Here is a 50,657-nt window from a genome sequence, read left to right as displayed (position 1 = left end):
GATCACTTTACAGCCCCTGCGGTCAGGCCTTGCATGATAAAACGCTGGAACACCAGGGCCAGGATCACCGGCGGCAGGCTGGCCAGCACCCCGGCCGCAGCGATGCGCAGGTATTCCAGGCCAAGCTTGGTGCTGAATTCGCCGATCAGCACAGGCAAAGTTTTGGCATCGGCGGTCGTCAGAATGAAGGCATAGAGGTATTCATTCCAGGCGGCAATGAAGGCGAAGACGGCCACGCTGACCAGCCCCGGTCCCGATAGGGGCAGGATGATCCGGAACAATGCGCCCAGGCGCGAGCAGCCGTCGATTTGGGCTGCATCCTCCAGCTCAGAGGGAATCGAGGCGAAGTAACTGCGCATCAACCAGACCACAAGAGGCAGGATGAAGCTGAGGTAGACCAGCACCAGGCCGTAATGCGTGTCGAGCAGATTGAAGCGGCGCAACAACACATACATGGGAATAACCATGGCGATGGGCGGCAGCATCTGGGCGCCCATCATCATGGCTACAGAAGCGTTACTTCCAGGAAACCTGAGGCGGGCCAGCGCATATGCTGAGAACACCCCCAGCGTCAGGGCCAGAAATGTCGCCGAAAAGGCGATGATGCTTGAATTCCTCAGTGAATGGAGGAACAAGGCCGCATTTTCGTTGGTGCCTCCGTCACTGAAGAAGAGTCCCTGGAAGTTTTCCAGGGTGACTCGTTGAGGAATCCATTGCAGCGGCACCTGTAGCAGGTCGATTCGATAGGAGAAGGAGGAGATGATCAGCCACAGATAGGGTGCAACTGTCCAGATAACGATAAGCAGCACCGCCAGGTACAACAGGGCGCTCTTGAAGAAATGCCGATAGTTGGAGAGATTGACCACTGGTTAATACTCCACAATACTGCGATAGGCGGCGCGAATGTAAAAAATGGCCGGTATCAACACGATCAGACCGGTGAGATAGGCAATCGCAGCACCATAGCCGAAGCGCAGCGAGCGAAAGGTCTGGGCATAGATACGCAAGGAGAGCAACTCGGTGGAACTGGCCGGGCCACCATTGGTGATGATTTGAACCAGCTCGAAGGTTTGCAATCCCCACAGCAATTGCAGGAATCCGATCACCATGATGACAGGCAGCAGCAAACGCAACGTGATTGCACTGAAGCGTTGCCAGGCGGTGGCGCCATCGACTTCAGCGGCCTCATAAAGATCTTGTGGAATGCCCTGCAGCGCCGCCAGCACCAGCAGGACAGTAAAGGGAGTCTCCTTCCACACGTTGGCCAGGATGATCAGGGCTCTGGCCGCCGTTGGGTCGGCCAGCCAGACCTTGTAGGACTCCATGAGACCCAATTGGGTCAACAGGGCGTTGAGCGCGCCATAATCGGCGTTGAAAATCCACTGCCACATAGCCGCTGCAACGATCGCGGGTATCGCCCAGGGAAGAATGATCAGGCCTCGGACGAGGCTCCGTCCCCTGAAACGCTGGTTGAGGACCATGGCGATGGCGATGCCGAGAATCAATTCCAACACGACCGAAATCAGACTGAACCCGATGGTAATGAAGAAGGAATTGATGAATCGGTCATCCTGAAGCAGCTTGAGGTAATTTCCCAGGCCGACGAATCCATCCAATTGGGGCCGGCCGATATCGCGACGCTGGAGGCTCAACAACAGAGAACTGACGAACGGAATCAGGACAACGCCAAAGATGGCAATCAGGGTCGGGACCGTCAGAAGCAGGCCCAGGGCACTCTGGCTTTTCGGATTGAGGCGCTCAAGCAGGCCACTGCCGCGACGAGGAGGTTGCGATGAGGTGGGGGCTTCTGATCTCACGTAGGAGTCGCTATCCATCAGGTCGGTCGTTCTCAGATTCCTGATCTGTCTGGGACACCGGTGAAGAGATTCGTTGCGCGATGATCACCGCGCAACGAATCTCGATCGGTGATCTATCTGGTTAGCGCACGCACTCGAACTCAGAGAGTCCCTCGGCCATGGCGTCCAGCGCTTCCTGGGCGCTTTGATCGCCAAGCAGCGCCTTGTGGATCTCGAGCATGAGGACATCCATGAAATCGCCGTACCAGGTGATGGTTGACAAACCACGGGCCGTTTCCAACTGAGCGGAGAAGTCAGCCCAGAAAGGATAGAGCTCGGTCAGCTCCGGATCGGTGTAGAGTTCAACCCAGATCGGCAACAGACCAATCTCCCGGGCGAGCTTTCTGTTGGATTCAAGGCTGGTCATGTACTCGATGAATTTCCAGGCCGCTTCCTTGTGCTCCGAGTTGGCCGGGATGGCGTAGGCCTCCGGCAGGGTGAGCGTGGCGCTCTGGCCGGACTCCGCGCCCGGAACCAGGGCGACCTGCATCTGCCCGGCAACGTTGGAAATCGACTCATCGTCAGCATACGTCATCAGGCCGGCGATGCCCTGGGGCATGAACATCGAGTTCCCCTTCAGAAGGATGTCCTGCGAGGTAGCCTGATCGTAGGTCAACCCGGCCGGGTTCGATACGCCGTTTTTGAGGGAGTCGATCATGAATTCCAAAGCGGCCAGGGTCTTGGGATCCTTGTTGAACTGGAAGCAACCATCAGCGTCGACGATCTCACCGCCGAAGGCGTAGCTCCAGAAATGGAACTCATTGCCCAGCGCCCAGTCCTGGTCCCAGAAAGGGGCCATGCCGTACTCAACCACCCCGGCCTCCTGGGCTGCCAGACTCTGTGTCACCAACTCCTCCACCGTCGCCGGAGGAGCGTCGAAACCGGCTTCGGCCAGTTTGTCGGCATTGTAGAAGAAAAAGCGGGTATCGTTGTTCCAGACAAGACCATGCACGGTGCCGTCCGGACAAGAGAACAGATCGACCAGGCCCGGTATCATCCCGTCTGTGTATCCCTCCGGCATGAAATCAGTAAGCGGCGTCGTCCAGCCGGCGCCGCACCATTGCGCCACCCAGCCGTTATCGAATTCGACGACGTCGTAGGCGCTGCCGCCGGTGGCCAATTCAGGCACAACCTTGTCGGCCACCTGGGACCAGCCGATCTGAATGAGATCGACCTCGATGCCAGTTTCATTTTCGAATTCACGGACACGGGCTTCGAAGGCTCCGCTCAGGTCGGCCTCATGCTGCGGAAAGATGACGGTGATGGTCTCACCTTCAGCCACTTCCTCGGCTTCCGGTTCTGGAGCAGTTGCTGCTGCATCTTCCGCCGGTGGCTCCACAGCCGGTGGCGCCGGCGGTGCCGCGACGCACCCAGCCAGCAGCAGGGCAGTCACCAGTGTCAGGTTGAGCACCAAGATCAGGATATTCTTGCTTTTCATGGTAGAATCCTCCTTAAAGGGGTGTTGTCTGCTAAACATTTCTGCCAGTGGGAGGAGATTGAGGATAATGCACTCATTTCCCTGATCCCTGTTCCCGGTCGATGGACTGATCGCCGCGCTCTGCTGTCACAGTTGGTTCGATAGGGCCTCCTTGGGGAATGGACGACTCAGACGGTGAGCACCTTGATGTTGTGCGCTGCGAGGGCATCCACGAATTCAGGGGGCGCCTTGTCATCGGTGACCAGGGTGTCTACGGAGGAGATGGGCGCCAGCCAAACTGTGGATACCCGAGCACACTTGCTGTGATCAGCCACGATGATGGTCTGGCCCGGTTGTGCAAGAATCGCCCGGTCGGTCATGGTTTCGGGCACATAGTCGTTAGTAAGGCCATGTTCAACATCGATGGCGCGAATGCCAATGATGGTCTTCTGTGCTCTCACTTCGGCCAAGGCCTGCTCGGTGATGTGACCGATCATCGACATCTCGCTGTGCCGCAGGATTCCCCCAAGCCCGATCACGGTGATTGCGGCTGTTTTTGACAGCTCATTTTGCACAAGCAGCGAATTGCTTATGACGGAGAGCCCTCGATGCCCGTGTAGATGCCTTGCCACATCCAGCACCGTAGTGCCACTGCCCAGGAAAACCGTGTCGCCATCCTCGATCAGCCCGGCAGCCGCCCGTCCAATTCGCTGCTTTTCATCGGCATGCTCTTCCCTGCGGTTCAAGGCGGGCAACTCTGGCGGTGCTTGTCTGGCTATCTTGGCGCCACCGTGAAACCGCTGGATGAGACCCTGGGCCTGCAGGGATTCCAGATCCCGTCTCACCGTCGCCACACTGACGTCGAAACGCTGTGACAGCTCATCGACCGTCGCTCGTTCGTGCTGTTCCAAAAACAGGAGCAGTTGCTCCTGTCTTTCCATGCTGGAGAGGCTGACACCAGATTCCATGATACCTCTATAGCAATCAAAAACGCTCAAAAACAAGCAGGTTTACTGGATCGACACCGCAATATCGGCGATATCATTCGTCTTCAATCATACTATATATCGAATGTGAGCGATTGTCAAGGGTTTTTGACCGCAGCCTGGCGGATTTCTCCGGGATTCACAGAAGAACTCCGGCAGCCAGGCTCTTTGCGCGGTCGCCATCTCATCGACTATCTGCCGAACCTTAGCCCTTCACCGACCCGGCCAACAGACCGCGAATGAAAAAGCGGCCAAGGATGATGTAGAGCAACAGCGTTGGCAGGGCTGCGATGAGCGCGCCGGCCATGACGACATTCCACTCTTTGATCTGGCTGCCAGAGAGGTTATTAAGCGCCACCGTGATGGGTTGCTGGTCCGGACGTTGCAAGATGGTGACAGCGAAGAGGAACTCGTTCCAGATACTGGTGAACTGCCAGATGATCACGACCACGAAGCCAGGCAGTGACAGCGGGAAGAGCACATGCCAGTAGGTGCCAAAAATGCCGGCGCCGTCGATGCGGGCGGCTTCGATGATCTCGTCGGGCACTTCGGCGTAGTAATTGCGGAAGATGAGCGTGGTGATCGGGATGCCATAGACCACGTGAATCAGAATCAAGCCCCAGATCGTGCCCCCCAGACCAATGGCAGCAATTACGCGCGTCAGAGGAATGAGAATGGATTGGTAGGGAATGAACATGCCAAAGAGCATAAGGGTGAAGATCAGGTTCGCGCCCCGGAACTTCCATTTCGAGAGGATGTAGCCATTCATCGAGCCGAGCAGAGAGGAGATGATGGTGGCCGGGATGGTCAGCTTGAAACTGTTGAGGATGTTGAGCGAAAGCCCGCGCAAGCCCTTCTCCGGGATGCCAAACCAGGCCACCCGGAAGCTTTCCAGCGTCGGCTCCTTGGGAGGCAACCACATGCGCGACAGATCCTGCACCTCTGCAAAGGACTTGAAGGAGCTGATCAGCATCACGTAGACCGGTACAAGGAAGAGCATGAGGAAGAGAAAGAGCAACAGATAGATACCGAAACGCATGGGATTGAAACCACGGGCGCTCATCGCTCCACCTCCCCGCGCAGTGATGTGACCAGGTAGGGAACAACTACAAACGCCACCATGAACAACATGATAATGGAGATGGCCGCGCCCTGTGCATAGTGGTTGCCCTGGAATGTGGTCTCAAACATGAAGATACTCGGCACGTCGGTCACAAAGCCGGGTCCCTTGCCGGTCATGGTGTAGATGAGATCGAAGATCTTGAGCGAAATGTGACCGAGCACGATCAGCGCGCTCAATGTGATGGGACGCAGCATGGGCATGATGATGCTGCGGTAGATGTGGACCTCGGTGGCGCCATCCACCCGCGCAGCTTCACGCAATTCTTCGGGGATGCCGCGCAGACCGGCCAGGTACATGGCCATGGTATAGCCGGTCATTTGCCAGGCCGCGGCGATGATCAACGGGATCAAGGCCAGGTGAAAGGGGCCAATGGATTCGGTGGAGATGAACCAGGGCCACTGGAGCTGCTCCAGTCCCAGCGTGCCCAGCAGGGCGTTGATGCCTCGCGGCCGGCCGGGCGCGCCCGGCGCAAAAATCCATTGCCAGACCACGCCCGTTACCACGAAGGAGAGGGACATGGGGAAGAGATAGGCAGTACGGAAGATGCCTTCGCCGCGCACATGTTGATCCAGCAGAATAGCCAGGAACATGCCGACGACGACACAGCCCAGCAGGAACAGGATGGTGAAGAAAAAGGTGTTCCAGAGATCGATCCGAAAACGGATGGCCGAAACCCCGCCGGCTTTGGTAAAGAGTCGATTGTAGTTTTCAAAACCAACCCAGGTGTAGTCGGGGACGATACCATCCCAGGCTGACATTGAGACCCGCGCCGTCCAGGCAATAAACCCATAGACAAATATTGCCAGTAAAATGATGGATGGCAGGAGGATAAGGAAAGCGGTCCAGCGTTCCTTTCGAGCTTGGCTCATACCGCACCTCCATACAGCTTGAGCATGCGTGCAGCGTGCGTCATGTGAGAACTTGTTCGGGGAGTAATCACGAAGGCTCGAAGCCGCAAAGAATAATGGTGGACATTCAGCCATCCGCTGGGAGGTTCTCAACACAAACCGCTCAACCTGGAGATATCATCCCGGAGGGTGAATGGTTACAAAACGTAAGACTGCTAGAAAAACCAAGCGCCGCCAGCTTTGCAATGCCGGCTGACGGCGCTCGTTATTCCAAACTTATCGCAACATCACGAATGTCATTCGGCGCAGACGCCGACGTCGACACATGCCTGGGCCATATTGGCCTGAGCAGTCGCTACATCCAGGTCCGCCACAAAGAGCGTCATGGCATCGCTGAACGCGGTGACCCAGCCCTCGGACGCGGCAGCGCCATGGGCCAGGCTGGCGGTGATCTCATTGCTGGCGAAGTCGTCCATGGCCGACAGCAGGTAGGTGTCGTAGAGAGAGCGGTCGCCATCGGTGCGGGCCGGGATGGAGCCCTTCAGCGGGTTGAAGGCATCCTGGCCTTCCAGGGAGCCGGCCACGGTCAGCCAGTGGATGGCGTTGTCGCGGTTGGGCGCGCCCTTGGGCAGGCCAAAGGAATCGGAGAGCATCATGAAGCTGCCATCGGTACCGGGCGACGGCATATAGCCGTAGTCCTCATCCGGGACCAGCCCGAGGGATGTGAAGTAGCCAGCCACCCAGTCGCCCATGATGAGCGTGGCAGCGTCGCCGTCCACGACCATCTGAGCTGCCTGAGTCCAGTCGATGGCGGCGTGGTCTTCATTCACGTAATCCATCATCCTGGCGTAGGTTTCCAGCGCTGCGGTAACCTCCGGTCCGTTCCAATCGGTTTCGCCAGTCCATAGGCCAGAGTAGAGTTCGGGACCCATAACGCCAAGCAGCACATCCTCAAAGAGATGAACAGCCGCCCAGACGCCGTCGTCGCCCTGGGCCATGGGGACAATGCCGGCCTCCTGAAGGACATCGGCCGCGGCAAAGAAATCGTCGAAGGTGACCGGTGGCTCCAGGCCATTGTCAGCGAAGACACCCTTGTTGTACCAGAGCACATTGGAACGATGGATGTTGACCGGTACGCTCCAGATTTCGCCATCGGAAGAGATGATGTCGATCACACCCGGAGGATAGGCGTCCATCCAGCCGTTCTCCTCGAAGATGAAGGTGACAGATTCCATGGCATCGGCCACCACCCAGGTGTCGATCAATTCGTGACCGGCGTGGACCTGGAAGGAGTCTGGCGGATCGCCGCTCTGCATGCGGGTGGCCAGAACGGCCTTGGCATTGGAACCGGCGCCGCCGGCGACGGTCGCGTTGATGATCTCAAGGCCCGGGTCCTGCGCTGACAGAACCTCGTACATGGCGTTCAGGCCCTCGGCCTCGCCACCGGCAGTCCACCAACTGAAGATTTCCAACTCGCCGCCGCCTTCAGCGGGCGCGGCCTCTTCTTCGGCAGGGGCTGCCGGCGCGGCCTCTTCTTCGGCGGGAGCCACCGGCGCGGCCGCGGGCGCGGCGCAGGCCGAAAGTACCAGCACGCTCAACAGGGCGAGCGCGAACATGAGATACCAAACTCGATTGTTACGCATAGGGTTGTCTCCTTAATTCTGTAGGTGTGGATAGTTGATCGCAAACAGCAGAAACAGTGGTACCTATCAAGGGATCCACGGACAAATCACGGGGTGGCAATCTATCCGAAGTCGCCTGAATAGCAATGGGTTGGTAACGCGCAGTTGACATGACTTTGGCTGTTGGCGTTGAGAGAGGGATAGTGAATCAGATCAACAGACATCGCTTCACTTACCAGCGTGCATTGTCTACGACAGACGCCATAGTTGATTTTATCACATCTGGTGTATCTTTCCAAAAAGGTTAGAGCCGAGGGATAGACAGAAATGGCTCCTGCAATATCCGGCTTCAGCTGATCGGGTGACATCTACGTCGACCACCCCTGAGAACTACCACCCACCTCCTCCGCCCGCTCTCTGGAATTCCTGGGACGAGGTCAGGCAGATCCGCGAAGCCTTGAGGGAACATCATAGCTGCTTCAGTAATTTCATGAAGTTTAGCATGTCTCCCGAAAAAAACTCACGTTCCCATTATGACTTCAGTTTAGCAGGATAGTTGAAAAACTCGTCCATCTCTTCATGTCCCGGCATAGCCAGCAGGTCTTCCATTACCGCAACAGCCTGCTGGTAGGAGCGATTCTGGTGGCTGCTGAGCGCGTTCCACAGCAAGATCGAACGGTCTCCAGTTTTGAAGGCCAGCAGGTTACGTTCCATATCCAGCCAGTGGGGTAAAATCGCCTCCAGCATCAGCTTTGGCGGCAGCGCTCCGACATGGAGGGCCTGAATACCTTTTTGATTGACAACGGCCGGCACCTCCACCGCTACGTTGTCGGGAATGCCTTCGATTGCGCCCCTGTTGAGAACATTTACCTGGAACTGCCCTTCATTGTTATTCACCAGAGCATCGATGATTGGGACAATTTCCTCTTTGGTTTTGGTGTCGCCAAAGGTTTCGATCAGGTTTGCCTGGGGGTTATTGGCTGCTTCTATCATCGCTGCGATGCTCTCTTGCAACAATTGCCCAAACCAGCGACGCCCCATCACCGTGTCCGGACCGCCCCACGGTTCACCAAACCAGTGTTTCTTGGCTTCAAAATCCGTGTGCAGCCACCACTCTCCCTGGTAGACGGTGCAGCCCACCGTGGAACCCCCGCCCACCCGGCGCAGCGTATCGCCGACGGGGAATAGTCCATACAACTGGTATTGATGCACCGCCGCCCGCGACAAATCGCAATCGTGGGTGTGGGTTTGGATGTGGGTTTGCCAGTAATCCTCGGCTTTCGTGGCAATCCACTCATCCAGCAGGGGATAGGCATCCTGGCCCTGATAGATAAAATGGGTCAGCCAGATGTTGTGATTGAAGCCGGGCGCTTGCCACGTAATTTGATCGGGGTCGAGGCCGAGTGTGCGGGCGATGACTTCAAAGCCGTGATAACCGTGACACAAACCGCACACTTTAATATCACTCTCCCGGGCTATCAGGGTGGTGCAATTAAAGAGCGGATTAGCTACCTGGATGAGCCAGGCCTGCGGGCAAACCTGCTCCATTTCCCTGGCAATGTCCAGGGCCAGGCGCAACTGGTAGTAGTCGCCCAATTGCACCCCGTCGTAGTAGTAGCCGTGCTTTTCGGCGATATCGCGCATGGCCCATTCGTGGCTATGCCCTTTGACATAGGCAGTGTTGATAACGAAATCTGCGTGTTGCAGGGCCACGCTTTGCTCCGTGGTGTTTTCAAAAATTAAATCCGCACCCATTTCGGCGGCGTAACGTGCGGCCAGTTTGTGTACTGTTTCCAGCCGTTCTCGATCCAAATCCATAAAGCAAACCTGACTGCCGGCCAAGCCTTCGGTCAAGCAGAGATCTTTGACCAACCCCAGTGAGAACTGGGCGCTGCCCGCCCCAATGATGCTGATTTTGATAGATGTGGACATTCGGCTTTCCTTTAACGGCTTCTCTACCAGACACTTCGTTCAACTGTCCTTCTGAGCGAGTTTTCGAAGCCAACACGCATTACATTATTAAGGAGGCGAAAGAGGCACGGTGATAATCACGACCAGTTGTCAGAGAGACCCTGGCAGGAGAGCAAAGAGGTACCGGTCTGTCCGGTACGGAATTCCAGGCTTGATTTGGCCAGGACCTGTTGACTTTCGCCCTCTTTAGACAGATGTGTCGCAATTGCCAATTGCGACACATCCGAATGCAATCAATGTCAATGCCGCACATCGGCGAGATGGTATTCAGTATGGTAGCCGGGCCAGGGCCTGTTGCGACGGTCTCGTTCGCTGTCGCCTTGAAGCTCACGGACTATCAACTGTCCATCTTCTACAAATTCCGGTCGGTGTTCCAGACGACGGGTGAGAATTTGTTTGAGTTCGTCACTTTTGGCCCGATGCGCGGCAAGTCCGGCCAGTTCGGTTAATTCGCAAGGGTCGGTGTCAAGGTCAAATAACTGCTCCGTGCCACCTTCAGGATACCAGATGTATTTCCAGCGCCCGTCGGTGATAGCCAGATATTCCGGGTCTCCATCGGGATAAATCCTGCCGGTGGCGATGAGGTGTCTTTCTGATGAAGAAGCATCATTGCGGGCGAGGGATAAAACATCAACCCCATCCACATCATCCGGCGGTTCGCCGCCGGCCGCCGTAACCAGCGTCGGCAGGATGTCAGCCATGGTAACAGGCGTATCGCATATCGTGCCATGTTCCCGGTTTTCCCAGCGCTTGGGCAAGCGTAACACAAAGGGAACATGCGCAGAACCTTCGTGGAAGTACATCTTCCCGCCGCAATGGTGGTCGCCCAGCATCTCGCCGTGATCGGAGGTGTAGAGAATAAGAGTGTGTTTCAGTAATTTCATATCCTGCAGGGCGGCAAAAACCCGGCCCATATTGTAGTCGATTTGAGTGATCAAACCGTAGTAAGCAGCGCGCGCTTCGCGGATAATCTCCGGTGGAATGAGGTCGTTGCTCCACTGCTGGCGAAAACGTTTGAGGACTTCGGGACAATGTTCGTCATCTGACCAATCACCGAAAACTGGTTCGGGGATAGGCGAATTCCGATACATTGAGTAATAGGGTTCTGGCGGGTCGAGGGGAGGGTGTGGTTTGGTAAAGCTGCACCACAGGAAAAATGGGATCGAAGGGTCGCGCCGCGCGCGGATGTACTCCACACACTGTTCGGCAGTCCACGCGGTCAGTGTGAGATTCTCCGGTACCGTGGCCATGCCGGGATAGAGTTCGTTTTGCCCCAGACCGTGGCGCATCGGTTGGTAGGGGATACCGGAGCGTGTCATCCAAAGGTAATAGTCAGCTGGAAGAATCATCTCGTCAAAACCGTGGCGCACGCGTTCAGGCGGCCCAAAGTGCATTTTGCCCACAGCAGCGGTTTGATAACCCAATTGCCGAAAGCTGCCCGGCAAGGAGGTGTTGCGATCGATAACGGTGGCCGTGTCGCCGAAGTAGGTCATGCCGTGGTTGAAGATGGTTTTACCGGTCATGATGGAGACTCGAGAGGGCACGCAGATTGGGCAATCCGCATAAGCCCGAGAGAACGTGATTCCTTCACGGGCCAACATATCGAAGTGGGGCGTACGCATGAAGCCCGGCGCGCGTTCTCCAACCGTGTCGAACCGCTGTTGGTCAGTTGTTATTAACAGGATATTGGGTTGATCTTGTGACATTAGGCGTAAGCTCCTTGGCGGTCAGCGGTGCAGAAATATTACCCCTTGATGGCTCCCTCCATTACGCCGGCGACAAACCATTTGCGGAATAGGATGTAAATCAGCACCAGAGGGATTATTGAAATAAACACGCCGGTAAAGACAATTTGGAAGTTGGTGGTATATTGCCCGGTGAACGATTGAATGAGCGGCAGCAAGGTCGAATTTTTGGGATCAAGGTACACAAAAGGTTGCAGAAAGTCATTCCAAAAGAAGGGCAGCACGATAACGGTTAAGCTGGCAATGGGCACCTTCATAAGTGGCAGCAGAATGTACCAGATGTATTGCCAGCGACTGGCTCCATCGATCTCTGCCGACTCTTCCAGATCGCGGGGAATAGCGCCAATGGCCGAGGTGTAAATCATCGTTGAAAGCGCTCCACCTTTAATGTAAAGCGCGACGATAACGGCCAGTTGACTGATGTTACGGATCGTACCAGGTTCGCCGGAACCAGGAATGAGGGCCTGTATCTTGTTGACCATATAAAACTGAGGCAGCAAAATCAGGAATGGTGGTATAACCACTTCCAGCAGATAGAGGGCGTAAAAAAAACGCTGGTATCCATATCGTAAGCCGGCCAGTCCCGTGCCAGTGAATATTCCCAACATGCTAAGTCCAACCACCCCCAAAACCGTAACCGTCATGGTTCGCAAGATAGAGGGCCAGAAATCTTCATTGCTAAACAATACAATCCAGCCATTGTAACGGCCAAATGGTCTTAGATATTCCCGAATGGTATCTTGAGAAATGCTGTACTCTTCGGCTATGCGACTTAGTTTCCATTTGGGATTAAGGTATTCCGTGTTCGGAATGCCCCAGTCATCCTTAACTTTCTGCAGATCAAGATTATAAAAAATGGAGAGATTGCCGATACCGGCGTCCATACTGATTTCCCCGATGGGAGGAGGCCAGAGATGCAGATCGGTGGAATCTTTGGTGTCAATGAACGTGCGCACAAACAGAAAGTAAAAGGGCGCTATGGTGAGCAGGGCATAAATAACAAAAAACGCCAAAATAGCGCTACGTAAAACCCGCCTGCGCTTACTCAATGAGAAGTCGCCCCCCAGGAAGTTGCCCAGAGATCGTTTATTACTACTGTTATGGGTAGTAGCGGTAGAGGAAGGGCTGATGTTTTCGTTTTCCAAAATTCTTTCAGCTCCCTGTAACCCTAATCCTGATAAACGGTTGCACGCCGCTGTAAGAACTGTAAGAAAATGGCAATAATCATGAGCGGCAAAAAGGTTTGCACCGCCAGGGTCATGGCCAGGGATAGTTTATTTTGGGTAAAGCCATATCGGAAAAAGATAATCGATAGAAATTCAGCCGCGTCATTTTGATAGAGACCACCCATGGCTACTAACTCATCGAACACCTTGAACGAACCCATCAGCGCAAAAATTGTAGCGATGACAAAGGAGGGGATCATCTGCGGAAAATAGATCCACCGAAGGCGCTGCATATACGAGGCTCCGTCAACAATGGCGGCTTCAATGGTATCTTTGGGAATACTCAGCAAGCCAGTGAGGAAAATTGCCATATTAAATCCGGCAGCCTTCCAGCCCACCAGTACCGGCAGCACGATGGTCGTGCCTTCCTCACTTTTGATATTGAAGGGTTCTTTGATTATGCCCCATTTTTCCAGCAGCAGATTTACGGTGCCGGTGGACTCTGAAAAAAGCATCAGGGCTATAAAACCCAGAGCCAGACCGGAAACCATCCAAGGCAAGTAAATCATGGTAAACAGCCCCCCCCGAAAACCTACTTCATACATCAACAGAGCCAGGGTCAGGCCAAACACATACACCATAGCGTAATTTAAAATGGTGAAGCGAATAGTCTTGACCAGTCCAGGCCAGTAGTCGGCTGCAATATTGGAGTCGGTAAAGAGACGGGTAAAATTATCAAAACCAATGAAGTTTACCCGGGGGTCCAGAAAATTCGACATATCGGAAAACAAAAAGGGTATGGCCACGAAAAGTGGGATAATAACCAGTGTAAGAAAGATAATAAATTGCGGCGTCAGCAGAATTAAGTTCTGAATATGGCGCTTACGCTGCCGGGGCGACATCTTCTTTTTGTCAGCCATAGCCTCCGGCGCATTGACGGTCTGTTCCATACTGGGAAACCTCCTGACCTTTAGCGGTGTTGGAATGAACAAGCACGCTTTTTCACTTCATGTCATCCCTGAAACCATAAACCTCCTGAAGCCAGTGCCTATTAAAGCTATCATCTTTGGGGGCGAGAGTTGATTCTATGACAGATAGTAACTTTCCGGAAGTTTTGAAACTTCCGGAAAGTTACGGCAGAAAAACGGGATGGCTTACGGTAGATCGTAATCGTTAGCCATCTGCTCGTGGAACCATGCCAATGCTTCGTCTACAGTCATTTCATCTTGCACCACCTTGGCCCAAACATCATTCCACTGCCAATCCCAGAAGTTGCCGCTCCCTTCTACTTTGTATTTGGTAACGGCAGTATCTCCGGTGGGGCTGGTTTCGATGATAACATCTTCATACAAGCCACCCGGCTGGAATTCTTTGATAATCCCCAGCCATTGTGGGCCTTCCAACTCAAGCGGTTCATCCAGATCGTACAACACACCGACGCCTTTTATTTCCGCTTGCATTTTAACTACCTCGGGGCTGTACCACCAGTTAAAGGCGTCAAGCACTTGCGACCATTCCGGTTTGTCCATGTTGCCAATAGGGATTCGATAACCGCGATTCAGGTTCACGGGCCCCATAGATTGGACCCAGGGATCGCCCTCTTTTTCCGGTGGAGTGGACGGAATGCCTAACTGTTGGGCGCTGGGGTCGGCGGCCAGCATTTTGTCCCAGGTCCAGGGACCGTGTAACATCATCAGCGATTTCCTGGCAATAAAGCTGGTTTCCATATCGGTTTCCCACTCACGCAGCCAGAACTCTTCAGGCATCCAACCTGACTGATAGGCTTCCTTGATCCACTCAAAGCTGTGGCGGAAGGGATCCTCGGCCGGATCCTCAATTTGGCCTAAGAACGAATCTCGCTGGCGGTCGCGCTGACCATCAGCGTGTGACAGGGGCCACATTCCGAAATAATTACCCCCCCAGACCCAGTTGTGCCAGCCCTGGTCCCAGCAGAAATCGATATCATCCCGTTCCGCAACAGCAGCTGTACAGTCGGCCAGAAACTGTTTTAAATCGGCCTGTGTTTGAATTTCACGCGGGTCTAGGCCCAATTCTTCCATCAGATCGGCGTGATACTGCCAGGTAAAGAAACGGCCCAGGAAGGGATCCAACGCGTACACACCCGGCACACCCGTTAACTCTTCAGCCGCAGTTCGTACATCATACTGCCAGCGGTCAAACCACTCAAAATCTACGTCCAGCAGGTTGACATAGTTTTGGTAGTTGCCGGCATCAACGGCAGCGCCATGCAAGTCCATCGCCGGCACGTAGCCACCCGCCATTTTGGCTTCAAACGCTGCAACCTGGTCTTCATTGACAGCAAATAAGTTGACTTTGACCCCCGGGTTCTGGGCTTCGTAGATGTCCCAGATTTGCCGTTCAGCGTTCAGGTATTCCGGCTGTGAAGCCCGAATATCCAACACGATTTCTTCGGCAGGAGACTCAGCTTCTGCTGCAGGCTGCTCAGTGGCAACGCTTGAAGGCTGGCTGGGCTCCTCCTGAGCCGGGGCTGGGGGAGTAATCGTAGCGCAGGCGGCAACAACAACTCCTACGATGATCAAAATACTTACCAACAAGAGTCTGTGATGACTGAAACACTGTTGGCGTCGCATGGTAGCCTCCTTATTGGAATTACGCGATTGAAAAACATACACTCTTGTAGCCAATCTACCATCGTTGAAGCAATATCCACCTCCTTTCTGAAAATGGGCTATCGGTAAAAGCGGGACCAAACGATTTCAAGCAACGGTCAAAGTGAAAGCACCCGGTGTTTGGGCCAGGCAAAACCCCATCTTCTAAGTCCTGACTCTGGCCGCTCCCACCAATAGCGGGCCTTCGCGGGTAGTATTGACAGTATTATTTCATGGCATAATGGGACATTTCTCCTTTGACCTGAGCGATGGTCGGGGCATTACGGACGCCATACCCTGTGGTTGACAGGCCACCGCAGATGTTGCCATACATCAAGCATTTCTCTATAGGTTCGCCTCCAAGGTACCCATAGATAAAGCCGGTGTTGAAAATATCGCCCGCGCCGGTGGTGTCGAGAACTTTGACCCTTAACACTGGCACATGAACAACTTTCCCGTTGACTTTAGCGATTGCTCCGAGCGGACCCAGTTTGATGACTACCAGCGGGGTCAACTCGGCCAATTTGGCCAGTGCTGCTTCTACGTCGGCTGCTCCGGTCAACTCCAGGGCTTCTTGCTCGTTGGGAGCAAAAATGTCTACAGACTGCAAGGCGTAAATAACATCCGGGTTGTCGAGCGAAGTCTGATGCACTTGGCATTCCAGGAAAATCTTTGTGCCTGCCTTACGGATGGCCGCGAGCCACTCGATGGAGCGAAGTCCACTACCTAAGCTGGAAAGCAGCAACAGTCTCGGGTGGTATTGCTCTATCAGAGGCATCAGCGGTGTGCTGGGCGGCTCATTTGCATAGGTAACAAACGCTCGATTGTGTGGGAACGAAAGTGAAGTGGTGACGCTGAAAATGGGAAAATCGCGTATCCGAATCAGGCTGCAATCCAGCCCTTCCTGCTGCGCCGTTTCCAGGAAAAACCGGCTCAACGGATCATTGCCGATATCGACGCTCCAGCCAGCTCGTAACCCCAGACGATGGAACGCCACGGCTGAATAAAAACTGGCCCCCGGCGTCATCTGAAAACCGGACCCAAATATCTCAGTGCCTAATCGGGGCATCTCGGGCAGGCCGGTAAATGTCAGGTCCCAGACGTAACCGTCGCAAAAGAAAACATCATAGGTAGAGACTGGCGGTGTTTTTGCCATTACCACCATTCCCCGATGTATTCAAGGTGTGCAGCCAGGTATTCGTCAACCAATGTACCTGCCAGTGAGAAAGAAAGCACCAGCGGGTGTCCCATAAGTGCCATCACTGCCGTATCGCGGGAGCGACTGAGAATGGCGTCGACGGCCAGCCGCTCATACTGTTTGACCGTGCGCATCAAGAGTTCCTGGGTTTCCGGTACCGCGCCGCCAGGTAGGGGTCGGACGCCACTGCTATCCACCACACAGCTTACCTCTACCACATCATCATCACGCATACAGTCAATGGCGCCGTTGTTGGGCACATTCAGGCCGATGTAGATCGGCCTGCCGGTTTCTAGCGCTTCGATGATGTCCAGAGCCACACCGGCGTAGCCTTCGCCCTCATCGTCGTCACTCCGGTCCTCTGGACCTGAGTCACTTTGGTCGGCTTCGTCCATGGTGAGAGCGTCGGGGCGGGCATAGTGCATATAGGTGGCGTTCCGGCGTTGGTTCACCGACTGAAGAGCACTGAGCGCGGCCTGTGGGTTTTCCTCTACGTCAATTTGCTGTATCGTTTTCAGCAAGGCGCGATTGAGCTCCAGCACCTCTTCGCCGCGTGTTTTGTCGTCAGCCTGAATATCGGTCACAGCCTGGTCAGCGTAGTAGTAGTAATAGAGGTATTCATTCAACCACATGCCAAAGTACTTAATGAGCGCGGGGTCGAAAATACTCATATTGGTTTGGGCAATCGCCTGCGGGTCAGCCAGGAAATCGGGCAGCACATCCTTGTCGTCCAGCCACACCCGACGCGTCCATGAGAGGTGGTTCAGACCAAAAACCTCGGCTCGTAATTCTCTTGGCTCGACGCCCAACCAGCGGGCCAAACCGTGCTGGGCCAGATTGGCACCATCGCATATACCAATGGCCCGGTTGAAACCTTGATTATGCAGGGCCTGGGCCACCAGCCCGGCGGGGTTGGTGAAGTTCAACAGCCAGGCGTCGGGGCTAATCTTTTGCAACAGGTCGGCGTACTGTAGAATGGCCGGGATGCTGCGCATTGACATGGCAAAGCCGCCCGGACCAGTGGTTTCCTGACCCAGAACGCCGTGCTGTAAGGCGATTTTTTCATCAAGAATGCGGCCTTCGTCGCCGCCCACACGGATGGTAGTAACCACGTAACGCGCCCCATCAAAGGCGGCGTGGGGGTCGGTCGTGGTGGTGATGCGAACGCTTTTGCCCTTGGTTTCAACCACATACCGGCAGATGCTGCCCATCACCTGCAACTTGTCCGGATCGATATCCAGCAAGCAGACTTCATCGAGGCCTATCAAATCAACCCGGCGCAGCGTCGAGACTAAAAACATAGGCACGCGCACGCCACCCCCGCCGACAATGGTGAGTTTCACAAGAAGATCTCCAATCCTGACGATAGTCTCATTCTAAACCACAGTTTGATTGACAATCTCCAACGTACCGCTAAAGGACTTAGGGTACAATAACTTACTGAATTGTTTCCTGAAACGACGGTAGCCTCTAGAAAGTTACTGAATTCTCTGTCCTAAGTCGTTTAACCGACGGATCACCTTCGGCCATCTGAATGCAGTGAATGTCACCGCGCATGTAGGAACGGCTCAGCTCAATGACCTGTCCGGTATCTAAAAATGTCAATTGCCTTCTAAATAGCAAGGCGGCCGGTTGCGAAAGATTCAACAAGGCGGCCTGTTCTTCATTGGCCAGCAAGGAGCCAATGGTTGAGATGCTGCTAGCCAGATTAAGCCCATATTGAGTGCGTAGTGTCTCAAACAACGAATTGGCGGCCAGATCGTAGTCTAGCAGGCTGGGGCAAAGCGTGCGGGGCAAATAGACATGGGTGATGGAGTGTGGTTCGTTGTTTGCCAGACGCAGACGGGACATGTAAATCAGTGGTGCGCCAACCACTACACCCATCATGCGGGCCAATGAGACTGAGGCATCAGTGACACCTGAGTCCAACATTTTGGTAGTAGTGCCAACTCCCAGGCGGGTCATCTGCTCCTCAAAGCCTGTCAGTGAATCGCTATCAACAAACTGCGCTTTTTCGGCTACGTACAGACCTTTGCCGGGGATGGCAAAAATAACGCCCTCGTGAATTAGTTCGCTAATGGCCCGGCGTACGGTCATGTGGCTTACATCGTACTGTTTACACAGTTCCCTCTGCGAGGGAATCCGGTCACCAGGGACCAGTTCACCCTTTTCAATCTGGTCGCTGATGATTTCTTTTATTTGAGCATAAAGTGGCAGATATTGGATCATGGTGGTTTTTCAACTGATATATATTAGTATATATCAGTTGTGTGGATATGTCAATACCCTAATGAACCCATCACCTTGGCGGCAAAAGACATAGGCAAACGATTCCGGTGTGCAGGCTTACCCCTGATCAGCTGCTTCCTTAATTTGTTGGCGTGCTCGTTGGGCCCTATGTGTTGGGGTTGTTCGACCAGCAAGGTGGTAGCGACCATCCTGGTGGCCCGGTCACCCGCTTTCGCCTACGCCATCATCAAGGAGCTGCGGGCGCGGGGGCCGTTTACGAAGCAGATTTTGCGCGGTGATTCCTGTCTATGCGTCCTCAGTTGTTTCTACTGGCGCAACAATCACTTGCGGTCCAGCAACCTCAAGTGCTTCTATGATTTCAGCAGATGCGCGACTGTCTGTAACCAGATAGTCAGATTCTTCGAGGGAGGCGATAGGGAAAAGGCAAACCCGAACGAGCTTGGTGTGGTCGGCAACGATGATGACCTGATCGCTGTGGCGCATCATGCTTTTTTTGGTCATGGCCACCGCCGGGTCTGTCACGCTCAGGCCGGCACTCGCGGAGACTCCGTCTATCCCCAAAATCGCTTTGGAAGTTCGGAATCGTTCCAATGTATCGATGGTTATATCCCCAACCAGCGTCTCGAATCTGGTATCGAGTAGCCCCCCCACGACGTAAACCCGTGCATCAGGAATAGCCATTAGATGTGGTAAAAGGCTGATGGCCGTGGTGATAATGGTAAGCCCGCGCTTATCACGCAGTTGACTGGCTACATGAATCGTCGTGCTGCCCCCATCGATCATCAAGGTTTCGCCATCTTCGATGAGATCGACCGCAGCCTGGGCAATCGCCATTTTCTCGGTCTGATGTGCCATCTGCCGCAGTTCAAGAGATGATTTCTGAGTAACCAGGCGCCCCTGAACCTCGGTAGTTGCGATCGCGCCGCCGTGCGTGCGTTTCAGTAACCCCAGCGATTCCAGCTCGGCCAGGTCTATGCGGATGCTGGACGGGCTGACATTGAACTGCACGGCCAATTCACCGACATGCACCTTTCGGCGCGTCTTTACCAATTCAGTGATTAATTGCAGCCGCTCTTCGCGGAATAGCTTTTGATTCATTTCAGGCATAATCAGCGTAGTTGAATACGCGCAAGAATTCTTTGCAGCGCTCTTTGACCGCCTCGAACCAGGCGTTGCAGCGCGCCGGCGTGGCCACCTGGTTAAGTACAACTTGATCGAACACAACGGCGATCAGGATAGTGAGCTGTAAAGATCGCTCATTGCTTCCCTGTATACCACATATTTGGCGAAGTCTTCCTGATAACGAGCATGGGTTTCGGCGTCAGGGTGGAAGGCCCGTGTTGGAGATTCAACGGCTTTAATCCCTTCCTCCAGGGTGGAATAACACCCCAGCCCGTAGCCAGCCAGGATCGCTGCGCCCAGGGCGCTTGCCTCGGTCTGCTGGTTGGCCTCGATGACCCGACCGGTGATGTCGGCTTTGAGTTGCAGCCAAAAATCAGACCTGGCTCCACCGCCTGCCGCTTTGATGGCTTCAATCTTTGTTCCGGTCGACTCGAACAGGTCGATATTGGTTTTCAACTCGTATGTGACGCCTTCCAGGATAGCTCGCGCCAGATCGTATTTATCAGTATTCAGGGTCAGTCCGTAGATGGAACCTTTTGCCGCTGGGTTCATCGTGGGGGTGCCGCTGCCGGCAAGATAAGGCAGAACAAAAAGACCGGTTGGCTGTCGAGGCAGTTTGGAGACAATCAGGTCATAGGGATCGGCCCGGGCCGGGAGAGCTTCAACAACTTCTTCATGCCCCAAACGGTCTCTGAACCAGCGAAAAGCGGCGCCAGCTCCCTGGAGTTGGGCAAAGCTGCAGTAACGATCGGGGTAAGCGTGTGGATAGCAGCAAAGATACCCATCCAGCATGGCCTGATCCAGCAGGGGCTCCTGGAATGTCACCAATAACACTTCAACTGTGCCGGTGGTATCCAGAGCCATGCCTTCGGACACAATCCCACTCCCCAGCGCAGCGCATGGCTGATCGTGGCCCCCGCTAACCAGTTTGACTTCCGGCCTTAAGCCTAATTCTGCTGCCAACTGCCGGTCGATCTCACCGACCATGACGCCTGACTGAGTCGGTGCGGCCAATTGCTCTGGCGAGATGCTGCAGATTTCCAGGAGCTGAGGTTGCCAGGTCAACCGGCCCAGGTCGAGCATCATCATCCGGGCCGCGTTGGAGGTGCTGATGGCTGGTTCAGCGCCCAGTTTTGCCAGAACAAAGTCTTCGTAACACAGAAACCAACGGGTTTGCCTGAAGAGGCCAGGACGGTGGTTCTTCAGCCAGAGTATCTTGGTGGCTGAGTGGGTCGAGTGGGGCGGCATGCCGGTCGTCTGAAAAAGCCATTCCCGTCCCACCAGGTTGCATATCTCCTGGGTTTCAGCAGCAGACCGGGCATCAAACGACACGATACTGGCGGCGAGTGGATTAATATCCTGGTCAAATGGAGTGACGGTATCCGCCATAGCCGACACGCTGATCGCTTCTACCGGGTCGGCATGGGTTGCGGCCGCCACATCCCGCAGCACGTCCTGGACAGCTGCCCACACCTCTTCAGAATCAAGTTCCGCCCAGCCCGGTTGCGGCACGCTGAGCTTATACTCGCGCCCGGCTTTGCCCAATACCGCTCCTTCGGTGGTGATGACCACGGCCTTACAGCCAGTGGTACCAATATCAAGACCCGCGAGACTCATTGTCAATGTCTCCTGCCGAAAGAGTGGATAATCAAAAGCGTGATTTAAGCTGCGAGTTGCCCGTATGCGCCAACAATCGACTCGACCAGGTCGTCCTCGGCTTCGGTCAATCCGCACAACTCACGAACGGCGGATTCCACGCCGAGATCAGCCACCTGTTTTTGTACGTAAACAGCGCCGGCATCGCGGGGGTCTTGAAAACAGAGAGCTGCAGCAATGGCTCGAACGTGATAGGGAGCTGGCAGATCATGCTTGTGGACCAGCAAAAGCGGGCCGACTAATCTGTCACTGCGCTTGAGTTTGCGTCGCGGGTCGGCACCGTGGCGGGCCACGGTATCGCCCAGGGTTGGATTATCGGTCTGGCGCAGAACATTTTCATTCCAGCGAGCCATCCCGTCGGCGCTAAATCCGTATTCAAGCTGCAGGGCCCGGCTGACTTCAGCCAACGCGCCCTCTGCTTCAGCCCGCACCTGGGGGTCGTGAAGACATTGCACGGCCAGGGTGTGCCCCCGGCGGGCGCCGTGATAGGCCAGCACCGCGTGGCACATATTATAGGTATACATCTTGCGTATCTCCTCGGCCCGCATGTCAGCGACCAGGCGCAAGCCGGGAAGTTGGGGAACTTTCCCTTTGAAAGCACGCCGATCGACCGGCAGTTCGCTGTAACCGTTGGTCCACACCAGCAACGGCTCACGCTCTTTGAGTTCGGCGGGTGGTTCGGCCACCATGCGAATGACCAGACTCTCGACCACACCGATGCGACTGGCTGCGTAGGCTTGCATGTCCGGCGGCAACGCCTTTTGCAATTGCTCCTGGAAGAGAAGCGCCGCATGAGACAGGTTGGTGAACAGAATGATGTCCAGCGCTGCGTCGGGTCGTTCCGCCTGGCGACGGGTCAGCCCTGGAAGCAGCTGTTGGACCGCGCTGGGAAAATCCTGAGGAAACAGGGCCACCGCCAACGAGTCGGCGGCTGAAACGGCGGCGGCGATCTCAGCGGTTTGTGTGGTCTGCAGGGCGGTGTAGCCGCTGATAATCTGATCGTGGCGTTCCTCGACGTTGGCGGCCCGGACCACGGTAAACTGGCCGGCCCGGCGAAGTTGAGCGATCAATTCTGCCGACTGGTCGACCAGAGTCAGTTGATAGTTGGCCGTGTTGAACAGGTCGGCGACAAAGCCGCGCCCGATTCGCCCGGCGCCCCAGATCACCACATTTTTGTCAATCACTCGCTTCCTCCCCCCCGGTTTGCATCGTTTCCAGAAAAGCTTCTTCGGCTTCAGCCGTCCAGGTTCGCCCGTCACCCAGCTTAACGTACACCTGCGGCAAGACATATTGCAAATCGGTGAGGGCAGTTAAGGGGAAATCGAGGAGCGCCGGAAAGATTATGATTTTGCCAGGGTAAACGGCATCAATCATCGTTTGCAGAGCATGAGGCAATTGCTTCAGGCCGGCTAGAGCAACCATCGAGCGTTCGGGAGCCGGCAGGGGTTGCTCCGACATACTCAGTTTGGATAGGCCCGCACCGTACAATCGCCAGACCCACTGGGTAGCGGGCAATGCAGAGCCGATCTGTTGGTTTTCTACAAAAGGTGTATTTGGCATGGACAGTTGCTCCATTACAATAAAGTGCTAGCATTCTACAACAAATGAAAGTAGTTGTCAAATGAAACAAGAAAATTCGATAGCAATTGACAGTTATTGCGAGATGTGCTACCATGGGCAATCATCCGTACCCTGACCCCGGGTGCAGTTCAAGTGGAGACTCAGACCCGCGTAGGTATTGGCAGCACGGATTTGGCCCACACCCCGTTGCCTCTTACAATAGAGGCAGATTACCGCACCAATAATCAGAGACGAACAACTTCAATCACAGAATCATGGAGGTTAAGAACCATGGGCACTATCCATCACTTTCAAGGCAAAAATGGAGGTTGGGACTGGCAAGGTGTTCCTGTCGAGGACTATGGCCCGCTCAGACCTGGCATTTCGGTGCGGCGCTTTATCAGCCGGCAGGACGATTCCAATAACCTGGAGTTGCGCTATTTTGAAATAGAGCCGGGCGCATGCAGCAATTATGAACAGCATAATTACGAGCACGCCGTTCTGGTCCTGCGCGGGCGGGGAACAGTCCGTTTTGGAGAAGAGGTCTTTCCCATCCAGTTTGGCGATGCTATCTTTGTCGAATCGGACGAGATCCATCAATTCCGGGCGGCTGAGGATGAGCTGCTTGGTATTATGTGCACCGTTCTGGATAAGGAATTGCGGATACCTGTGCATGGGCAGCAAACGCTGGCTATGTTCGACGATGTAACCGGTGAACCCCTTCCGTGATCCGGCGGCGCATATCGCAACTATCGATCCTCAACTCCGGCTGTGTACTCTAACTTCGACACCTCAACCGACGACTTATCCGGTGTTCAATCCAAACCTGGTTTGCCAGTAGAGAGGATTTTACAATGATCAGACCCAAAGTCGGATTCATCGTTTATGGCGTGCACAAGGACGGCCTTTTAGATCCCCTGGGCGCACCCTTCATCGATGAACAAGTGATTGCTGACGCCAAAGAGACCCTGCGCGGCGCCGGCATGGAATTGATCGAATACGATGTCATCATCGCCAGCAAGCAGGAAGCCAGAGAGTGTTTTGCTCGCTTCAAGAAACAGGATGACATCGACGCCCTGGTATTGTTTTCCGGAACCTGGGTATGGGCGGCGCATCTCGTCGCTGCGCTTCGTGATTTCTCGTTCACGGGCAATGGCATCGTGCTCTGGACTCATCCCGGCTCGCAAGGTTGGAGGCCAGTCGGTGGTTTGGTGATGCACGGAGCGCTGAAAGAGGTGGGTATCCAGCATCGTTTTGTGTATGGCGCCTCCAATGATCCTGATGCGATCGATGGCATCGTCTCCTATTGCCGGGCCAGCCATGAGAAAAACAGACTCAACATGAGCACGCTGGGCGCGTTTGGCGGCCGGGGCATGGGCCAGACGTGCGGCGTGGCCGATCCTTCTCAATGGATGAAGCTCTTCGGCGTGGACATCGACAGGCGCGATACCACGGCGCTGATCGAAACAGCGAAACGATTCTCGATGGAGGATGTCGAGCAAGCCCGGCACGAGATCCAGCCCTTCTTCTCGGACCCCATTCCCGACGACGATATGGCCGAGCGTTCCATCAGATTGTACCTGGCCGTCAAGTCAATCGTCGAGAAGGAGGATTGGGAATTTTATACGATTCAATCCTTCCCTGGCCTGGGAGATGATTACAGCGCTACCTGCCTCGCCCAGAGCATGATGTTGCAGCATGGCATTGGCACGTCCACCCTGAGCGATTTCAACACAGCCCTGACGGTCAAGCTGATCACCGATCTGAGTGTTGAGCGGGTCTATTACGGCGACCTGCAGCACATCGACAAGTCAAACAACGAGATCAAGATCATTGGCGACGGTACCTGTCCCCCTTCCCTGGCAAGCAAGGTTGGGCCGGCAGGCTTCGCCGAACACGGGATTCCCACGGAGGGGGAGGCCGGCGGCCTGTCGGTCAAGCTGGTCTGCAAGGCCGGCGAGGGCGTGCTGGCCCATCTGGGACGTAACAACGGCCAATTCGAGATGGTTGTCGCCCGCTGTTCAGTTTTCGAACCGCCCGTCGAGGAGCTGGAAGAACGTCAACGGGAATGTGGCGTTCCCTTCTGGCCTCACGCCTTTGTAACCGCTCATTGCGACATCGACCAGCTTGTCGCTGCCTGGGGCAATGAATACGCAGTGTTGGGTTACGGCGAACATCTCTATGATGATTTGATAGCTTTTTGCGAATTGACAGGCATCAAGGCTGTCGCGCTGTAGCCCATCGAATTTTGGCCGGAATGACATGGAGACAGGGTCTCGAATTGGAGCGAATTCTGATGAATTACGATGGTTTGAGCCGGCAGGAACTACTGAAACATGTCGGGCATATGGATCAATTGGCGGGTGTCAAACTGCTGGAAGCCGCCGATGGACTGGCACGGGACAGCAGATTGTTGCAGGTGTGGACTGGCTCTGGTCTCACCTTTGACCTGCTGGCTGACCGGGCTTTGGATATTTCCGCATGCCGTTACAAGGGGATTCCTCTGGCCTGGGTTTCCTCGGTGGGAGAGGTCCATCCCGCCTATTATGACTCCCGGGGGCTGGGCTGGCTGCGTTCTTTCCCCGGGGGATTGTTGGCCACTTGCGGGCTGGATCACTGGGGACCTCCCACCAGCGATCTGGGCGAAGAATTCGGTTTGCACGGACGTGTGAGCAACTTGCCTGCTCGCTATGTGAGCTACCGCGCCGGCTGGATGGGGGAGCAGTACGAGCTTGAAATCACTGGCGAAGTCCGGCAAGCGGCCGTGTTCGGCGAAAATCTGGTCCTGCGACGACGCATTTCCACCCGCCTGGGTTCCAACATGATACAGATTGACGATGTGGTCACCAACGAGGGCTTTGAGTCGCAGCCACATATGATCCTCTACCACTTCAATCTGGGATTCCCGCTGCTCAGCCCGGATACCCACTTGCATGTCGATTCGCAAGAGACTATCCCGCGGGATGCCGAGGCTGAAAGTGATCTGGAAAACTGGATGAACTTCCAGCCACCGACGGCCGGGTATCAGGAGCAGGTGTTCCGGCACAAGCCGCTTGCGGATGAAGATGGCCGGGTGGCTGTGGAGGTGAGTAACACCAACCTAGGTTTGGGCTTGCGTTTGACCTATGCCAACGCCAACTTGCCCTACCTGGTTCAATGGAAGATGATGGGAGAGGGCATGTACGTGCTGGGCGTCGAACCTGTCAATTGCGGGGTTCTTGAGGGCAGGGGGACGGCCCGGGAGCGAGGCTCTCTGCCCCATCTGGAGCCGGGAGAAAGCCGGCAGTACGCGTTGACAGTTGAAGTGATCGAAGATCGCTGACAGATGACCACCGACCGCTGTCTTCTGGAAGCGGTCCGCCGTCTGCCGTCCGCGGTCTTCTGAAAGCCGTCCGGCGCTCAACTGAAGAGCCGGGCGATTTCGTCCACCGAAAAACGGGGATAGGCGATGGCCTGGCCGCCCCGTTTTGCTTTCATTTCTCCAGGCGTGCCGGTGACGCGCCCAATGATTCGGGCGGGAATCCCCGCCCGGTCAAAAGTCAGTAGCAACTGATCCACGTTTTCGGGCGCCAGGACTATCACCAGAGCCCCTGAGGCGATGGTGCCCAGCGGGTCCAGCCCGTAGACCGCACAGAGGGCTTCACTCTCAGGCGCCACCGGCACCGCATCAAAGTCGATATCGATCCCCACTTCCGATGCCATTGCCATCTCCCAGAGACCCGTTGCCAAACCACCCTCGGTGGGATCGTGCATGGCATGGACCGGCACTGCCTCCACTGCCAGGTGGGCCGCCTCGACCACGCTGATACCAGGATCGTGAAGAAAGGCCTGCGCCCGCTGCAGCAGCCTGGCCCCGTAACCCCGAGCCAATAAATCCCCTTGCTTTTCCCGGGCGATGATTGCTGTACCCTCGATGGGAATACCCCGCGCCAGAATAATCAAGTCGTTCGGGCGCATGCCCGAGGAGCGGACCAGGTTTTCCGGCGACACTTCCCCCAGCATGCAGCCGGAGATGATGGGACGGTCCAATCCCACGGTGATCTCCGTGTGTCCCCCGGCCAGTGCAACCCCCAATTGTTGGCAGGCACCCGCAATCTGCCCGTAGATCGACTCGGCCTGTCCGACCGTGGCCTTGCCCTCAGGTAACAACACCGTAGCAAGGAACCAGCGGGGCTTGGCACCCATGACGGCAATGTCGTTGGCGTTGACATTGACGGCATACCAGCCGATCTCGTCGGTGGCGAAGGTGATCGGATCGGTCTTGGCGACCAGATAGCGATCGCCGAAGTCGATCACGGCGGCGTCCTCGCCCATCTGCGGTCCAACGATCAGGCGCGGGTCACTGGGCGCGAAGCGCCTGAGCAGGCCATCCAGCAGCGCGGGGGGTAGCTTACCCGCCGGCAGGTTCATGTTCTGATCCATGATATTCCACTCACTCCGAGAGCTATTTGGTGAACTGCTGGGCATTATAGCGGAAACAAGGAGAGTCCGCCACTCTTGTAGGCATTTTGTAGGCATTGGTGTGGTATAATGGAGTCAATGCCGCGTCAGGCGGCCACGACGAATTCTGATCCATGCTGCCGTTGGCAGAAGTGAGAATGAAAGGAGTGAAAAATGAACTGATGATCTGACCGGCAAAGAACTTGAAGCTCGAAAAACCTGGCCGAAAGGAGCACAAAATGGCCGACTTCTCCTCTTCCCCCATTACCAGCTACAAAGCTGTGTTTTATGGACGCAGCGCCACCAGCGATACGATTGGCGCTTTCATTCACTGCTACCATGGCGGTCAAAACGTCATGAGCTGTGTCTTCTACAACGACGAAAACAACGTGCCCATCAATGCCAAGGGACCTCGGGTAGAGCTGCGCTACCCCATGTCCAGGTTCGACAGCGTCCTGGACATCATGCGCAACGAGAAACCGCTCTACTTTGGTTTCATCGAGTCGACCAAGGTGGGCTACGTAGCGACCCAGACCGAGCCGGTAGGTGACGGCGAAAGCTAGGCGCTGCAACAGCGTCGGAACTACGCTGGAAAAGCAGGCAATGGCATCATTGTCTGCCGCAGACTGTTCGGCGGTACCTTAGCGCCAATCTGGTTACTGATAGCGCCAACTGCAGGGACCTGGTGGAATATTTGCCGGCAGGTCCCTTTTTCATTTTTTCGTTTCCCCTGCAAGGTCTTCGATGGCATTGACTTTTCCCTCTTCATGGGGCAGAATGTTCTGGCTGTTCCGATCCTAAACCAGGGAGTCTTCTACACTATGCTTGATGTTCTTGATCTCGATTTTCAGGATACCTCAGAGGTTATCGCCAGTTATCTTGTACGTGGGCCTGCTGGTTTCGTTTTGATCGAAACCGGTCCTGCCTCCACCTTCCAGAATCTCAAGGTGAAACTCAACCTTCTTGGCATCGAGTTGGCCCAGATTAGCCACGTGCTGGTCACCCATATCCACCTGGATCACGCGGGTGCCGCCGGCTGGGTCGCTCGAGAGTCGGGCGCGACGGTCCACGTGCATCATGTTGGCGCGCGGCATCTGGCCGACCCCAGCCGGCTGCTTGCTTCCGCCAGCCGCATCTACGGCGACCTGATGGATCCCCTGTGGGGTGAGACCATCGCCGTACCGGCCGGCCAGGTTCATGCCCTGCAGGACGGCGATGTCATCGAGGCAGCCGGCCTGCGGCTGGCGGCCGTCGATACCCCGGGTCATGCCTACCACCATATGTCCTACCTGCTGGACGGGCTCTGTTTCACCGGTGATGTTGCCGGTGTGCGCCTTCCGGGCCAGACCCACCTGCGTTTGCCGACCCCACCTCCGGAGATCGATATCCCAGCCTGGAAGGGCAGTCTTTTTCGCCTGCAGGAACTTCAGCCCGATCGATTGTTGCCAACCCATTTCGGCCCCGTGGCGCAGACCAGTGACCCCATCGAACACCTCGATGCCGTTGGACAACTGCTGGATATCTACGTGGACTTCGTCCGCCAGGGCCTGCAGGAAGGCTTTTCTGTCGAGGCGATCGGCGAGAGCTTCGCCCACTGGGTTGCTGAACAGGCGGCGGCCGATGGCGCGGATGCTGACGCGATCGCCCGCTATGAGGTCGCCGTGCCTTCCTTCATGGAGGTGCCGGGCCTGATTCGATATCTGCGCAAATTTGAGCAGACGGTTTAGGTGATCGCGGCCAGCTACCTGGCGGGGCATCCCCCGCCAGCGGGGAGTGTACATCTGAAGGATTCGAACAACCTGTAGAAATCTGGCACAAGATGTGATACAATGAGACTATCGAAGGATGGCAGCTCATCGTTTCAGGTTCAGGGCAACCGCCAGGACGATCATGCCCTTACGACTATATTTGCTGGGGCCCCCTCAAATCCATTGGGATGACAGGCGTTTCAACATTCCACGGCGGCAGGCACGCGCGCTGCTGTATCGCCTCGCCACCCGCATGGAGCTGGCTCCCAGGGAAACCATCTGTTTTCTCTTTTGGTCCGACATCCCTGAACACAATGCCCGGCGCAATCTTAGCCGTGTCCTCTCCCTGCTTCGCACTGCGCTTCCCCACCCGGATATGCTCATTTCTGACGGCGAAGATATCAGCCTTGACCGTCGCCGCATCTGGTCCGATACGATCGCCTTTGAACGCTGCTATCGAGAGGGCAATGTGGCAGGAGAGGTTTCCTCTCTCGACCAAGCTATTCTGCTCTATCGCGGCAGTTTTTTGTCCGGATTTGCGCTTCCCGAAAGCCCCGAATACGAAGCGTGGATGCTTGGCGAACAGCGCTACTGGGAGCAGCGCTACCTCACTGCCCTTTCAGCGCTGGTCGAGCAATGCACCCAACGACAGCAACTGGATAGGGCCATCGATCTTGCCCAGCGTTATCTGGTAATGGATGCGATGTCCGAGCAAATGCACCGGAATCTGATGACTCTGTATGCAGCGCGTGGGGATCGGCAGGCTGCGATGCGCCAATATGAAGCCTGTGTCGCGACTCTGGAGCGGGAGTTGGGCGTCCGGCCACTGCCGGAAACACGCTCGGTTTATCTAACCGTGCTGGGACGCGAAACCATCGTCGACCGGGAAGTGCCATCCGACAGGGCATGGGTGACTCCGCCCGGCCTTCAGTTGCCCATGGTCGGTCGCAACGGTGTCCTTGAAGAGATGCGGGAGGCTTTTACGCGAGCCCGCCAGGGGGATGGGGGACTGGTATTGATCTCTGGACAGGCTGGCATTGGCAAGACACGACTGATGCAGGAATTTGCGTCCAGCCTGCCTGATCCCGCGCTTGTTCTGATGGCAGTCTCTCAGAAAGGCAATCTTGACTTGCCCTATCATCCTGTGGTCCAGGCGTTGCGATCCGCCGGCGATCTGTCTGATGTCTTGCACCGTGTCCCCGTTATCTGGCTCGCGGAGGCGGCCAGGCTGCTGCCCGATTTAGGTACTGCAAGGCCAGACCTGCCGCCGCCGCTGCCTGTCCAGCCCGAGGAAGCTCGCACCCGGCTGTTCGAAGCTCTCTGCCACCTTGCGCTGGGCATGATCTCCGATGACGGCGTGTTGATTCTATGTATGGACAACCTGCAATGGTCCGATGGCGCAACTCTGGCGTGGCTGACCTATGTAGCAGATTGTGCCCGCTCCAAGCCAGTTCTGCTGGTGGGCGCCTATCGCAGCGAGGAGTCCAGCCGCCTTGCCGAATTTCGACGGAGCCTTGCGCGCCAGACAGATCTGCTGGAACTCCATCTCGAAGGAATCGACGCGGCGTCGATTCAGGAGCTTCTACATGCTTGCGGCAGGCATCTTTCGGCAAGGCCCGGGCTGGCCGAAAGACTGCATGATGCGACCGGTGGCAACCCCTTCTTTTTGCTTGAAACTTTGCGTTCGATGCTCGAGTCTTCTGATCTGGATCAGGAGCCTGAGAAGCAGTTGCTGTTGCCTCTCAATCAGACAGTGCAACGGGCCGTGGCTGCCCGGTTGAGTCGCTTGCGTCCCATCGCCCGTCAGATCATCGAGGCGGGCGCAGTTCTGGGTGCCGCCTTCGGATTCGATATCTTGCGTGCGACGGCCGGCCGAAGAGAGATGGAGACCATGGATGGGCTCGACGAGCTGGTCGCTCGCCAACTGTTCATTGAGCAGGATACTCACTATCGTTTTCAGCACGACCTCGTTCGACGGGCTGTGGAAGCCAATCTGAGTCCCATGCGACGCCAGTTGTTGCATCGTCGAGCCGGCAGGGCACTGGAGCGTCTGGATCTGGGAACGCCTGGATCGCTGGCCCACCACTTTGCGATTGGCGGCAGACCAAAGAAAGCATTGCAATATCACGACCTGGCTGCCACGGCGGCATCGGGACTGTTCGCCTGGGAGAAAGCTGAGGGCCACCTCGGCCAGATGTTATCTGCTTTGGATATTCTGGATCCCGACTGCTCAGATGTCCATTACTGTTCTCTCCGCGGGGATGTCTTCAGTCGTCGAGCCAATCTGCGCTACCTGAGGGGGAAACGATCGCAGCGTGACGCCGATCTGTTGGCCCTGGTTCAACTGGCAAGGAGAGCCGGTAACGATCCATTGCTTCTGCAATCGTCTGTTGATCAGGTGCGTTATTTGAACCTGGACGGGCGGTACGTGGATGCGATTGCTGCAGCGCAGGAAGGATTGGCAGTCGCAGTCTCGCTGGAGGACTCCAAGGCCAGTTCCCGTCTGCATGCCCAGATGGGCTTTGCTCACCTGCTTCTCGGGCAACCTGAACAAGCCCTGGCTTCCCTGGAGACTGCGGAGACTGCACTGGCAGCCCTTGGCGACAGTCCGGACCAGGCCGCTCGGGGACGTATCCTGCGCGTCCGGGGTCATGTTTACTTCCACCTCTCCAGTTTCGAAATGGCGGTTGAATGCCATGAAGAGGCGCTGCACATTCAGCGGGAACAGGGAGCTGCCGATCGGATCGCCCTGGCGCAGTTGGATCTGGGCCTCGGCCTTCTCAAACTCAACAGGTTTCGGGAGTTCGATCGCCACGTTGCCGATGGCATGGCGCTGGCTCGCCGAATCGGTGCGCGGCCCGTCGAGGCTCACGGATTATGCATCCAGGGATTTGGGTTATTGTACCGGGCAGAGTTCAGGGAAGCCGTTCGATCTTTTGAACACTCTCTGGCAATTCACCGTTCCCTGCCCAGCAGACACGAGGTTAGTGCAGCACTGTTAGGCCTGGGCTTCGCATTTTACCGTCAGGGAAGCCTGGCTAAGGCGAAAGGGTCGATGAACGCTGCTCTTGAGACTGCCCAGGCCGTTCGGCATGACCGGGGGATATCGCGCGCGCTGGCTGGATTGGGGCTCGTTTCGACGGCACAGGGGGCTCTGGAAGATGCCGTTGACCTGCTTTGTCGCGGTCTCGCCGTGGCTGAGGCCTGCCGGTGTCCCGAGAACATTGCCCTGTTACTGACAGCGCTTTCGGCGGCTAATCGACTCGGTGGTGATCTGGAAAATGCCCGGGAGCACGCGTATGAAGGGATCGAGGTTGCGGAACAATTTGCGTTGCCAAGCGAGGCAATGTGGGCCCGCATCGAGGCCGGATTGACCCATCTTGACCTGGGAGAGCGGGAGGAAGCGCTTGTGCAGGTGAACAAAGCCATGGCGCTTTTGCCGGACGCCCATCAAGCCTGGGTTTCCCACTCAACAGTGCGAGACCTTTTTGACCGCCTGAACCAGCCGAAGCCTGGGTGAAGAAACGTTGGCCATTGATCGTTGACAATTATTCACTGATCATTAGATCGCAGTGTCTACACGCCAGCCTGGCCGATTTTTTCGTTGTAGACACTTTGTGGACATGGCTGTGGTACACTGGGGCAGAGTTCGCGTGGGACGAATGCCACCCCAACAGAGGATACCATGTCCCCAATCAACCGCTACGCTTCCCTCCTGGTGCGCTTCTGGAGCGAGGATGAGGCCAAAAGCAACGATTCCGACGCCTGGTGCGGTGAAATCGAACATATCCAGTCTGGACAAAGGTGGACCTTTGGCAGCTTGGAGGAAATGCGACAGTTTCTGACCGATTGCCTGGACGATCCGGACAGAATGCTGCCGTCAAGCTCGTAAAATTCCTTTTGGTTTGACAGTCCTCGCCCGATGGTGCTACAATTGCGCTTGCTTTGATCCCCACCTGCACGAATAATCTATTGTTTTTGTATCGACCTTTTTCAGAGGAATCACAGTTTACTCACTGATGTTACGCAACAGCGGTAACCCGTAATCCGAATACCGAATACCGATCACCATCCGCCGTCCGCGGTCTGCGGTCTGTCGTCCGCCGTCCTCTAAACATATTGTTACCTGCCTAACTCCAGTTACTCATTAAAGGAGAACCTGCATGGATCGCAAAGCTGACATCCTGGCTGCCGAGCACGAAGTCTACGAGCCCCCACCAGACGTTGTGGCGCAGGCTCATGTGAAGGATTATGAGGAGGTATACGCCCGGGCGGTGGCAGATCCCGAGGCCTTTTGGCAGGAACGGGCCCAGACGCTGGACTGGTACGAGCCACCGGATCGAATTCTGGATAGCTCCAACGCCCCTTTTTTCCAGTGGTTTCCCGGCGCCCAGACCAATATCGTCTTTAATGCGCTCGATCGTCACGTCGAGACCTGGCGCAAAAATAAGATCGCCCTGATCTGGGAAGGGGAGCCTGGCGACCAGCAATCGTTCAGTTACTACCGTCTCTGGCAGGAAGTCAATCGTTTTGCTAACATACTGCGCAGCATGGGTGTACAAAAAGGTGATCGGGTTACGATCTACATGGGCCGTGTGCCAGAGCTGCCTATGGCCATGTTGGCATGTGCCAAGATCGGCGCCGTGCATTCGGTGGTATATGGTGGGTTCAGCGAGCAAGCCCTGGCGGACCGCATCGAGGACGCCCAGAGTCGCGTGTTGATTACAACAGATGGTGCCTGGTTGCGGGGCAAGATCGTTGAACTGAAAGAGATTGCCGACGAAGCCATCCGTCGCTCTCCCGTGGTAGAACACGTGATCGTGGTCAAGCGAACCGGGCAGGATGTGTACATGGAAGCTGGCCGCGATTACTGGTATCACGATCTTTCCGCACTGCCCATAGCTTCTTCCAGGGCCGAGACGGAGGTCATGGATGCGGAGGACCCTTTGTTTATCCTCTACACTTCGGGTACCACAGGCAAGCCCAAGGGCCTGGTGCACACCCACGGTGGCTATCAGGTATTTACCAGCACCACACTCGAATGGGTCTTTGATATCAAGGAGGAGGATCGCTGGTGGTGTGCGGCTGATCCAGGTTGGATTACTGGCCACAGCTATATCGTCTACGGGCCGTTGATTCTGGGCGCTACCAGCTTCATGTACGAGGGTGCACCCACCTTCCCTTACCCCAATCGCTGGTGGAAGATGATCGAAAACTATGGCATTACCCTACTCTATACGGCGCCCACCGCCATTCGGGGCCTGATGCGTTTTGGCGATGCCTGGCCCAAACGCCATGACCTCAGCAGCTTGAGGTTACTGGGAAGTGTAGGCGAACCGATCAACCCCGAGGCCTGGCGCTGGTATCACCGGGTTATCGGCGATGAGGATTGTCCCATCATGGACACCTGGTGGCAGACCGAGACGGGCGGTTTCATGATCACCCCCTTGCCCTCGGTGGCACTGAAGCCTGGATCGGCTACCCGGCCTTTTCCAGGAATCGAGGTGGATGTGGTGGACGAGGAGGGAGAACCGGTAAAAGCCAACGAGGATGGCTACCTGGTGGTCAAACAACCCTGGCCTGGCATGGCGCGCACGGTCTATCGTGATCCCGAGCGTTATGTTTCGCAGTACTGGGAGCGATTCAAGGACAAGGGTTACTATCTGACTGGCGACTCGGCCCGCAAGGATGAAGATGGCTATATCTGGATAATTGGCCGCATCGACGATGTCATCAAGGTCAGTGGCTATCGCCTGGGCACGGCCGAGATCGAGAGCGCGCTGGTCAGCCATGAAGCAGTGGCTGAAGCGGCCTGCATCGGCATGCCCGATGAACTGCGGGGCAATGTGATCTGGGCCTATTGTATCTTGCGGCAGGGTTACGAGGGAAGCGATCGGCTGGTTGACGAGTTGAAGCAACACGTGCGCCACGAGACTGGCCCGATCACCGTACCGGCCAAAATCGAGTTCGTGGATGAGCTGCCCAAGACCCGTTCCGGAAAGATTATGCGCCGCGTTCTCAAAGCAAGGGCGTTGGGTAAGGACGAGGGCGATATCTCCACCCTGGCGGCGTGATTGTTGGCCGCTCTGTCGGGGTCAGGAGTTGATCCGGTCCCGGTTTTCTCATTTCACTATGACCTACACCTGGCTTCTTTTTGACATCGACGGTACCCTGTTTGACTACGATCGCGCCGAGTCGACGGCGCTTCGCCTGGCCTTCGACGAAAGTGGTATGCCCTTCGAGCCAGTTTATCTGAATGCCTACCGAACCATCAACGGAGAGATCTGGCAGGAATTCGAACGGGGGGAAATCACCTCGCAGGCCATCAAGTCGCAGCGCTTTGCCCGTTTTTTCGATGCAATAGGCGTTTCGTTTGATCCGCTCGCTTTTGGCACAACCTACCTGTGGTGCCTGGCTCAACAGGCCACGCTCATCGATGGCGCAGAAGAAACCATCAGGCGTCTGCATGACCGGTATCGGCTGTTTCTGTTGACGAACGGTCTCAAAGAAGTTCAACGGGAGCGGTTGGCTCGCTCGACTTTGAAGGACTACTTTGAAGGGATTGTTATCTCCGACGAGGTAGGTGTGAGCAAACCCGATGGCCGCATCTTCGACATAGCCTTTCAGTTAATGGGAAATCCAGACCGGGCAGAGGTGTTGATGATCGGCGACAGCACCACCTCTGATATGGCAGGCGCTGTCGGCTACGGAATCGACACCTGTTGGTTCAACGCCAGTGGCAAGCCAGCGCCCGCCGGGCTGCCGATCGACTACGAAATCTCCAACCTTTCTGAGTTGCCGCTGCTTCTGGAAAAGACCGAATTAGAGGATGAAAGATCTACCACTGCCCGGTGACGCCACTCCCGCTGTCATCCTCGCGAACGCGGGAGTCCAGGAACGGTCATTGGCTCCTGGATCCCCGCTTCCGCGGGGATGACATGCTCCTATTGAGGTTGCCCTTGCTCCGCAAGTAACACCGCGATTCTCCGGCGCTGCTCCAGTTCCCGCTGATTCCTCAGCTTGTCCCAGAATGGCGCTAACAGCAGTTTCCCCATGACTTTCGAGCCAGTGTCGGCCGGAGTTGCCGACATGGCTATCCGGGGGATAGCCAATGGGTCCGTTTTTGGTCCCAAAAACCCGCTGTGTGTAGCAAAAGCCAGGGTGACTCCCTTTTCGCGTAGCGCCCGCTGTTCCCGATCGCTGAAATCCACTCCGGGAACACCGTTGGGATATGCGAAGGTTCTGATAGGTTGACCCGTCAGTTCCGCCAGGGTATCAATCGAGTCGTCGATCTCTCGTGTGGCTATCTCCCTTGATTCATTGCGCAGAATCGCATGATGCATCGTATGCGCGCCGATGGTGATCAGGTCCAACTGACTCAGGTCCCGTACCTCGTCCAGGGATAAGTTGTCTGTTGTCGATCCCGTCACGGTCGATTGACCCTGAAGCGCCTCGATGACCTGCCTCAGGTCGGCCAGAGGCATTTGCTTGGCCAGGGAATTGATCGCGAAGCCAGTCACTGCGTCGTAGCGGATGTCAAGCTGCTCAGCCATGGTCCTTCGGATGGTTGCAGCGTCCAGCCGGCGGCGCAACTCGCCAAGCTCCTGGAACCAATAACCTGAGTTGGCCGCCAGGATTGCAGGCGAAACAAAAAGGAGAGCAGGGATGCTCAGTTCCTGCAGCACCGGCAGGGCAACATCGCGGAAGCTTCGGTCCCCATCGTCGAAACTTACGAGGCAACTGCTTCGCAATGGATGATCGCCATGAAGAAAGGCGTCCACTTCGTCCACGTTGGCAAAACGAAACAGGCGGCCGATGGTCTGGAGGGTGTTACGGAACCATGTCGCCGATGGCACCTGGTGAAAGGTCACCACGGCGTTTTTTGCTGCCAAGGGGCTAAACAGATGGATAAATGACCTCCCGCGCGTCGATCAGGGAGAAACGCTCGATGGGCTGGCTGTTGGCTGCCCCTTCTTCGGCGATGCAAACTTGAAGATGATGGCAGCAATGGTGACGGCAGCCAGCGCTATCAATGAAACGACGATGGTATCCTCGCGGCTGAGAATGGGGAAACGAGCCTGGCGGTAGTGCAGACTGGTCGCGAAGGAGGCGGCTCCGATGATCAGCAACATCAACTTACTGGGGTAGATGTTGTCCTGAATGATCAGAGCCAACAGCCAGTAGAAGGAGAGAAAGGCTGGCGCCATCAGGCGTTCGTTGGAGGAGCCCAGCAGGCTGGTTAGAAAAACGATCAACAGGTAGCCGATCATGTAGGTGTTGCGCTTGAAGAAGGCCACGGTAGTACGCAGGAAAACAACGGGCAGCAAGGTCAGGGGAATCAAGGTATTGCCCCACTGGCGAACCCAGAAGGCTGGCTCGAACACCTTCGGTGCGTAGCGCTCGATGGCGCCAATCAACCCGATGCTGCCAGGAACATCTGCTGTCAACCCGGCCCGGATTGCTGCGGTGATCAACAGGGCGGGAATCGTGGCGGCGATTACTTTCCATCCGTCGCTGCGCAGGTCATTTCTTTCCCACAGGTAGAGCAAGGCCGTAGGTGGCACGATAATCCAGGTCTCCCGGGCTACAGCACTCAAAAAGAGAACCACGCCGAAAAGAATCCAGCGACGTTCAAACATTGCCCAGAAGATGATGAGCAGCGAGATCAATGCAATCGTGTCATTGGTGTGGAAGACCAGCCAGGTAGTGACGCCAAACAGGTGCTTGTTAAAGGTGAAGAGGATAGTGGCAAAGGCTGCTACCGGTGGGATGATGCCGACATAACACAGAAAGGCATAGAGCAAAACCACAAGCAAGAAGAAGAGCCCATAGTTGAGCAGGTAGAATCCGCTGATCGTATCGACCGGTAGCAGGCCCAGGGTGTAGGTTCCCAGCAGGCGAAAACGGAAGGGCGCCGGCACCTGGTCCGAGAAACCGGGCGCTGCCTGTGCTACCCTGCGGTAGTTGAAGCCGTCGGAGGTGTCCCAGGGAGGTGTATGCCAGTCCACCTGACCCCAGAGGAACAACATGATGGCAGTGACGATCAGCACGACGGCCAGGTATTTGCCATGTTTTCTCAGCAGACCCTGCAGGTTTTCTTGCCGGCTCACCGGTCTGTCGATCCCCATCTCAGCGCACCTTCCGGGCATAAACTGTGAGCTCTGTGTGACGGCCCATCCGTTCGATCAGCCAATCCAGCGGCGCGGGCAGCCGTCGCAATCCGGCAGTCAACAACCGGCCTGGGCGACGCCCGTGCGACTTCATCAAGGTCAGGGCGTCCGTGCCTATTCCACCATTGGTACCCACATAAACCACCTGAAAGCCTGTGTCGTTCAACCAGCGGGTGAGGGTCCCTGCCGAAAAGAAATACAGATGGAGTGGTGGAATGATCCACCAGCGGTTGTCCTTTCCAAAAAGGCCGTTGCGGTAGGACTCGACATCATTGGGGACCTGGATCGCGAGCAGGCCCTCAGGCTTGAGGATGCGGTGAGCCTCGGCCAGGGCCCGGCCGGGCGCAACCATATGCTCCAAGACTTCGAACATGGTCACCACATCAAAACAATCATTGGGCAGATCTGCCCGCTCAAGGGTGCCCTGGATGATATTCAACCCCAGCTCTTGCCGGCCAACCTGGACAGATGCGACGCTTAGTTCAACGCCCTGGACATCCCACCCGGCCTGCCGGGCAGCATCCAAAAAATAGCCGGCGCCACATCCCACGTCCAACAGGCGGATCGCGGCAGTGCGGTCCAGGTCACCGTGGCGGGTCAGGTGCCCTACCGTTTTCCCGTGCCATCTCAGAGATGCCTGCCGGCGCCCGGGGCTGCTATAAACTTCCAGGTGACCACTCATGCCACCGCTGTGAATGCCGCCCGCCAGCGTGCCTTCGTTGTAATAACTTTCATCGTATAGAGCAGGTAAATCCTTTTCTCGGGGCATCGGATCTACCCTGAGCAGCCCACAGGAGTTACACCGGACGATACGCCAGCCGGCGCTGTCGAGGTCGGCAGTTGAATAATCGACGGCTACCGGGGACCCGGTGGCACGAAACCAGACGGGCGAACTCGCTTGATCAGCGCAGAGGGGACAGGCCCGGATCCTGGCATTGGCGAGGGCAGTTTCGACGCTTTGGGCAACCGATTCGGTCATGGCGGGTACGTTCGAATCCAGCTACAATTTCGTTGCTGTGACGACAAAGTGATCAGTTTGATCGATTTCAATATTGCCGAAGCCAGCCTGCTGTAGCTGCCGGGTAATCGATGAGCAGGTCTGAAACGACTCGTAGTGGCCGTTCAGCGGAAAGGGGAAAAGCTGCCCCGTCGCTTCGAACAGCAGTCCATTGGCCAGCACGTAGAGGCGATAGATAGCGTTCTTGAGTCGGTGCTGGCGCAGGCTATCCCACAGGTTCTGCAGGGTGCGAGAGATGGGATGCAGGACCAACCAGATGTCGCCCCCCGGTCCGACAACCCGCGAGATTTCCCCGATCGTGTGGGGAATGTGGGTCAACGGCAGAACGACCCGGGCCAACACCAGATCGAAACTGGCATCCGCGAAGGGCAACTTCTCCGCCTCGCCCGCGACGAAGGCCACCGCAGCGCTCAGTTCGCGGCCCAACGCCAGGGCCTCGAAATCGATGTCGATGCCGGTAGCCACAACATCCGGATTGAGATTGCTGGCGATCAGTGTCTGGCCGGCCCCACAGCCCACATCCAGGATGCGCCAGTGGTCAGGACCAATGATCGGCATGACGTGGCGCGGATCGTCGGGGTTTTGGGCGATGTTAAGCTCTTTAACGTGATAGTCGCGGGAACTCATGTCAGTTAAGGAAAATCTGCGATCCTTCTTCTGTTTTCTGGACATCGATACGAGTGGGGAACTGATCCTTCAACTCGTCGATGTGGGTGATGACCAGGATCCGCTCGAAATCATCCTGAATCGATGTGATGGCCTGGACCAGCCGTTCCCGTCCCTGGGCATCCTGGGTGCCGAAGCCCTCGTCGATGATCAATGTTTGCAACCGGGCGCCGGCACGCCGGGCCAGGAGCTTGCTAAGGGCGATGCGAATGGCGAAGTTGGCCCGGTAAGCCTCTCCGCCGGAGTAGAGACTGTAGTCCCTGCTGCCCAATTCATCGCTCAAGATAATATCCAGGGTTTCGCGCAATTCCTGAGTGCTTTTGGTTTCGCGTTGGGTCTCCATGCGGACTGCCATGCGCCCGTCGGTCATGCGATTGAGCAGGCGATTGGCTTCCATCTCGATCTCAGGAATGGCGGCCTCGATGATCATGGCCTGCAGACCCTTCTTTCCAAAAGCGGCCTGCAGTTCCTCGTAGAGCACTTGCTGGTCGAGGATATGCTGCAGTTGCCCTGCCAGTTCTTTGCGCTGACCGGCGAGCTTGCGGCAGGCATCGAGTCGCTGTTGAGCGGCCCCGAGTCTTAGCCGGGCGTTGCGCTCGTTGGCTGCCAACTGATCGACCTCCCGGGTGCATGTACGCAGCTTTTTGTCCACTTCGGGCAGATCGCCGACCGCTTTCTGGAGCTGCCCGCGTTTCGCCCTGTCGTCGCCAAGTACCCCTTTCCAGCGAGAGTGCTGATCCCTCAATCGGCCAATCTGTTCGGTGAGATCATCAAGGCGTTTCTGGGCTGCCCGGAGCTGTTGGTAACGATCCTCGAAAGCTCCATACTCTATCAGGTCGGCGCGCACCTGGTCGTGGGCGCCGGGATCATATCCCAGAAGCGCCAACTCCTCCAACACAGCGGCGAGCGCCATTTGGGACTCTTCGGCATAGCGGCCCGAATCGAGCTGAGTTGTGACTGCCTCCAGCTTTTGCCGGGTATCTGCCACATCTGCACGAGCCTGTTGCGCCTGGGCCAAATTATTCTCGATTTGACCCTCCTGGCGCCGCCAGCGCTCTCTCAGTTTCAGGGCCTGATCAAATTCCCCGACCTGTTTATTACCCTCCTCGACCTGGTTCTTGATCTCTTGAATGCGAGCTTGATTACTGCGATGCCGGTCACCGAGGGTATCTCCCTGGCTCTGGTAGTCGGCGAGTACCTTCTCCCGTTCCCCGGCTCCCAGAGGCTGGCTGCAGATGGGGCATGACGCACCCGCCTCGGCCAGGATGTCCAGCTTCTCCTTGACATCGTCCATCTCAACACGTAGTTGTTTATTTTCGTTCTGCCGTCCTGCCAGTTCTTCCCTGAGCTGTTGGATTTCAGCTTGAACCTGGGTCTTTTGCGCATCCAGGTCGGTAAGCCTGGTCAATTCGGCCCGGGTTTCTTTGAGTTGTTCTTCGAGAGTGGATTCTTGTTCAGCCTGTTCCTCCAGTTGTGTTGCTCGGGCACGAAGGACTCGCTGGTCTCCCTCCAATCGACCGCGCACCGTGTCAATCTCCCGCTCTAACTGACTCTGTTGGCCCTGAAGGTCAACCTGGCGCCCCAGTTTTTTGTTCCAGCCCTGATCGGCCTTCCTGAGGGATTGCAGCGTTTCGTAGCCCGCTTCGATTTCGGCTGCCCTGGCAGTCAGGTTCTGATCGGCCACTAAACGATTGTTGGCAACCTCAAGCTGGTCTTCAATCTCGTTCAGTTCCCGTTCGCCGTGTTGCAGACGAGACTGAAGATCGGCGAGTGTCTTCTGGTCCGCCAGTAGTTCCTGGCGCCGGTTATGCAGATCCTTTTGTCTCTTTTCGGCCTCACGCAACATCTCGCTGAAATTCAGAGCCTCGCCCTGAGCCTGCTGCAACTCACTCTGGTATTGCGCTTCGTGAGCACCCTCCTCATCGATGGCTGCAATCTGCGCGTCCAGACGCGAGGCTTCATCCTTGTACTGGCGAACACGATCTTTGGCCCGGTTTTCGTAGTCATCATAGATGTCCAGACCAAGTATATCTGCCAGGATCTGCTTGCGTTGTCCCGGTGGTTTGACGGTGAATTCATCTGCCCGGCCCTGGACCAGAAAGGCTGAGTTGATGAAGGTATCGTAATCCATGCGCAATAAATCGACGATGCGCTGTTCCGTCTGGCGGATGGTTGGTTCTGTGATAGCTCTGTATTCTTCTTTGTCGGCTACCCAGACCTGCAGCTGGAGGTCGCTCTTGCCAGTTTTCCCCCGCAGTTCGCGGCTTCTCACAACGCGGTAGCGGTTGTCTCCCAGGGCAAATTCATAGTCTACCTGCATCTCTTTCTGGCCCAGGTGGATGAGAGCGTCGGGCTGGTTGGAGCGGGCTTTTCCCCATAACACCCAGGTGATGGCATCCAGGAGAGCCGACTTGCCGTGCCCATTGTTGCCCGACAGGCATGCCAGGTGGAGCCCGCTGAAGTCCAGCGGGTCCGGATCGCGGTAGCACATGAAGTTGTGAAGGCGTAGCTTGAGTGGAATCATGGTAGGGGAGATGGTGGGCGCTATAGGTCCGTAGCGCTCATTTCTATGGCCTCCAGGCCATTTATGATATGTTTTTCGATCTGTTCGGCGACCCGCATGACGCGGATGGCTTCATCGCTGCCAACCAGCGGCTGGCTGTTGTTCTCGATACAGCCCAGGAAATGATTCAGCTCGGCATAAAGGGGCTCGATCTGTGGCACGTAAACCTGCTCGATCAGTCCTTCCTGTCTGTAGAGCACCTCACCCTGATGGGCGAAGTAGTTGGCGGCAGACTGGCGGTGGATCATCACGGTTCGCGTCAGAAAGTCGGCCACAATAAAGGCCTCGGCACAGGTAACTTCCATCTGTCTCACCTTGTGCTGTGTGACTTTGCTGGCGGAAACGCTGGCAACCTGGCCTGAGGCGAAGTTGAGCAATGCCATCGCGTGATCGGGCTGGGGAGAGCGAACCTGACCACCGACTGCCTGTACGTTTGCCAGAGGAGCGTCGATCACGGTTAGAATCAGGTCAAGGTCGTGGACCATGAGATCGTAGACAACGCTCACGTCAGCGGCCCGGGTGGCGAAAGGACTCAGGCGTCTGGCCTCGATCGACAGGATCTCGTGTTCGGTCAGCACCCTGGCCAGCTGAACGAAGGTGGGATTGAAGCGCTCGACATGTCCTACCTGCAGGACCAGGTCAGATTCCTTTGCCCGTTCGGCCAGGTCCACCGCCTCGTCGATGGTCGCGGTCAGCGGCTTTTCCATCAGGATGTGCACACCACGTTCGATGCAGGCCAGGCCGACGTCGTAATGAAGGGTAGTGGGCGCTGCGATGGTCACAGCGTCAACCTGATCCAGAAGGTCTCGATAGTCGGCATACACGGGTACTTCATAGCGAGCCGCTATCCGCGCTGCCCGGTCTTCGTTGCTGTCGGCAACGCCAACCAGATGGCTTTCCGGCGTCGAGGCATAGATTCGGGCATGGTGTTGGCCCATGTTGCCAACACCGATGACTCCTGTGCGGATCTGTCTGTTCAATCGATGTCTCCTTGCTGGGGAAGCGGATTCAACCTGAAGTTTTCGTGGCAATGCGTGCAAACAAAGTGATCCTGGTCTTGCCCGGAATCGACGGGATTCAAGCGACGACCGCACCTGCAAACGTAAGCGACCAACCTGGCCGGGTTGCCGATGACCAGTCCGTGGTCGGGCACGCTGCGGGTGACCACTGCTCCTGCCCCGGTCATGGCAAATTGGCCGATGATCAGATCGGGCAGCACGATCGTGCCGGCGCCCAGCGATGCGCCCCGTTTGACGGTGATTTTTCCGAGCTGCCAATCTGCATCGGTCTGTAGACTACCCCTGGGATTGATGGCGCGGGGGCAACGATCATTGGTCAGGATCGCCCCGGGTCCAATGAACACACCATCCTCGATGGTGGCGCCGTGGTAGGCAAACACGCCATTCTGCAGCTTGCAGCGATCACCGATCTGCACGCCGAAGTCAACGTAGACACCCTTGCCCAGGATGCATTCCCGGCCCACCGTCGCCCCTTCGCGAATCTGCGAATGGTGCCATATCTGGGTACCATCGCCAATCTGCGCACTTCCGGACACTTCTGCGGTTGGGTGGATTCTTGTCATCAGGTTCTTTGTCATCACAGGCCAAACAACTTGATCCCGCAATCTTCATCAGTGACAGGACCAGATCGTGTCAGGTACAACTTGTAAGTTTACCATCAAAGCGTTGTGCTGCCCATTTTTCCAACCGTGAACAGACCCGTCGCCAGCGGCCGGCGACGGGTCTGTTGGGACGCCCTGGGTGCGGTAGAATCCCCTCCAGGCAGGCCAGGGCGTCTCCCCCCAAACCGATTGGGCGCCATCCATGCCCGGGGAGCGGCAGGTGCGCCGATAGCCGATCAGGGCTGAAGCAAGATCGGCAGGTGCAGGTAAAAATCAGGCTGTGCGTCGCCCGGTATTTGCAGAGGCCTCCGGGAGGAGCGGCTGTCCGGACCGGTCAATCCGTGTGTGACGACCATGGCCAGGACCATGAGCGCCACCAATGTGCGTTTCCAGTTCATCGAGTTCATCATCAGCATCATCCCTTCGACTACACCCCTCGGGACACTGCTCAGGACTGCGCTGCGGTTGTAATCTTTTCTGATTTCACCGCTGATCTACACAGACCTCCGGCGCAGATCATCGCTGATAATTTCCTTGCCCCAGCACCAGACAGTGCCAGTAACTGAAACGCTCCATCAGGGTATGGTATTGTTAGTGTTTGTGAGAGACAGGGAGGGCGGCGGAACGGGACATGGCAATGGCGGCCGGGCAATATCGACCGTCAGGGCCAGAAGATCAGCCCGTGTTGGCGCCGGTAAGGACCACAGGAATGGTCTTTAGCAGGATCTTGAAGTCCATCCACAGGGACCGGTTTTCGATATAGTCGATGTCCAGGCGGATGATATTGTCGAAGGAAAGGGCACTGCGGCCACTGATCTGGGCCAGGCCGGTGAGGCCGGGCGTTACCTCCAGCCGGCGATAGTGCCAGTCCTTGTAGTTTTCCAGCTCGTAGTCTGCCCAGGCTCTGGGGCCGACGAAGCTCATGTCCCCGCGGAGGATGTTCCAAAGCTGGGGCAGTTCGTCGAGGCTGGATTGTCGCAGGAACTTGCCAACCCTGGTGATCGTTGGACCGTTCTGGAAAGGCTTGTGCAGCCCATTCGTGGTCTGGTCCTTATCCACGCCGTTGGCATATTGGCGCACGAATTCGCGGTGAATCTGCGCGTGGTTCTTGCTATAGCTCATCGAACGAAACTTGAAGAAGTTGAAAGGCCGTCCATACCTTCCCGTTCGACGCTGGATAAACAAGACTGGCCCAGGACCATCGATTTTGATGGCGACTGCAATTAGCAGCAATAATGGGGAAAAGACCACCAAAAAGAACGCAGCCGCCAGAAAATCCAACGCGCGCTTGAGCCGTTCATAGGCCAGCGTGCGTGTCTGGAGTTTCTGCAGCGCCTGTGGGTAGATGCTGCTGCTATCTTCGTACCAAGTGGCCATGCGTGTTTGCGTCTCTAACACCTGATTGCCTCCCGTCGATTTGCTCTCACGATCATAGGATAGCATGGCTTTATGAATTCTCTATGAACAGCGTTCCCTCTGGAGATGACAATCTGTTAAGGCGACTGGACGGGAGGATGCACGCCGCCATGGACTGGCTCTTCAGAATGGGACGGAGACACTTTGCGACCGGCCGGTGATGGTTTCCACCAACCGGTCGCAAAGCGAAAAGGTCAACGATCAGGAGCCCTTAAGGCTCAGCGGCAGGTAGATCTTCAGGTAGGTATAGAAGGGAAGGTCCACCGTTATCGTCTGGCCCGCCACCACCTGTGCGCCATGCTGCGACGGCCGCGGGAAGTAGGTGCCGGTAGGCAGCGGCAGCACCACATAGGAGCCGGGTTGCACGCTCCAGAAACTGTAGGTGCCGCTGGCCGACGTGGTCGCCGTGTTGATCACGGTGCCACCGCTGTTCTTCAGCTGTACGGTGATGTTGGCCAACAGCATTTCGCCCGGGTCATAAGAGCCGTTTCCGTTGCCGTCGACGAAGGCCTTACCCATGATGTTGCCGGTGGTGGGCTCCGGCGTATGGGTCGGCGTGCTCGTCGGCGTATTGGTTGGTGTGTGCGTAGCCGTCGGCGTCCGCGTTGGGGTATTGGTTGGCGTGTTAGTCGGCGTATTGGTTGGTGTGTGCGTAGCCGTCGGCGTCCGCGTCGGTGTATTGGTTGGCGTGTTAGTCGGCGTACGGGTCGGCGTCCGCGTCGGTGTATTGGTGGCCGTCGGCTGGGTCGCATCGACCTTGGCTACATCGACAAAGTGGATCCACTCGTTGCCATCGTTGGCACCGGTGTTGCTTCGGGAATCGATCAGGAAGTCGGTGCCATCTGTCAGGTGGTTGCCGAAACGGGCATCGGTGACCTCGAAGGTCACGGTGCGGAACTGGTTGCTGCCCTGCTTCTGCACCCAGGCATTGCTGGAGCCCACGGGCCTGGCATATTTGGGGCCGGTGGTGGAATCATACTGCAGTCGCCAGCGGTCGGTGCCGCGGTCCCAGTAGGTGACCTGTATTTCAGCCGTGTATACCTCGTCGTCCATGTAACCATCGGCGATACGGAAGAACATGGCGGGGTTGCCGGAACCCTGGTCGGTGCGGCGAATATACTGTGCCTCGCGGGTCTCGGGAAGACTGGTATTGGTCACGTTGCCGAAACATGGATATCCGATCGGGCCGGTGGCGGGGTTGTCGGGACAGTGACCCATCCATGGGGCGCCCTGTGCACCGCTTGCCCACGTCACCAGTTCCACATAGGTGGCCGGAACCGTCTGGCCACCATCGACGGAGTCATCCTGCTCCAGCCAGAAATCGAAGTTGCCCAGGGGGGGCCACTCGCTGGTGTCCTGACAAGAACTGTCGGCATAACAAAGGGGCTGCATGTGCTCGCGCAGGGCTACCCACACCGACGGCGTGTAGCGATCGTCGTTCTCGTCCAGGGTGGCTCCGAAGTAGGGGGCCGCCCAGCCCATGATGTCGGTGTAGGCGGGCACCGGCTGGTTGGTGTTGTAATCGACGTACCAACGGGTCGAGGGAGGTCTGCCATAGCCGCTCAAACGCACGTAGTCGACATGCAGGCTCAAGGCCTGCAGGGTTGCCCAGTAGAAGCTATCGGATACCCCGCTGCCCTCGCGCCGCGGGTAGGTTCCCGGCCATTTGCCATCGCCGATCATGTAGTTGTAGGTCTCGAAGCCGGTGGCCACGTCGTCGCCATGCTTCAGGATGGGATCAAAGGCCATCTGGCCATAGGCGCTGCCGGCATTGGGCCATTGCAGCGTCTCGGCCGAGTTGTAGTCGGGCCAGAGGCCGTTGTAGGAGAGGCCCACATCGTTGGACGCCGCGAAATCAGAGAACTGGGGACGCTCCCACCGTTCATACTGGAAAGGTGCATTCTGCAGGAGCAGCACTTTTTTCAACTGGCTGCCATCGCTGAAGGCGTCCACATACATGCTGGTAATGATATTGACGGTGGTGATCCAGGCCCAGGAGTCGGTCAGGCCGCCCGCTATGGTGGCACGGTCATCGATGTTGTCGCTGGCTCTGGTCTCGCCGAACATGCCGGTGCCCATGGCAATGAAATCGACGCGGTCGTCGTTTTTATAGGCTTGACCCAGGGCATCCACGAAACGCTCATATTGCTCCAGGTAGGCCGGATCCCAGATCTTGGGCAAGGTGGGCTGAACGGTCAGACTGACATCATCGATGAAGACAGTCCAGGGTTCATCGCCGTCGTTGGTCAGTGTGAAGCGCAGAGTCGACCAGTGCCCCTCGTGGGGCAAAATGCTTGCGATTTTTTCCTGCCAATCCTGGTCACCGGGATTGCTCTCGTTCATAATGGTAGCGACCACGTCGTCACCTTCCATCAGCTCTACCTTCAGGTTGTCGCCCGGGTCTTCGGCCCCTGACTCTGAACGCCAGTAGAAGTTGAGCTCACCCTGGATGAGGACCTCCGGGATGCGGAAGGTCCAGCTTCGCAATTCGGAAGTCTGGTTGATCGCCCCTGCTTCATTCATCTTGGCGCTGTAGCTGCCGCCGCGGGGGTTGTCGGTGCTGCCGGCCACATCGGGTGTATGTTCCCAGGCGTAGAGGGGATTTCCCGACTTCTCGAAATCACCGTTGTTGATCTCCTCGGTGAGGAGGCCGGGGATGGTGGTGTTGGGCAGATTGCGCACCCACTGGGGCATGGCGTTAACGCCGGTTGCATTGCGACCATCGTAGGCAGTGATCGCGATGCCCACCTTTTTGCCAGGCTGGCCCGGACCCGGCGGCCAGTAGTGGGAATCGATGAAATAGTTGAGGTTGGAGAAATCATAGGCTCCGTCGGCCGGGTTCAGGTCTGCCCAGGAGTAGAACTGCATGTCACCGCCCTGGTGGAAGAGGACGGGATCGAGGTTTTTGCTGCCGCCCACCAGGTAAAAGCCTGGCGCCTGGGGCACCGGCGCTGCGTCTGGTTGTCTACCTTCGTCGAAGGCTTGAATGCCTGCACTGGCTATTGAAGCAGCTCCTAAAACCACCACAAGTATCAGCACGACAATCGACGTTAAAACGTGTTTCTGTTTCATATTATTTACCTAGACTCCTTTGCTGCAAGATATGCTCCCTCCTACTGCCTTGAGCCACTCCCGTTAATTGCCCGCTGTCACACCTATGCAGGGACGAAGGTGCAAGTGTTGACAATTGCCCATTCAGTAATTCGCAATCGACAACTAGAAAGTTTAGCAGATGATTCTGAATACATTATTAACAGCACTTGCCTCAATTATGACAGTTCTTTCAGGTTGGCAGGTTCGCAGCAACCTACCGCCGCAACCAAATAACGGCTGCGGCGCAACGGGAACGATCATAGCATAACTGGATGGGATTGGCAAAGATCATTTCGAATAGCGACTTTTTTCTGATTTCACGGCGGATTACGCAGACCTCCGGCGCAGATTGCCGCTGATCTTTTTTGGATTGATCTGCGCTAATCTGCGTAAATCTGCGTCATCTGCGGTTATGTTTTTATCTGGCTTCCCCGCTGATTTACACAGACCTCCGGTGGCGGGCGACCAACAGGATCGGAGAACTGAGGTGGGATGGCAGGGATCGGCGCAGCTGGTTGATTACCCGGCTGCGCTCGGAGGCTCCCGCAATGCCCCGGACTGCCAGGACCTCCATGCCAAGCTGGCGCAATCGCCAGGCTACATCCGATGGATTTGTCAACCAGACGGCATCGTAATCGGCGCCGTAGCCCAGACGACGATATTGCTCCGCGTTGGCAAAATCGGCCTGGCGGGGCCGAAACTGAGGTCTGTGGGTCAGGGTAACGGCTGCCAACACACGCAGGTTTCTCAACACCAGCCGCAAGGAGTCGCAAGCGGATTCACCACTCTCGGGCCCGTATCTGGCTCGCCGACGCCGCACCACAAAACGTCGCAAGGGCCGCAGTGGGGAGAGCAGATTTGGAAAGGTCATGACCAGCAGGCCACCCGGCTCCAGGACACGAACCAGCTCTTTGAGACTCAGGGCAGGGCGGGCGACATGTTCCAGCGTATTGACGGAGAGAATCGCGGCGAAATTGTTGGCAGGAAAGGGCAGGGTTGGCCCGGAGTCGAGGGCCACAAAAGAAAGGCCCGGGTAACGCGACCGCGCTTCCTGCAAAAAGGGCAGAGAGATGTCGGCCCCGTAGGCCTGGTAGCCGCTGCGGGCCAGGCTGGCCGCCAGGTCGCCAACGCCACATCCGTAGTCCAGGGCGCGTCCATGGGGTTGAGCTTGATAGTTGTTCAGGGCGGCGAGCACAGCATCATACTCCGGGCGCCATCCGGCGCCATCCAGGCGCTCGAGATAGCCCTCGGACTGGTTGTAGAAGCGATAGGTTTCACCGGCTGTGGTCATGATGGATATTGCGCCAGATTATACGTTTTTACTCACTGTCGTCAAGGAATGGCACTGACGCACTTCCTGACATGACCCCTCCCCCAGCCCGTGCGCAGCCCCCAGCGCGACAGCCAAGGGCTCCCCGAACCGGGGGAGAAGAGTCGCGATGATGCTACTTCACGGGCCTCTCCCCCTCCCAGATTGGGAGGGGGCGGGGGGTGGGTAAAAAGCAAACCCCTCGCATTGACAACTATCAGGGTCGCGACTATTATTCGAGTGTCGCAAGCTGGACGGCTTTCAGAAGACCACGGACCACGGACGACAGACCGCTTCCAGAAGACCGCGGTCAGTGGTCGGCGGTCAGCGGTCATCTTCCGGAAGACCGCGGTCAGTGGTCGGCGGTCAGCGGTCATCTGCCGGAAGACCGCGGTCAGTGGTCGGCGGTCCGTGGTCATCTGCCGGCAGACCGCGGTCAGTGGTCGGCGGTCCGTGGTCATCT

Annotated in this window: 40 protein-coding genes; 9 read left to right on the top strand and 31 right to left on the bottom strand. The window is 56.6% G+C overall.

The features are described from left to right. Positions 1-2: 2 nt before the first annotated feature. From U9R25_03995 to U9R25_03905, 19 genes are all read right to left on the bottom strand, one after another. On the bottom strand, positions 3-866 hold the full coding sequence (locus U9R25_03995) for a carbohydrate ABC transporter permease (GenBank protein MEA3335046.1): 864 nt from the start codon (positions 864-866) through the stop codon (positions 3-5). Between the two features lie 3 nt (positions 867-869). Beyond that, positions 870-1,817 carry a sugar ABC transporter permease gene (locus tag U9R25_03990; GenBank protein MEA3335045.1) on the bottom strand — a complete coding sequence of 316 codons (948 nt, stop codon included), beginning with the start codon at positions 1,815-1,817 and terminating at the stop codon, positions 870-872. 121 nt (positions 1,818-1,938) lie between these two features. Continuing rightward, positions 1,939-3,294 (bottom strand): extracellular solute-binding protein, encoded by a 1,356-nt coding sequence (locus U9R25_03985; GenBank protein ID MEA3335044.1) that lies wholly within the window; start codon positions 3,292-3,294, stop codon positions 1,939-1,941. A 167-nt stretch (positions 3,295-3,461) separates the two neighbouring features. Continuing rightward, positions 3,462-4,241, bottom strand: a complete 780-nt coding sequence (locus U9R25_03980; GenBank protein ID MEA3335043.1) for a DeoR/GlpR family DNA-binding transcription regulator — start codon at positions 4,239-4,241, stop codon at positions 3,462-3,464. A gap of 223 nt (positions 4,242-4,464) precedes the next feature. Continuing rightward, on the bottom strand, positions 4,465-5,322 hold the full coding sequence (locus tag U9R25_03975) for a carbohydrate ABC transporter permease (GenBank protein ID MEA3335042.1): 858 nt from the start codon (positions 5,320-5,322) through the stop codon (positions 4,465-4,467). Further along, on the bottom strand, positions 5,319-6,251 hold the full coding sequence (locus tag U9R25_03970; protein ID MEA3335041.1) for a sugar ABC transporter permease: 933 nt from the start codon (positions 6,249-6,251) through the stop codon (positions 5,319-5,321). Before U9R25_03970 ends, U9R25_03975 begins: the two co-directional genes overlap by 4 nt. 275 nt (positions 6,252-6,526) lie before the next feature. Then, positions 6,527-7,873: an ABC transporter substrate-binding protein gene (locus tag U9R25_03965; GenBank protein ID MEA3335040.1), complete on the bottom strand. Its 1,347-nt coding sequence runs from the start codon at positions 7,871-7,873 to the stop codon at positions 6,527-6,529. 510 nt (positions 7,874-8,383) lie between these two features. Then, complete coding sequence (locus U9R25_03960) at positions 8,384-9,784, bottom strand: alpha-glucosidase/alpha-galactosidase (protein ID MEA3335039.1); 1,401 nt, start codon at positions 9,782-9,784, stop codon at positions 8,384-8,386. A 278-nt stretch (positions 9,785-10,062) separates the two neighbouring features. After that, positions 10,063-11,529: a sulfatase-like hydrolase/transferase gene (locus tag U9R25_03955; protein ID MEA3335038.1), complete on the bottom strand. Its 1,467-nt coding sequence runs from the start codon at positions 11,527-11,529 to the stop codon at positions 10,063-10,065. Positions 11,530-11,567: 38 nt separating this feature from the next. Further along, the gene (locus tag U9R25_03950) at positions 11,568-12,713 is read right to left on the bottom strand and encodes a carbohydrate ABC transporter permease (GenBank protein ID MEA3335037.1); all 1,146 of its coding nucleotides are present in this window, start codon (positions 12,711-12,713) and stop codon (positions 11,568-11,570) included. Positions 12,714-12,736: 23 nt separating this feature from the next. After that, a complete protein-coding gene (locus U9R25_03945; GenBank protein ID MEA3335036.1) occupies positions 12,737-13,684 on the bottom strand; it encodes a sugar ABC transporter permease in 948 nt (315 codons plus the stop codon). A 204-nt stretch (positions 13,685-13,888) separates the two neighbouring features. Continuing rightward, positions 13,889-15,346, bottom strand: coding sequence for an ABC transporter substrate-binding protein (locus U9R25_03940; GenBank protein MEA3335035.1), 1,458 nt, complete (start codon positions 15,344-15,346; stop codon positions 13,889-13,891). 244 nt (positions 15,347-15,590) lie between these two features. Beyond that, entirely contained in the window at positions 15,591-16,520 is a 930-nt protein-coding gene (locus tag U9R25_03935) for a carbohydrate kinase family protein (GenBank protein ID MEA3335034.1), read from the bottom strand. Further along, positions 16,520-17,905: a 6-phospho-beta-glucosidase gene (locus tag U9R25_03930; GenBank protein MEA3335033.1), complete on the bottom strand. Its 1,386-nt coding sequence runs from the start codon at positions 17,903-17,905 to the stop codon at positions 16,520-16,522. Before U9R25_03930 ends, U9R25_03935 begins: the two co-directional genes overlap by 1 nt. Positions 17,906-18,032: 127 nt before the next feature. Continuing rightward, on the bottom strand, positions 18,033-18,791 hold the full coding sequence (locus U9R25_03925) for a GntR family transcriptional regulator (protein MEA3335032.1): 759 nt from the start codon (positions 18,789-18,791) through the stop codon (positions 18,033-18,035). A gap of 306 nt (positions 18,792-19,097) precedes the next feature. Then, on the bottom strand, positions 19,098-19,910 hold the full coding sequence (locus U9R25_03920; GenBank protein MEA3335031.1) for a DeoR/GlpR family DNA-binding transcription regulator: 813 nt from the start codon (positions 19,908-19,910) through the stop codon (positions 19,098-19,100). Positions 19,911-20,042: 132 nt separating this feature from the next. Further along, positions 20,043-21,551, bottom strand: coding sequence for an FGGY-family carbohydrate kinase (locus U9R25_03915; protein MEA3335030.1), 1,509 nt, complete (start codon positions 21,549-21,551; stop codon positions 20,043-20,045). 44 nt (positions 21,552-21,595) lie between these two features. Next, the gene (locus tag U9R25_03910) at positions 21,596-22,774 is read right to left on the bottom strand and encodes a hypothetical protein (GenBank protein MEA3335029.1); all 1,179 of its coding nucleotides are present in this window, start codon (positions 22,772-22,774) and stop codon (positions 21,596-21,598) included. Next, on the bottom strand, positions 22,767-23,150 hold the full coding sequence (locus tag U9R25_03905; GenBank protein ID MEA3335028.1) for a hypothetical protein: 384 nt from the start codon (positions 23,148-23,150) through the stop codon (positions 22,767-22,769). The genes U9R25_03910 and U9R25_03905 overlap by 8 nt, the downstream gene beginning before the upstream one ends. Before the next feature lie 291 nt (positions 23,151-23,441). Here U9R25_03905 and U9R25_03900 point away from each other — a divergent pair, with 291 nt between their 5' ends. From U9R25_03900 to U9R25_03890, 3 genes are all read left to right on the top strand, one after another. Further along, entirely contained in the window at positions 23,442-23,879 is a 438-nt protein-coding gene (locus U9R25_03900) for a cupin domain-containing protein (protein MEA3335027.1), read from the top strand. A 125-nt stretch (positions 23,880-24,004) separates the two neighbouring features. Beyond that, a complete protein-coding gene (locus U9R25_03895; GenBank protein ID MEA3335026.1) occupies positions 24,005-25,387 on the top strand; it encodes a hypothetical protein in 1,383 nt (460 codons plus the stop codon). Positions 25,388-25,446: 59 nt separating this feature from the next. Further along, the gene (locus U9R25_03890) at positions 25,447-26,472 is read left to right on the top strand and encodes an aldose 1-epimerase family protein (protein ID MEA3335025.1); all 1,026 of its coding nucleotides are present in this window, start codon (positions 25,447-25,449) and stop codon (positions 26,470-26,472) included. Positions 26,473-26,549: 77 nt separating this feature from the next. Here U9R25_03890 and U9R25_03885 read toward each other — a convergent pair whose 3' ends face one another. Continuing rightward, positions 26,550-27,572: an AIR synthase family protein gene (locus U9R25_03885; GenBank protein ID MEA3335024.1), complete on the bottom strand. Its 1,023-nt coding sequence runs from the start codon at positions 27,570-27,572 to the stop codon at positions 26,550-26,552. A gap of 257 nt (positions 27,573-27,829) precedes the next feature. Between U9R25_03885 and U9R25_03880 the strand changes: the two genes are divergently transcribed. The 6 genes from U9R25_03880 (at position 27,830) to U9R25_03855 (ending at position 36,193) form a co-directional block, all read left to right on the top strand. After that, on the top strand, positions 27,830-28,153 hold the full coding sequence (locus tag U9R25_03880; protein ID MEA3335023.1) for a hypothetical protein: 324 nt from the start codon (positions 27,830-27,832) through the stop codon (positions 28,151-28,153). Positions 28,154-28,411: 258 nt separating this feature from the next. Further along, on the top strand, positions 28,412-29,317 hold the full coding sequence (locus U9R25_03875; protein ID MEA3335022.1) for an MBL fold metallo-hydrolase: 906 nt from the start codon (positions 28,412-28,414) through the stop codon (positions 29,315-29,317). Between the two features lie 163 nt (positions 29,318-29,480). Then, positions 29,481-32,858 (top strand): AAA family ATPase, encoded by a 3,378-nt coding sequence (locus tag U9R25_03870; GenBank protein MEA3335021.1) that lies wholly within the window; start codon positions 29,481-29,483, stop codon positions 32,856-32,858. 165 nt (positions 32,859-33,023) lie between these two features. Beyond that, positions 33,024-33,230, top strand: a complete 207-nt coding sequence (locus U9R25_03865) for a hypothetical protein (GenBank protein ID MEA3335020.1) — start codon at positions 33,024-33,026, stop codon at positions 33,228-33,230. 271 nt (positions 33,231-33,501) lie between these two features. Then, positions 33,502-35,412, top strand: coding sequence for an acetate--CoA ligase (gene acs, locus U9R25_03860; protein ID MEA3335019.1), 1,911 nt, complete (start codon positions 33,502-33,504; stop codon positions 35,410-35,412). Between the two features lie 58 nt (positions 35,413-35,470). Further along, a complete protein-coding gene (locus tag U9R25_03855) occupies positions 35,471-36,193 on the top strand; it encodes a YjjG family noncanonical pyrimidine nucleotidase (GenBank protein ID MEA3335018.1) in 723 nt (240 codons plus the stop codon). Between the two features lie 89 nt (positions 36,194-36,282). Here U9R25_03855 and U9R25_03850 read toward each other — a convergent pair whose 3' ends face one another. The 11 genes from U9R25_03850 to U9R25_03800 form a co-directional block, all read right to left on the bottom strand. Further along, positions 36,283-37,230, bottom strand: coding sequence for a polysaccharide deacetylase family protein (locus U9R25_03850; protein ID MEA3335017.1), 948 nt, complete (start codon positions 37,228-37,230; stop codon positions 36,283-36,285). 39 nt (positions 37,231-37,269) lie between these two features. Continuing rightward, positions 37,270-38,466, bottom strand: coding sequence for a hypothetical protein (locus U9R25_03845; GenBank protein MEA3335016.1), 1,197 nt, complete (start codon positions 38,464-38,466; stop codon positions 37,270-37,272). A gap of 1 nt (position 38,467) precedes the next feature. Beyond that, positions 38,468-39,487, bottom strand: coding sequence for a methyltransferase domain-containing protein (locus tag U9R25_03840; protein ID MEA3335015.1), 1,020 nt, complete (start codon positions 39,485-39,487; stop codon positions 38,468-38,470). 21 nt (positions 39,488-39,508) lie between these two features. Next, complete coding sequence (locus U9R25_03835; protein ID MEA3335014.1) at positions 39,509-40,153, bottom strand: class I SAM-dependent methyltransferase; 645 nt, start codon at positions 40,151-40,153, stop codon at positions 39,509-39,511. Position 40,154: 1 nt separating this feature from the next. After that, entirely contained in the window at positions 40,155-42,716 is a 2,562-nt protein-coding gene (locus U9R25_03830) for an SMC family ATPase (GenBank protein ID MEA3335013.1), read from the bottom strand. A gap of 20 nt (positions 42,717-42,736) precedes the next feature. Continuing rightward, positions 42,737-43,735, bottom strand: a complete 999-nt coding sequence (locus tag U9R25_03825) for a Gfo/Idh/MocA family oxidoreductase (protein MEA3335012.1) — start codon at positions 43,733-43,735, stop codon at positions 42,737-42,739. Beyond that, positions 43,732-44,337 carry an acyltransferase gene (locus U9R25_03820; protein ID MEA3335011.1) on the bottom strand — a complete coding sequence of 202 codons (606 nt, stop codon included), beginning with the start codon at positions 44,335-44,337 and terminating at the stop codon, positions 43,732-43,734. The genes U9R25_03825 and U9R25_03820 overlap by 4 nt, the downstream gene beginning before the upstream one ends. Before the next feature lie 275 nt (positions 44,338-44,612). Continuing rightward, positions 44,613-44,774, bottom strand: coding sequence for a hypothetical protein (locus U9R25_03815; protein MEA3335010.1), 162 nt, complete (start codon positions 44,772-44,774; stop codon positions 44,613-44,615). A gap of 277 nt (positions 44,775-45,051) precedes the next feature. Continuing rightward, positions 45,052-45,819 (bottom strand): sugar transferase, encoded by a 768-nt coding sequence (locus U9R25_03810; protein ID MEA3335009.1) that lies wholly within the window; start codon positions 45,817-45,819, stop codon positions 45,052-45,054. A 174-nt stretch (positions 45,820-45,993) separates the two neighbouring features. Then, positions 45,994-48,864 carry an SdrD B-like domain-containing protein gene (locus U9R25_03805; GenBank protein MEA3335008.1) on the bottom strand — a complete coding sequence of 957 codons (2,871 nt, stop codon included), beginning with the start codon at positions 48,862-48,864 and terminating at the stop codon, positions 45,994-45,996. 460 nt (positions 48,865-49,324) lie between these two features. After that, positions 49,325-50,176, bottom strand: a complete 852-nt coding sequence (locus U9R25_03800) for a class I SAM-dependent methyltransferase (protein MEA3335007.1) — start codon at positions 50,174-50,176, stop codon at positions 49,325-49,327. Between the last annotated feature and the right edge of the window lie 481 nt (positions 50,177-50,657).

This window comes from Chloroflexota bacterium (assembly GCA_034717495.1).
Lineage (GTDB): Bacteria > Chloroflexota > Anaerolineae > JAAEKA01 > JAAEKA01 > JAYELL01.
Note: the sequence above shows the minus strand (reverse complement) of the source record. Positions and strands in the feature narration are given on the sequence as shown.

Coding starts and splice junctions, on each gene's coding strand:
- U9R25_03985 (MEA3335044.1), bottom strand. CDS start 3,294: ATGAAAAGCAAGAATATCCTGATCTTGGTGCTCAACCTGACACTGGTG.
- U9R25_03980 (MEA3335043.1), bottom strand. CDS start 4,241: ATGGAATCTGGTGTCAGCCTCTCCAGCATGGAAAGACAGGAGCAACTG.
- U9R25_03975 (MEA3335042.1), bottom strand. CDS start 5,322: ATGAGCGCCCGTGGTTTCAATCCCATGCGTTTCGGTATCTATCTGTTG.
- U9R25_03970 (MEA3335041.1), bottom strand. CDS start 6,251: ATGAGCCAAGCTCGAAAGGAACGCTGGACCGCTTTCCTTATCCTCCTG.
- U9R25_03965 (MEA3335040.1), bottom strand. CDS start 7,873: ATGCGTAACAATCGAGTTTGGTATCTCATGTTCGCGCTCGCCCTGTTG.
- U9R25_03960 (MEA3335039.1), bottom strand. CDS start 9,784: ATGTCCACATCTATCAAAATCAGCATCATTGGGGCGGGCAGCGCCCAG.
- U9R25_03955 (MEA3335038.1), bottom strand. CDS start 11,529: ATGTCACAAGATCAACCCAATATCCTGTTAATAACAACTGACCAACAG.
- U9R25_03945 (MEA3335036.1), bottom strand. CDS start 13,684: ATGGAACAGACCGTCAATGCGCCGGAGGCTATGGCTGACAAAAAGAAG.
- U9R25_03940 (MEA3335035.1), bottom strand. CDS start 15,346: ATGCGACGCCAACAGTGTTTCAGTCATCACAGACTCTTGTTGGTAAGT.
- U9R25_03935 (MEA3335034.1), bottom strand. CDS start 16,520: ATGGCAAAAACACCGCCAGTCTCTACCTATGATGTTTTCTTTTGCGAC.
- U9R25_03925 (MEA3335032.1), bottom strand. CDS start 18,791: ATGATCCAATATCTGCCACTTTATGCTCAAATAAAAGAAATCATCAGC.
- U9R25_03920 (MEA3335031.1), bottom strand. CDS start 19,910: ATGAATCAAAAGCTATTCCGCGAAGAGCGGCTGCAATTAATCACTGAA.
- U9R25_03915 (MEA3335030.1), bottom strand. CDS start 21,551: ATGAGTCTCGCGGGTCTTGATATTGGTACCACTGGCTGTAAGGCCGTG.
- U9R25_03905 (MEA3335028.1), bottom strand. CDS start 23,150: ATGCCAAATACACCTTTTGTAGAAAACCAACAGATCGGCTCTGCATTG.
- U9R25_03900 (MEA3335027.1), top strand. CDS start 23,442: ATGGGCACTATCCATCACTTTCAAGGCAAAAATGGAGGTTGGGACTGG.
- U9R25_03895 (MEA3335026.1), top strand. CDS start 24,005: ATGATCAGACCCAAAGTCGGATTCATCGTTTATGGCGTGCACAAGGAC.
- U9R25_03890 (MEA3335025.1), top strand. CDS start 25,447: ATGAATTACGATGGTTTGAGCCGGCAGGAACTACTGAAACATGTCGGG.
- U9R25_03885 (MEA3335024.1), bottom strand. CDS start 27,572: ATGGATCAGAACATGAACCTGCCGGCGGGTAAGCTACCCCCCGCGCTG.
- U9R25_03880 (MEA3335023.1), top strand. CDS start 27,830: ATGGCCGACTTCTCCTCTTCCCCCATTACCAGCTACAAAGCTGTGTTT.
- U9R25_03875 (MEA3335022.1), top strand. CDS start 28,412: ATGCTTGATGTTCTTGATCTCGATTTTCAGGATACCTCAGAGGTTATC.
- U9R25_03870 (MEA3335021.1), top strand. CDS start 29,481: ATGCCCTTACGACTATATTTGCTGGGGCCCCCTCAAATCCATTGGGAT.
- U9R25_03865 (MEA3335020.1), top strand. CDS start 33,024: ATGTCCCCAATCAACCGCTACGCTTCCCTCCTGGTGCGCTTCTGGAGC.
- acs (MEA3335019.1), top strand. CDS start 33,502: ATGGATCGCAAAGCTGACATCCTGGCTGCCGAGCACGAAGTCTACGAG.
- U9R25_03855 (MEA3335018.1), top strand. CDS start 35,471: ATGACCTACACCTGGCTTCTTTTTGACATCGACGGTACCCTGTTTGAC.
- U9R25_03845 (MEA3335016.1), bottom strand. CDS start 38,466: ATGGGGATCGACAGACCGGTGAGCCGGCAAGAAAACCTGCAGGGTCTG.
- U9R25_03840 (MEA3335015.1), bottom strand. CDS start 39,487: ATGACCGAATCGGTTGCCCAAAGCGTCGAAACTGCCCTCGCCAATGCC.
- U9R25_03835 (MEA3335014.1), bottom strand. CDS start 40,153: ATGAGTTCCCGCGACTATCACGTTAAAGAGCTTAACATCGCCCAAAAC.
- U9R25_03830 (MEA3335013.1), bottom strand. CDS start 42,716: ATGATTCCACTCAAGCTACGCCTTCACAACTTCATGTGCTACCGCGAT.
- U9R25_03820 (MEA3335011.1), bottom strand. CDS start 44,337: ATGACAAGAATCCACCCAACCGCAGAAGTGTCCGGAAGTGCGCAGATT.
- U9R25_03815 (MEA3335010.1), bottom strand. CDS start 44,774: ATGAACTGGAAACGCACATTGGTGGCGCTCATGGTCCTGGCCATGGTC.
- U9R25_03810 (MEA3335009.1), bottom strand. CDS start 45,819: ATGCTATCCTATGATCGTGAGAGCAAATCGACGGGAGGCAATCAGGTG.
- U9R25_03805 (MEA3335008.1), bottom strand. CDS start 48,864: ATGAAACAGAAACACGTTTTAACGTCGATTGTCGTGCTGATACTTGTG.
- U9R25_03800 (MEA3335007.1), bottom strand. CDS start 50,176: ATGACCACAGCCGGTGAAACCTATCGCTTCTACAACCAGTCCGAGGGC.